Source organism: Nocardioides sp. LS1, from assembly GCF_003865225.1.
In the GTDB taxonomy this organism is placed as follows: Bacteria; Actinomycetota; Actinomycetes; order Propionibacteriales; family Nocardioidaceae; genus Nocardioides; species Nocardioides ginsengisegetis.
In genome coordinates this window covers 903619-945572 of record NZ_BIFF01000001.1, presented here as the reverse complement: position 1 = coordinate 945572, position 41954 = coordinate 903619, and the positions used below count along the sequence as shown (strand labels likewise).

The 41954-nt window shown below is 71.7% G+C and carries 47 protein-coding genes, 1 riboswitch and 1 other annotated feature (1 of these 49 running past the window's edge); of the genes, 12 read left to right on the top strand and 35 right to left on the bottom strand.

Features of this window, described 5'->3' with window-relative positions; all coding sequences use genetic code 11:
* Nucleotides 1–246: 246 nt before the first annotated feature.
* Nucleotides 247–1098 (bottom strand) — a sequence feature (16S ribosomal RNA rRNA prediction is too short).
* A gap of 491 nt (nt 1099–1589) precedes the next feature.
* From EJF31_RS04490 to argC, 10 genes are read right to left on the bottom strand one after another with little or no spacing between them, the layout of a single operon-like run.
* On the bottom strand, nt 1590–2177 hold the full coding sequence (locus tag EJF31_RS04490) for a DNA-3-methyladenine glycosylase (RefSeq protein ID WP_125035857.1): 588 nt from the start codon (nt 2175–2177) through the stop codon (nt 1590–1592).
* Complete coding sequence (gene argH / locus EJF31_RS04485) at nt 2161–3585, bottom strand: argininosuccinate lyase (protein ID WP_125035856.1); 1425 nt, start codon at nt 3583–3585, stop codon at nt 2161–2163. The genes EJF31_RS04490 and argH overlap by 17 nt, the downstream gene beginning before the upstream one ends.
* A gap of 1 nt (nt 3586) precedes the next feature.
* Nucleotides 3587–5011, bottom strand: coding sequence for an argininosuccinate synthase (gene argG, locus EJF31_RS04480; protein ID WP_125035855.1), 1425 nt, complete (start codon nt 5009–5011; stop codon nt 3587–3589).
* A gap of 33 nt (nt 5012–5044) precedes the next feature.
* Nucleotides 5045–5572 carry an arginine repressor gene (locus EJF31_RS04475; protein WP_125035854.1) on the bottom strand — a complete coding sequence of 176 codons (528 nt, stop codon included), beginning with the start codon at nt 5570–5572 and terminating at the stop codon, nt 5045–5047.
* Complete coding sequence (argF, locus tag EJF31_RS04470; protein WP_373994683.1) at nt 5569–6504, bottom strand: ornithine carbamoyltransferase; 936 nt, start codon at nt 6502–6504, stop codon at nt 5569–5571. Before argF ends, EJF31_RS04475 begins: the two co-directional genes overlap by 4 nt.
* Nucleotides 6504–7685 carry an acetylornithine transaminase gene (locus EJF31_RS04465; protein ID WP_125035853.1) on the bottom strand — a complete coding sequence of 394 codons (1182 nt, stop codon included), beginning with the start codon at nt 7683–7685 and terminating at the stop codon, nt 6504–6506. The genes argF and EJF31_RS04465 overlap by 1 nt, the downstream gene beginning before the upstream one ends.
* The gene (gene argB, locus EJF31_RS04460; RefSeq protein WP_182537963.1) at nt 7682–8608 is read right to left on the bottom strand and encodes an acetylglutamate kinase; all 927 of its coding nucleotides are present in this window, start codon (nt 8606–8608) and stop codon (nt 7682–7684) included. Before argB ends, EJF31_RS04465 begins: the two co-directional genes overlap by 4 nt.
* Before the next feature lie 20 nt (nt 8609–8628).
* A complete protein-coding gene (gene argJ / locus EJF31_RS04455) occupies nt 8629–9777 on the bottom strand; it encodes a bifunctional glutamate N-acetyltransferase/amino-acid acetyltransferase ArgJ (protein ID WP_125035851.1) in 1149 nt (382 codons plus the stop codon).
* Nucleotides 9774–10226 carry an ACT domain-containing protein gene (locus EJF31_RS04450; RefSeq protein ID WP_125035850.1) on the bottom strand — a complete coding sequence of 151 codons (453 nt, stop codon included), beginning with the start codon at nt 10224–10226 and terminating at the stop codon, nt 9774–9776. The genes argJ and EJF31_RS04450 overlap by 4 nt, the downstream gene beginning before the upstream one ends.
* Complete coding sequence (gene argC / locus EJF31_RS04445) at nt 10223–11278, bottom strand: N-acetyl-gamma-glutamyl-phosphate reductase (RefSeq protein WP_125035849.1); 1056 nt, start codon at nt 11276–11278, stop codon at nt 10223–10225. The genes EJF31_RS04450 and argC overlap by 4 nt, the downstream gene beginning before the upstream one ends.
* A gap of 105 nt (nt 11279–11383) precedes the next feature.
* On the opposite strand from argC, the gene EJF31_RS04440 reads away from it, so the two are divergent.
* Nucleotides 11384–12181 carry a maleylpyruvate isomerase family mycothiol-dependent enzyme gene (locus EJF31_RS04440; protein WP_125035848.1) on the top strand — a complete coding sequence of 266 codons (798 nt, stop codon included), beginning with the start codon at nt 11384–11386 and terminating at the stop codon, nt 12179–12181.
* Nucleotides 12182–12202: 21 nt separating this feature from the next.
* On the opposite strand, the gene pheT is transcribed toward EJF31_RS04440, so the two are convergent.
* The 8 genes from pheT to EJF31_RS04400 all read right to left on the bottom strand — a co-directional run bounded on the left by pheT (nt 12203) and on the right by EJF31_RS04400 (nt 20006).
* Entirely contained in the window at nt 12203–14689 is a 2487-nt protein-coding gene (gene pheT / locus EJF31_RS04435; RefSeq protein WP_125035847.1) for a phenylalanine--tRNA ligase subunit beta, read from the bottom strand.
* A 6-nt stretch (nt 14690–14695) separates the two neighbouring features.
* Complete coding sequence (pheS, locus tag EJF31_RS04430; protein WP_125035846.1) at nt 14696–15799, bottom strand: phenylalanine--tRNA ligase subunit alpha; 1104 nt, start codon at nt 15797–15799, stop codon at nt 14696–14698.
* A gap of 99 nt (nt 15800–15898) precedes the next feature.
* Nucleotides 15899–16951 carry an ATP-binding protein gene (locus EJF31_RS04425; protein ID WP_125035845.1) on the bottom strand — a complete coding sequence of 351 codons (1053 nt, stop codon included), beginning with the start codon at nt 16949–16951 and terminating at the stop codon, nt 15899–15901.
* 40 nt (nt 16952–16991) lie between these two features.
* On the bottom strand, nt 16992–17762 hold the full coding sequence (locus tag EJF31_RS04420) for an RNA methyltransferase (RefSeq protein WP_260430605.1): 771 nt from the start codon (nt 17760–17762) through the stop codon (nt 16992–16994).
* Between the two features lie 17 nt (nt 17763–17779).
* On the bottom strand, nt 17780–18166 hold the full coding sequence (gene rplT / locus EJF31_RS04415; RefSeq protein WP_125035843.1) for a 50S ribosomal protein L20: 387 nt from the start codon (nt 18164–18166) through the stop codon (nt 17780–17782).
* A gap of 71 nt (nt 18167–18237) precedes the next feature.
* Nucleotides 18238–18432 (bottom strand): 50S ribosomal protein L35, encoded by a 195-nt coding sequence (gene rpmI / locus EJF31_RS04410; RefSeq protein ID WP_125035842.1) that lies wholly within the window; start codon nt 18430–18432, stop codon nt 18238–18240.
* Nucleotides 18433–18499: 67 nt separating this feature from the next.
* Nucleotides 18500–19153: a translation initiation factor IF-3 gene (gene infC / locus EJF31_RS04405; protein ID WP_373994688.1), complete on the bottom strand. Its 654-nt coding sequence runs from the start codon at nt 19151–19153 to the stop codon at nt 18500–18502.
* A gap of 343 nt (nt 19154–19496) precedes the next feature.
* A complete protein-coding gene (locus tag EJF31_RS04400; RefSeq protein WP_260430604.1) occupies nt 19497–20006 on the bottom strand; it encodes an SseB family protein in 510 nt (169 codons plus the stop codon).
* Nucleotides 20007–20127: 121 nt separating this feature from the next.
* Here EJF31_RS04400 and EJF31_RS04395 point away from each other — a divergent pair, with 121 nt between their 5' ends.
* Genes EJF31_RS04395 through EJF31_RS04365 form a run of 7 tightly spaced genes read left to right on the top strand, consistent with a single transcriptional unit; the run spans nt 20128 to nt 26236 of the window.
* Nucleotides 20128–20943, top strand: coding sequence for an ABC transporter permease (locus tag EJF31_RS04395; RefSeq protein WP_125035839.1), 816 nt, complete (start codon nt 20128–20130; stop codon nt 20941–20943).
* On the top strand, nt 20931–21761 hold the full coding sequence (locus EJF31_RS04390; protein WP_125035838.1) for an ABC transporter ATP-binding protein: 831 nt from the start codon (nt 20931–20933) through the stop codon (nt 21759–21761). Before EJF31_RS04395 ends, EJF31_RS04390 begins: the two co-directional genes overlap by 13 nt.
* A complete protein-coding gene (locus EJF31_RS04385; RefSeq protein WP_125035837.1) occupies nt 21758–22780 on the top strand; it encodes an ABC transporter substrate-binding protein in 1023 nt (340 codons plus the stop codon). Before EJF31_RS04390 ends, EJF31_RS04385 begins: the two co-directional genes overlap by 4 nt.
* 1 nt (nt 22781) lies before the next feature.
* Nucleotides 22782–23960 (top strand): LLM class flavin-dependent oxidoreductase, encoded by a 1179-nt coding sequence (locus EJF31_RS04380; RefSeq protein WP_125035836.1) that lies wholly within the window; start codon nt 22782–22784, stop codon nt 23958–23960.
* Between the two features lie 38 nt (nt 23961–23998).
* Nucleotides 23999–24460: a hypothetical protein gene (locus EJF31_RS04375; protein ID WP_125035835.1), complete on the top strand. Its 462-nt coding sequence runs from the start codon at nt 23999–24001 to the stop codon at nt 24458–24460.
* Nucleotides 24457–25677, top strand: a complete 1221-nt coding sequence (locus EJF31_RS04370) for an amino acid deaminase/aldolase (protein ID WP_260430603.1) — start codon at nt 24457–24459, stop codon at nt 25675–25677. The genes EJF31_RS04375 and EJF31_RS04370 overlap by 4 nt, the downstream gene beginning before the upstream one ends.
* Nucleotides 25661–26236: a uridine kinase gene (locus EJF31_RS04365; protein WP_125035834.1), complete on the top strand. Its 576-nt coding sequence runs from the start codon at nt 25661–25663 to the stop codon at nt 26234–26236. The genes EJF31_RS04370 and EJF31_RS04365 overlap by 17 nt, the downstream gene beginning before the upstream one ends.
* Here EJF31_RS04365 and EJF31_RS04360 read toward each other — a convergent pair.
* The gene (locus EJF31_RS04360; protein ID WP_125035833.1) at nt 26214–27170 is read right to left on the bottom strand and encodes a GNAT family N-acetyltransferase; all 957 of its coding nucleotides are present in this window, start codon (nt 27168–27170) and stop codon (nt 26214–26216) included. The genes EJF31_RS04365 and EJF31_RS04360 overlap by 23 nt on opposite strands.
* Nucleotides 27171–27203: 33 nt before the next feature.
* Here EJF31_RS04360 and EJF31_RS04355 point away from each other — a divergent pair, with 33 nt between their 5' ends.
* A complete protein-coding gene (locus tag EJF31_RS04355; protein ID WP_125035832.1) occupies nt 27204–28124 on the top strand; it encodes an aldose 1-epimerase family protein in 921 nt (306 codons plus the stop codon).
* A gap of 7 nt (nt 28125–28131) precedes the next feature.
* On the opposite strand, the gene EJF31_RS04350 is transcribed toward EJF31_RS04355, so the two are convergent.
* From EJF31_RS04350 to ribD, 10 genes are all read right to left on the bottom strand, one after another.
* Entirely contained in the window at nt 28132–28872 is a 741-nt protein-coding gene (locus EJF31_RS04350) for a DinB family protein (RefSeq protein ID WP_125035831.1), read from the bottom strand.
* 21 nt (nt 28873–28893) lie between these two features.
* On the bottom strand, nt 28894–29109 hold the full coding sequence (locus EJF31_RS04345; RefSeq protein ID WP_125035830.1) for a hypothetical protein: 216 nt from the start codon (nt 29107–29109) through the stop codon (nt 28894–28896).
* Between the two features lie 2 nt (nt 29110–29111).
* Entirely contained in the window at nt 29112–29570 is a 459-nt protein-coding gene (locus tag EJF31_RS04340) for a PH domain-containing protein (protein WP_125035829.1), read from the bottom strand.
* Nucleotides 29554–30414: an ATP phosphoribosyltransferase gene (hisG, locus tag EJF31_RS04335; RefSeq protein ID WP_125035828.1), complete on the bottom strand. Its 861-nt coding sequence runs from the start codon at nt 30412–30414 to the stop codon at nt 29554–29556. Before hisG ends, EJF31_RS04340 begins: the two co-directional genes overlap by 17 nt.
* A 10-nt stretch (nt 30415–30424) precedes the next feature.
* Complete coding sequence (locus EJF31_RS04330; protein ID WP_125035827.1) at nt 30425–30688, bottom strand: phosphoribosyl-ATP diphosphatase; 264 nt, start codon at nt 30686–30688, stop codon at nt 30425–30427.
* 71 nt (nt 30689–30759) lie between these two features.
* Nucleotides 30760–31248, bottom strand: coding sequence for a 6,7-dimethyl-8-ribityllumazine synthase (gene ribH, locus EJF31_RS04325; protein WP_125035826.1), 489 nt, complete (start codon nt 31246–31248; stop codon nt 30760–30762).
* A complete protein-coding gene (locus EJF31_RS04320) occupies nt 31245–32519 on the bottom strand; it encodes a bifunctional 3,4-dihydroxy-2-butanone-4-phosphate synthase/GTP cyclohydrolase II (RefSeq protein ID WP_125035825.1) in 1275 nt (424 codons plus the stop codon). Before EJF31_RS04320 ends, ribH begins: the two co-directional genes overlap by 4 nt.
* Nucleotides 32516–33193, bottom strand: coding sequence for a nicotinamide riboside transporter PnuC (gene pnuC / locus EJF31_RS04315; protein ID WP_125035824.1), 678 nt, complete (start codon nt 33191–33193; stop codon nt 32516–32518). The genes EJF31_RS04320 and pnuC overlap by 4 nt, the downstream gene beginning before the upstream one ends.
* Nucleotides 33193–33813: a riboflavin synthase gene (locus tag EJF31_RS04310; RefSeq protein ID WP_125035823.1), complete on the bottom strand. Its 621-nt coding sequence runs from the start codon at nt 33811–33813 to the stop codon at nt 33193–33195. Before EJF31_RS04310 ends, pnuC begins: the two co-directional genes overlap by 1 nt.
* Nucleotides 33813–34880, bottom strand: coding sequence for a bifunctional diaminohydroxyphosphoribosylaminopyrimidine deaminase/5-amino-6-(5-phosphoribosylamino)uracil reductase RibD (gene ribD, locus EJF31_RS04305; protein ID WP_260430602.1), 1068 nt, complete (start codon nt 34878–34880; stop codon nt 33813–33815). The genes EJF31_RS04310 and ribD overlap by 1 nt, the downstream gene beginning before the upstream one ends.
* Nucleotides 34881–34968: 88 nt before the next feature.
* Nucleotides 34969–35120: riboswitch (FMN riboswitch) on the bottom strand.
* Nucleotides 35121–35255: 135 nt separating this feature from the next.
* Here ribD and EJF31_RS04300 point away from each other — a divergent pair.
* Nucleotides 35256–36086, top strand: a complete 831-nt coding sequence (locus tag EJF31_RS04300) for a hypothetical protein (RefSeq protein ID WP_125035822.1) — start codon at nt 35256–35258, stop codon at nt 36084–36086.
* 1 nt (nt 36087) lies between these two features.
* On the opposite strand, the gene EJF31_RS04295 is transcribed toward EJF31_RS04300, so the two are convergent.
* Together EJF31_RS04295 and rpe are read right to left on the bottom strand one after the other, a co-directional pair.
* On the bottom strand, nt 36088–36555 hold the full coding sequence (locus EJF31_RS04295) for a maleylpyruvate isomerase N-terminal domain-containing protein (protein WP_125035821.1): 468 nt from the start codon (nt 36553–36555) through the stop codon (nt 36088–36090).
* A gap of 13 nt (nt 36556–36568) precedes the next feature.
* The gene (gene rpe, locus EJF31_RS04290; RefSeq protein ID WP_125035820.1) at nt 36569–37234 is read right to left on the bottom strand and encodes a ribulose-phosphate 3-epimerase; all 666 of its coding nucleotides are present in this window, start codon (nt 37232–37234) and stop codon (nt 36569–36571) included.
* A gap of 49 nt (nt 37235–37283) precedes the next feature.
* On the opposite strand from rpe, the gene EJF31_RS04285 reads away from it, so the two are divergent.
* Together EJF31_RS04285 and EJF31_RS04280 are read left to right on the top strand one after the other, a co-directional pair.
* Nucleotides 37284–37898, top strand: a complete 615-nt coding sequence (locus EJF31_RS04285; protein WP_185736132.1) for a phosphatidylserine decarboxylase — start codon at nt 37284–37286, stop codon at nt 37896–37898.
* On the top strand, nt 37895–38614 hold the full coding sequence (locus EJF31_RS04280) for a phosphatidylcholine/phosphatidylserine synthase (protein ID WP_125035818.1): 720 nt from the start codon (nt 37895–37897) through the stop codon (nt 38612–38614). The genes EJF31_RS04285 and EJF31_RS04280 overlap by 4 nt, the downstream gene beginning before the upstream one ends.
* A gap of 103 nt (nt 38615–38717) precedes the next feature.
* On the opposite strand, the gene ligD is transcribed toward EJF31_RS04280, so the two are convergent.
* The 4 genes in view from ligD to fmt are tightly spaced (at most 25 nt apart) and all read right to left on the bottom strand, a layout consistent with a single transcriptional unit that may run on beyond the window.
* A complete protein-coding gene (gene ligD, locus EJF31_RS04275; protein ID WP_125035817.1) occupies nt 38718–39698 on the bottom strand; it encodes a non-homologous end-joining DNA ligase in 981 nt (326 codons plus the stop codon).
* A gap of 21 nt (nt 39699–39719) precedes the next feature.
* Entirely contained in the window at nt 39720–41117 is a 1398-nt protein-coding gene (locus EJF31_RS04270) for an RsmB/NOP family class I SAM-dependent RNA methyltransferase (protein WP_125035816.1), read from the bottom strand.
* Nucleotides 41110–41514 carry an MmcQ/YjbR family DNA-binding protein gene (locus tag EJF31_RS04265; protein ID WP_182537921.1) on the bottom strand — a complete coding sequence of 135 codons (405 nt, stop codon included), beginning with the start codon at nt 41512–41514 and terminating at the stop codon, nt 41110–41112. The genes EJF31_RS04270 and EJF31_RS04265 overlap by 8 nt, the downstream gene beginning before the upstream one ends.
* Nucleotides 41515–41539: 25 nt before the next feature.
* Nucleotides 41540–41954, bottom strand: the 3' portion of a protein-coding gene (fmt, locus tag EJF31_RS04260) for a methionyl-tRNA formyltransferase (RefSeq protein ID WP_125035814.1). The gene runs 512 nt beyond the window's last position; 415 of the gene's 927 nt are visible here — the last part of the coding sequence; the start codon falls outside the window, past its right edge — the gene reads right to left on this strand; its stop codon occupies nt 41540–41542.

The window sequence follows — 41954 nt, the reverse complement described above, 5'->3', positions numbered from 1 at the left end:
TGCTGGCAACATAGGACGAGGGTTGCGCTCGTTGCGGGACTTAACCCAACATCTCACGACACGAGCTGACGACAGCCATGCACCACCTGTATACCGACTAAAAGGGGCTCTATCTCTAGAGCTTTCCGGCATATGTCAAACCCAGGTAAGGTTCTTCGCGTTGCATCGAATTAATCCGCATGCTCCGCCGCTTGTGCGGGCCCCCGTCAATTCCTTTGAGTTTTAGCCTTGCGGCCGTACTCCCCAGGCGGGGCGCTTAATGCGTTAGCTGCGGCACGGAACCCATGGAATAGGCCCCACACCTAGCGCCCAACGTTTACGGTGTGGACTACCAGGGTATCTAATCCTGTTCGCTCCCCACACTTTCGCTCCTCAGCGTCAGGTAATGCCCAGAGAACCGCCTTCGCCACCGGTGTTCCTCCTGATATCTGCGCATTTCACCGCTACACCAGGAATTCCGTTCTCCCCTGCATACCTCTAGTCTGCCCGTATCGGAAGCAAGCCATGAGTTAAGCCCATGGTTTTCACTCCCGACGCGACAAACCGCCTACGAGCCCTTTACGCCCAATAATTCCGGACAACGCTCGCACCCTACGTATTACCGCGGCTGCTGGCACGTAGTTGGCCGGTGCTTCTTCTGTAGGTACCGTCACTTGCGCTTCGTCCCTACTGAAAGAGGTTTACAACCCGAAGGCCGTCATCCCTCACGCGGCGTTGCTGGATCAGGCTTCCGCCCATTGTCCAATATTCCCCACTGCTGCCTCCCGTAGGAGTCTGGGCCGTGTCTCAGTCCCAGTGTGGCCGGTCACCCTCTCAGGCCGGCTACCCGTCGAAGCCTTGGTAGGCCATTACCCCACCAACAAGCTGATAGGCCGCGAGCACATCCTCCACCGAAAAAACTTTCCACAACCAGTCCATGCAGACGGTCGTCATATCCGGTATTAATCCTAGTTTCCCAGGGCTATCCCGAAGTGAAGGGCAGATTACTCACGTGTTACTCACCCGTTCGCCGCTCGAGTACCACCGAAGTGGCCTTTCCGCTCGACTTGCATGTGTTAAGCACGCCGCCAGCGTTCGTCCTGAGCCAGGATCAAACTCTCCGTTGAAAAACAACACCACACCAACCCGAGGGCCGATGCGGAAAAAGAGATGCCTCCTGACAGAAACAAACAACTAGCTCAACTCTTTCGAGTTATTGCCAGAATCATTGTTCTACCAAAGAAATCCGAATCCTCACATCCGAAGACATAAGAAGACGGGGCATAACAAACTAATTCGTCGACTATGACACACTGTTGAGTTCTCAAGAATCAGACGCACACCGTCCTGGACCCTTGCGGGCCAGCGGCGGGGCAACCTGCAGAAACTTACCGGTTCCGATCCGCCCCGTCAAACCGGGGCTTCACCTCACTGGTGCCGGGCGCACGACAACCCACAACGTTTGGCCTCTCGGCCCGGTGTGGGAGTCGCTTGCGGCGACAGGAAGAACGTTAACAGCACCCCCGGACGGGTTCAAATCGGGGGTCCGTCCAGCCTGCGCTGAGCGTGGATCGGGCGTCAACAGCCCCGGCGAAGCGTCCGTCGGGTGTTCACCTCGGCGTCGCCGGCCGGTAGGCCGACACGCTGGGCTCCCCCGCGATCCAGAACCGCCAGGGACGGTCCGGGGCGCCGCGCAGCCCCACCCGGGGGCCGGTCCGCACGTCGGTCGCGGGCTCCGCAGGCGGGGTCAGGGTGATCGGACCAGCGGCCAGGTCGGCGCCGTCATCGTCGAGGCCGATCCCCAGTGCCTGGCACAACCGGGCGGGACCGCGCGCGAGGTCGCGCTCGTTGGAGGAGCCGCGGCGTTCCCGCGCGAGGTGGTGGCCGTCGACGACCTCCCCGGCGCGGATCAGCACGGCGCTGGGGGTGCCGATCGGGCCGGTCACGACGTTGCAGCACACGTGCATGCCGTAGGTGAAGTAGCAGTAGAGGTGGCCGGGCGGGCCGAACATGGTGGCGTTGCGCCGGGTCTGGCCCCGGTAGGCGTGCGAACCCGGGTCGTTCGGTCCGTCGTACGCCTCGACCTCGGTGAGGCGCACCGCGACGCCGCCGTGCCGGAGCACGGCACCGAGGAGCCGCGGTGCGACCTCGAGGACCGGACCGTCGAGCAGGTCCAGCAGGTCAGGCGAGGCGGTCACGGTGGCGGGCGACGGCGGCGGTCAGCTCGGCGAGCTGCTCACGAACGCGCTCGGGGGCGGTGCCGCCGCGACCGTTGCGCGAGGCCACGGAGCCCTCCGCGGTGAGCACCTCACGCACGCCTGGAGTCAGGTGCTGGTCGATCTCGGCGAACTGGTCGTCGGTCAGCTCGTGGAGCTCGATGCCGAGCTCCTCGCAGCGACGGACACAGGCGCCGGCGACCTCGTGGGCGACCCGGAACGGCACACCCTCGCGGACCAGCCACTCGGCGATGTCGGTGGCCAGCGAGAAGCCCTGCGGCGCGAGCTCGGCCATCCGGGCAGCGTTGAACGTCAGGGTCGCCGTCATCCCCGTGAACGCGGGGAGCAGGACCTCGAGGGTGTCCACGGAGTCGAAGACCGGCTCCTTGTCCTCCTGCAGGTCCCGGTTGTAGGCCAGCGGGAGCGCCTTGAGCGTGGCGAGCAGGCCCGACAGGTTGCCGATCAGGCGACCAGCCTTGCCCCGGGCCAGCTCGGCGATGTCGGGGTTCTTCTTCTGCGGCATGATGCTCGACCCCGTGGACCAGGAGTCGTGCAGCTGGACGAAGCCGAACTCGCGCGTCGACCAGAGGATGACCTCCTCGGCGAAGCGGCTGACGTCCACGCCGATCATGGCCGTGACGAAGGCGAACTCCGCCACGAAGTCGCGGGCGGCGGTGCCGTCGATCGAGTTCGCACTCGAGCCCGTGAACCCGAGCTCCGCGGCGACGGCCTCGGGATCCAGGCCCAGGCTCTGGCCGGCCAACGCACCCGACCCGTAGGGCGACTCGGCGGCCACCCGGGTGTCCCAGTCACGGAGCCGGTCGACGTCGCGGAGCAGCGGCCACGCATGGGCGAGCAGGTGGTGCGCCAGCAGCACCGGCTGGGCGTGCTGCAGGTGCGTGCGCCCCGGCATGATCACGTCGAGGTGGTCGCGCGCCTGCACGGCGAGTGCCTCGACCAGGTCGAGCACCTGGCCGGCGACCACCCGCGCGTGGTCACGCAGGAAGGCCTTGAACAACGTGGCGACCTGGTCGTTGCGGCTGCGTCCCGCCCGGAGCCGGCCGCCGACCTCGGCGCCGACCTCCTCGAGCAGCAGCCGCTCGAGGGCGCCGTGGACGTCCTCGTCGGAGACGTCCGGCACGAGCGTGCCGGCGGCGTACCTCTCCCCCAGCGCCGTCAGGCCCCGGTGCAGCTCGGCGACGTCCGCGTCGGTGAGCAGCCCCGCTGCGTGCAGCACGTTGGCGTGGGCGTGGGAGCCCGCCAGGTCGTAGGGCGTGAGACGCCAGTCGAAGTGGGTCGACCGCGACAGCGCGTCCAGCTCCGGTGAGGGGCCGCCCTCGAAGCGACCGCCCCACAGCTTGCCGGTGTTGGTGGATCCGGGCTGGCTCATGTCAGTCGGTCCCGAACTCCATGGCGGCGTGGTCCAGGGCCTCGGCGTCGTCGGCACCCGGGTTGTCGGTGATGCGGTCGAAGCCACCGGCGGGCAGCTCCCCGAACAGGGTGCCGTGCTCGACGAGGACCTGGCCCTGGTCGAGCGGCTGGGCGGCGTAGGCCTCGAGCTTGGAGCGCGAGTCGGCGATGTCGAGGTTGCGCATCGTGAGCTGGCCGATGCGGTCGGTGGGGCCGAACGCGGCGTTGTCGGTGCGCTCCATCGACAGCTTGTCGGGGTGGTAGGAGAACGCGGGGCCGTCGGTGCGCAGGATCGAGTAGTCCTCGCCCCGGCGCAGCCGGAGCGTGACCTCGCCGGTCACCAGCGACGCGATCCAGCGCTGGATGGCCTCGCGCATCATCAGCGCCTGCGGGTCGAGCCAGCGGCCCTCGTACATCAGGCGGCCGAGCTGGCGGCCCTGCGCGTGGTAGTTGGCGATCGTGTCCTCGTTGTGGACGGCGTTGAGGATCCGCTCGTAGCCGATCCAGAGCAGCGCCATGGCCGGCGCCTCGTAGATGCCGCGGGACTTGGCCTCGATGATGCGGTTCTCGATCTGGTCGGACATGCCGAGCCCGTGGCGGCCGCCGATGACGTTGGCCTCGTGGACCAGGGCCACCGGGTCGTCGTAGCGGACCCCGTTGATGGCGACCGGCCGGCCGGCCTCGTAGCGGATGGTGACGTCCTCGGTCGCGATGTCGACCGACGGGTCCCAGAACTTCACGCCCATGATCGGCTCGACGGTCTCCAGGGAGACGTCGAGGTGCTCGAGGGTCTTGGCCTCGTGGGTGGCGCCCCAGATGTTGGCGTCGGTGGAGTAGGCCTTCTCCTTGCTGTCGCGGTAGGGCAGGTTGCGCTCGGTGAGCCACTGGCTCATCTCGGTGCGACCGCCCAGCTCGGCGACGAACTCGGCGTCCAGCCAGGGCTTGTAGATGCGGAGCTCGGGGTTGGCGAGCAGGCCGTAGCGGTAGAACCGCTCGATGTCGTTGCCCTTGAACGTCGAGCCGTCGCCCCAGATGTCGACGCCGTCCTCGTGCATCGCGCGGACCAGCATCGTGCCGGTCACCGCGCGGCCCAGCGGCGTGGTGTTGAAGTAGGTGCGGCCGCCGGAGCGGATGTGGAAGGCGCCGCACGCGAGCGCGGCCAGGCCCTCCTCGACCAGCTGCGGCCGGCAGTCGACGGCACGCGCGATCTCGGCGCCGTACTGGAGGGCACGGTCGGGGACGCCGGAGATGTCGGGCTCGTCGTACTGCCCGATGTCGGCGGTGTAGGTGCAGGGCACCGCACCCTTGGCCCGCATCCAGGCGACGGCGACGGAGGTGTCGAGGCCGCCGGAGAAGGCGATGCCGACGCGCTCGCCGACCGGGAGGGAGGTCAGGACCTTGCTCACTGGAATGGGTTCCTTACGTCGTGGGGGAAGAAGTCAGGGGGTCGAGGGGGTGTGGGCGTCGGCCAGCGCCAGGAATCGTCGGGCGAGCGCCTCGCCGCCCACAGGGTCACGGCCGATCACCAGCACGGTGTCGTCGCCGGCGATGGTGCCGAGGAGGTCGGGGAGGTCGGCCTTGTCGAACGCCGAGGCGAGGTACTGCGCGGCACCCGGCGGCGTGCGCAGCACGACGAGGTTGGCGCTGGCCTCCGCGCTGACCAGCAGCTCGCCGCAGAGCTTGGCGAGCCGGTGGGACCCGGCGGCCGTCTCGCGGGGTGCCGTGGGGCGCCGGTCGCCGCCCTCGGCGGGGACGGCGTAGATCAGGCCGCCGGACTGGGCACGGATCTTGACCGCGTCGAGCTCGACGAGGTCGCGCGACAGGGTGGCCTGGGTGACGTGGACGCCCTGGTGGGCGAGCAGGTCGGCCAGCTCGGTCTGCGAGCGCACCTCGTGCTGGGTGACCAGCTCGATGATCTGCTGGTGGCGCGCGCTCTTGGTGGCCGGGCGGAGGGCTGCGTCGTTCATGCGAGGTCCTCCCGGGCGTGGCCGAGGAGCCAGGCGAGCACCGCCTTCTGGACGTGACGGCGGTTCTCCGCCTCGTCCCACACGACGCTCTGCGGGCCGTCGAGGACCTCGGCGGCGATCTCCTTGCCGCGGTAGGCCGGCAGGCAGTGCATGGCGATCGCGTCGGGTCGGGCCTCGGCGAAGAGGTCCTCCGTGAGCGAGTAGGGGCCGAAGACCTCGGCCCGCGCCGCTGCCTCGTCCTCCTTGCCCATGGAGATCCAGGTGTCGGTGACCACGACGTCGGCGCCCTTCACCGCGGCGTGCGGGTCGGGCTCGAGGAGCACGGAGCCACCGGTCGTGGCGGCGATCTCGGCCGCGCGGGCGGTCACCCCGGAGTCGGGCGCGTAGCCGTCGGGCGAGCTGACCCGGACGTGCATGCCGGCGGTGGCACCGGCCAGGAGCCAGGAGTTGCCCATGTTGGAGGCACCGTCGCCGAGGAAGACGACCGTGAGCCCGGCGAGCTCGACCTTGTGCTCGCGGACGGTGAGCAGGTCGGCCAGCAGCTGGCAGGGGTGGAAGTCGTCGGTGAGCGCGTTGACGACGGGGACACCCGCCTGGGCGGCCATCGTGTCGAGGCGCGCCTGCTGGAAGGTCCGCCACACGATCAGGCTGGCCTGGCGGCCGAGCACCCGGGCGACGTCCTCGACCGACTCGCGCACGCCGATCCCGGCCAGCGTGCCGTCGACGAGCATGGGGTGGCCCCCGAGCTCGGCGATACCGGCCGCGAACGAGGCCTGCGTGCGCAGGGTCTGCTTGTCGAAGATCATCGCGACGGTCCGGGGTCCGGCGAGCGGCTTGGCGTCGTACGGGTGCTGCTTCATCTCGAAGGCGAGGTCGAGCACCTCGGCCTGCTCGGCCGGGGTGAGGTCGTCGTCGCGGAGGAAGTGGCGCATCAGGACTGCTCCCCCATCGCCTCGTCCAGGATCGTGGGCCACGCGGCCAGGAACGCGGCCACGTCGTCGTCCGTCAGGACGAGCGGCGGCGCGAGCCGGATCCGCGACGGGGTCGGGTTGTTGATGATGAAGCCGTGCGCCAGCGCCGAGGCGAAGACGTCGGCCGACTTCTCGGCCACGAGGTCGAGGCCGATGAGCAGGCCCTCGCCGCGGACCTCGGTCACGCGCGGGTCAGCGGCGAGGCCGTCACGCAGCTTCTGGCCGAGCACGGTGACGTGCTCGAGCAGGGAGTCGTTCTCGATCGTCGACAGGACGGCCAGGGCGGCGGCGCACGCGACCGGGTTGCCGCCGAAGGTGGTGCCGTGGTTGCCGGGCTCGAACAGGTCGCCCGCCTCCCCCACACCGATCATGGCGCCGATCGGGTAGCCGCCGGCCAGGCCCTTGGCCAGGGTGACGATGTCGGGCGTCACGCCCTGGTGGGCGAACCAGCGGCCGGTGCGGCCGATGCCCGTCTGCACCTCGTCGAACCAGAGCAGGGCGCCGTGCTGCGTCGCGATCTCGCGCGCGGTGGCCAGGTAGCCGACGGGCGGGAGGACCACGCCGGCCTCGCCCTGGATCGGCTCGAGGAGGACGGCGGCCGTCTCGTCGGTGACGGCGGCGGCGAGCGCCTCGGCGTCGCCGTAGGGCACGAACGTGACGTCACCCGGCAGCGGCTCGAAGGGGGTCCGGTAGGCCTCCTTGGAGGTGAGCGCCAGCGCGCCCATGGTCCGGCCGTGGAAGCCGCCCTCGGCCGCGACGACATGGGTCCGGCCGGTGCGGCGCGTGAGCTTGAACGCGGCCTCGTTGGCCTCGGCGCCGGAGTTGGTGAAGAACACCTTGCCGTCGGCGTCGAGCAGACCGAGCAGCTTCTCGGCGAGCTCGACCTGGGGGCCGCTGGCGAAGAAGTTGGAGATGTGGCCCAGCGTCGAGAGCTGACCCGTGACCGCCTCGACGAGCGCGGGGTGGTTGTGGCCGAGCGCGTTGACGGCGATGCCGCCGAGGAGGTCGACGTACTCCTTGCCGTCGGCGTCCCAGACGTGGGCGCCCTGGCCACGGACCAGGGTGGCCTTCGGCGGGCCGAAGGTGTTCATCAGCGAGCCGGCGTAGCGGTCCTGCCAGTCGCTGCTGGTGGGGTGCGTCATGGCCGGGCCTTCCTGATCTTGGTGGTGACGCCGGGGAGGACCTGGGTGCCGACCCCTTCGTCGGTGAACAGCTCGAGCAGGACCGCGTGCTTCTCGCGGCCGTCGACGACCGTGGCGCGCGGGACGCCCTCCTGGACGGCCTGGAGGCAGGCGGCCATCTTGGGCACCATGCCCGAGGCCAGGGAGGGCATCAGCTCGGAGAGGGACTCGGGGCTGATCTCGTAGATCACGTCGTCGCTGTCGGGCCAGTCGCGATAGAGGCCCTCGACGTCGGTGAGGACCAGCAGCTTCTCGGCGCCGAGCGCGACAGCCAGGGCCGAGGCGGCGGTGTCGGCGTTGACGTTGTGCACCCGGCCGTGGACGTCGGGGGCGACGCTGGAGACGACGGGGATGCGGCCGGCCTCGATCAGGTCGAGCACCGCCTCGGGGCGGACCTCGGCGACCTCGCCCACGAGGCCGAGGTCGACCTCCTCGCCGTCGACGATGGTGTTGGTCTGGGTGGCGGTGAACAGGCCGGCGTCCTCGCCGGACAGGCCGACGGCGAGCGGGCCGTGCTGGTTGATCAGGCCGACCAGCTCGCGCTGGACCTTGCCGACCAGGACCATCCGGACCACGTCCATCGCCTCGGGGGTGGTGACGCGGAGGCCGCCCCGGAACTCCGACTCGATGCCGAGCTTGTCGAGCATCTGGGAGATCTGCGGACCACCGCCGTGGACCACGACGGGGCGGAAGCCGGCGAAGCGCAGGAACGCGATGTCCTCGGCGAAGGCCTTCTTCAGCACGTCGTCGGTCATGGCGTTGCCGCCGTACTTCACCACGACGATCTTGCCGTGGTAGCGCTTCAGCCAGGGCAGGGCTCCGGCCAGCACGGCCGCCTTGCCGTGGTCGGCGGCCGTCGGCTGGTGGGACGTGTCGTCGCTCATCTGCTCGCTCGTCTCGTCACTCATGAGGAGTACGCGCTGTTCTCGTGCACGTAGGCGTGGGTCAGGTCGTTGGTCCAGACCGTGGCCCGCTCGGACCCGGCCTTGAGGTCGATGGTCACGCTGACCTCGCGCTGCTTGAGGTCGACCGTGGCGGGGTCGGCGTGCGGCGTGGACTGCTTGCACACCCACACACCGTTCATGGCCACGTCGAGGTCGGCGGGGTCGAAGGCCGCGTCGGTCGTGCCGATGCTGGCCAGCACCCGGCCCCAGTTGGGGTCGTTGCCGAAGACGGCCGCCTTGAACAGGTTGCTGCGGGCCACGCTGCGGCCGACCTCGACCGCGTCGTCCTCGGTCGCGGCGTTGAGGACGGTGATCGCGATCTCGTGGTCGGCGCCCTCGGCGTCGCGCAGCAGCTGCATCGCCAGGTCCGTGCAGGCCTGGGTCAGGGCCTCGGCGAAGTCGGGCAGCGACGGGGTGATCCCGCTGGCACCGCTGGCCATCACGGTCACCGTGTCGTTGGTGGACATGCAGCCGTCGGAGTCCAGCCGGTCGAAGCTGACGCGGGTCGCGGCGCGCAGGGCCGCGTCCAGGTCGGCCGCCGGCACGACGGCGTCGGTGGTCAGCACCACGAGCATGGTGGCGAGCTGGGGGGCGAGCATGCCGGCCCCCTTGGCCATGCCCCCGACCGACCAGCCGGCGCCCTCGACGAGCACCTGCTTGCTGACCGAGTCGGTGGTCATGATCGCCTCGGCCGCCTCGGCACCGTGGTCGCCGAGGCCGGCGTACGCCTCGTCGACGCCGTCGAGGAGGTTCTGGCGCGGGTTGGCCAGGCCGATCAGCCCGGTGGAGCACACGACGACGTCGATCGCGCCGATCCCGAGGTTGCCCGCGACCTGCTCCGCGACGGCGTGGGTGGTCTGGAAACCCTCGGCGCCGGTGTAGCAGTTGGCACCACCTGAGTTGAGGACCACGGCCCGGACGACACCGTCCTTGACGACCTCCTGGCTCCACAGGATCGGGTTGGCCTTGCAGCGGTTGCTGGTGAAGACGCTGGCGGAGTCGTGGCGCGGACCGTCGTTGACGACCAGCGCGAGGTCCTTGCCGCCGCTGGCCTTGAGGCCGGCGCTGACGCCGGCCGCGCGGAATCCCTGGGGGGTGGTGATGCTCATCGCTTGTCCTTCTTGGACTGCCCGGACTGCTTCGACTGCCGGGACTGCCTGGTGGGGGTGACGGGGGTGGCGACCTCGACGGTCTCCCCTCGTCGTCGCCAGGCCTCGGCCGCAGCGTCGGCCTGCTCGAGCGGCACCAGGATCCAGTTGGTGGAGAACGTCGAGATCGTGAAGACGCTGATCCCCTCCTCCGCCAGCGGGGCGAGGAGCTGCACGAGGACGCCCGCCTGCTGGTTGTCCTCGGCGCCCTCGACCGCGAAGCCGGTCAGGCCCTTGCGGGCCACCACCTTGGTGGGGACGTCCCGTCCCGCGCAGACCAGCGAGGTCTCCAGGGCGGTCGCCGTGATGGAGAAGAGCGAGGCCGACTCGGCCCAGGCCGGGATCTCGGCGCCGGGCGGGAGCTTGACGACCGCGAGCTTCTCAGGGAACTGCTGGAGGGTGTAGGTCACGGTGCGACTCCGACCGAGGTGAGGCCCAGGCCCTCATCGAGGCCCAGGGCGAGGTTCATGCACTGGATGGCGGCACCGGCGGTGCCCTTGGCGAGGTTGTCGACGGCGCCGACGGCGACCAGCCGCCCGGCGGCCTCGTCGACGGTCACCTGCACGTGGACCGCGTTGGAGCCGGTGACCGACTTGGTCTGGGGCCACTGGCCCTGCGGGAGCACGTGGACGAACTGCTCGTCGGCGTAGAACTTCGCGTAGGCGTCGTACGCCTCCTGCGCGGTGAGCGGCGCCTTCAGCGGCGCCGAGCAGGTGGCGAGGATGCCGCGGGGCATCGGGACCAGCAGCGGGGTGAAGCTCACCGCGACCGTCCCGCCCTCCTCGCCGAGCAGGCCGGAGAGGTTCTGGGTGATCTCGGGGGTGTGGCGGTGGGTGCCGCCGACGCCGTAGGCGCTGGCGTTGCCCATGATCTCCGAGCCCAGGAGGTGCGGCTTGGCGGCCTTGCCCGCACCACTCGTGCCGGAGGCGGCGACCACAACCACCTCGGGCTCGACGAGCCCGTTGGCGATGGCCGGGGCCAGGGTGAGCGTGGAGACGGTGGGGTAGCAACCGGGCACGGCGATCCGGGTCGCGCCGGCGAGCTGGGCGCGCTGGCCCGGCAGCTCGGGCAGGCCGTAAGGCCAGGTGCCGGCGTGCTCGCCGCCGTAGAACTTCTCCCAGGCCGAAGGGTCCTGGAGCCGGAAGTCCGCACCGCAGTCGATGACGACCACCGAGGGGTCCTCCGCCTGCAGCTTGCGGGCGATCTCGCCGCTCTGCCCGTGGGGCAGGGCCAGGAAGACGACGTCGTGGCCGGAGAGCGTCTCGAGGTCTGTCGGGTCGAGGACCCGGTCGGCGAGCGGCACGAGGTGCGGCTGGAGCGTGCCGAGCAGCTCCCCCGCGTTGGACGCGCCCGTGAGCGCGCCGATCTCGACCTCCGGGTGGGCGAGCAGGTGACGGAGCACCTCACCCCCGGCGTACCCACTGGCTCCGGCCACCGCGACCCGTTTCCTCGTCATGTGCATGACTATACAAGTCAGCGCATGGTCATGTGCAAGGGGGTGGGTGGGCCCGAGATGGCCCGGCCGAGGGAGTGCGCACCGTCGGCGAGCGGGACTAGGTTGCCCAGCATGGCGAACATCGAGTTCCGTGACTACCTCCGTGCCATCCGGGATGAGTCACACCGCTTCCGTGAGGTGCTCACCGACTGCGACCCCGGGGCGCGGGTCCCGGGGTGTCCGGCCTGGGACGCCGACGACCTGCTCTGGCACCTCGCCGAGACGCAGTGGTTCTGGGCGCGGACGGTCCGCGAGCGCCCCGACTCCCCCGACGACGCCGACGACGGACCCGAGCGTCCGGAGGGCCACGACGCGCTGCTCGAGGCGTTCGACGACTACTCGGCGCAGCTCGTCACCGAGCTGGGGAAGGCCGACCCCGCGGACACGGCCTGGACCTGGTCGGCGGAGCAGACCGTCGGCTTCATCCATCGTCGCCAGGCGCACGAGGCGCTGGTGCACCGCCTCGACGCCGAGCAGGCCGCGGGCGCGGTGACCCCGCTCGACCCGAGGCTCGCGGCCGACGGGGTGGAGGAGTGCCTCGACGTGATGTTCGGCGCCGCACCGTCGTGGGGCACCTGGCACCCGCTGCAGCACTTCCTGCGGGTCGACTGCACCGACACCGGAGACAGCGTCTGGGTGCAGGTCGGACGCTTCACCGGCACCAACCCCGCCGACGGCACCGACGTCGACGAGGACGACATCCGCGTCGTGGACGCCCCGCGTGCCGAGCCCGACGCGGTGATCGAAGGCCCGGCCGGGGCGCTCGACGCGTGGCTGTGGCGGCGCAGCGACGACGCGGAGATCAAGGTGCACGGCGACCGCGGGATCTACGGCCACTTCCGCAAGGCCGTGAACCACCCCATCGACTGAACGTGCCTCCGGGCTGAGCCCCTACGCCCGCTGCACCGCCCCGGTGCGCTCGGCGGCGAGCGCGACCGCGGCGTCGCGGGCGGCGCTGGTCTCGTGCTCGGTCAGGGTGCGGTCCGGCGCCCGGAAGCGCAGGTTGAACGCCAGCGACTTGTGGCCGGCGCCGACCTGGTCACCGGTGTAGACGTCGAAGAGGCGGATCGACTCCAGCAGGTCGCCCGCGCCCTCGCGGAGCGCGTCCTCGACCGCGGATGCCGTCACGGAGTCCGCCACCACGAGGGCGACGTCCTCCTTGGCGACCGGGAAGGTCGAGAAGCGCGGAGCCGGCTGGATGTCGCGGGCGTGCTTCATCAGCAGGTCGAGGTCGATCTCGACCGCCGAGGTCCGCGGGGGGAGGCCGAAGGCCTGGCAGACGCGCGGGTGCAGCTCGCCGGCGTGGCCGATGACCTGCTCCCCCACCGACACCTCGGCACAGCGACCGGGGTGCCAGGGCGTGCGCGCGACGGCGGCCACCGTGGTCTCGACCCCGAGCTCGGCAGCGAGGCGGCGCACGATGCCGATCGCGTCGGACCAGCCGGCCTCCCGACCAGCGCCCCACCAGCCGGAGCGCTCGCGCTCACCGGCCAGGACCACCGCGAGGTGCAACGGCTGGTCGGGAATCGCCTGGAAGAGCTTCTCCAGCTCGTCGGGGCTCGGGCGCCACTCGACGCCGTAGATCGGGGCCGGGCCGCGGTCGGCCGGGAAGGCGACCGTGCCGGTCTCGAACAGGGCGACGCCCGGGGCGCCCCGGCCGAGGTTGCGCGCGGCCGCCTTGAAGAGGCCGGGCAGCAGCGTGGTGGTGTACGCCGGCTCCTCGCTCGACATCGGGTTGGCCAACCGGACCGTGTGGCGCCGACTGTCGTCCTCGGCCAGGCCGAGCGCGTCGAAGGTCGCCTCGCCGACGAACGGGAAGCTCAGCACCTCGACGCAGCCCGCGCCGGCCAGGGTGCGGCCGATCCGGCGGCGGAGCCGCTGCTCCCGGGTCAGGCCACGACCCGAGCCGGCGTTGGGCAGGACCGAGGGCACGTTGGCGTAGCCCTCGATGCGCGCGACCTCCTCGACCAGGTCGAAGGGGTCGTTCAGGTCGGGGCGCCACGTCGGGACGAGGGCATCGACACCGGAGTCGTCACGGGTGACCTCGCAGCCGACCGCCTCGAGGTTGGTCACGGTCGTCTCGGCGTCGATGGCCATGCCGGTGATGCGCGCGGGGAGGTCGTAGGCGATCCGGATCGAGGTGCGGTCGGGCACGGTGCCGACCACGGTCACGCCCGGCTCGGCGGTGCCGCCGCCGTGGGCCACGAGCAGCTCGACGACCCGGTCGGCGGCGGCCTCGGTGATGGCGGGGTCGACGCCGCGCTCGTTGCGCTTGCCGGCCTCCGAGGAGATCTTGTGCCGCTTGCCGGTGCGGAACATCGAGGTCGCGTCCCAGTGGGCCGCCTCGACCAGCACTCGGGTCGTGGTCTCGGACATCTCGGTGGTCTGGCCGCCCATCACGCCGCCGAGGCCGATGATGCCGGAGTCGTCGGTGACGACGAGGTCCTGCTCGGACAGCACGCGCGCGGTCCCGTCGAGGGTCGTGAGGCGCTCACCGGCCGTGGCGCGGCGGACCCGGATCGGGCCGGCCAGCTTGTCGGCGTCGTAGCCGTGGATCGGCCGGCCGAGCTCGAGCATGACGTAGTTGGTCACGTCGACGGCCAACGAGATGGGACGCATGCCGGCCTGGGTGAGCCGGCGGGCCATCCAGTCGGGAGTGACGGCGGTGGGGTCGAACCCGCTCACCTGGCGCGCCACGAAGACCGGGCAGCCGGCGGGGTCGTCGATGACGACCGGGTGGCCCTCACCGTTGGCCGCCGGAACCGGCCGGTCCGCAGGGTCGGTGAACGGAGCGCCGTAGGCCAGGGCGGCCTCGCGGGCCACGCCGCGCAGTGACAGCGCGTAGGCGCGGTCGGGGTTGATCTCGAACTCGATGACCTCGTCGCGCAGCCCCAGGACCGCGAAGGCGTCGTCGCCGGGCTCGCCGGCACCCGCGGGCAGCACGATGATGCCGCCCTGGCCGTCGTCGCCCAGGCCGAGCTCGGACGTGGAGCAGATCATGCCGGCCGAGAGGTGGCCGTAGGTCTTGCGCTCGGAGATCGCGAAGTCACCGGGCAGCACGGCACCGGGCAGCACCACGACCACCAGGTCCCCGGGCTCGAAGTTGTGCGCCCCGCAGACGATGCCCTGCGGCTCGCCGGTGCCGTTGGCGTCGCCGACGTCGACGGTGCACCAGTTGATCGTCTTGCCGTTCTTCTGCGGCTCGGGGTCCTTGGTGAGCACCCGACCGACCACCAGCGGGCCGGTGATCTCGTCGCCGGGCTTCTCGATCGCCTCGAGCTTGAGCCCGAGGGCCGTCAGCTCGGCGGCGAGCGCCTCGGTGGACACCTCGGCGGGGAGGTCGACGTACTCCTTGATCCAGGAGACAGGGGCCTTCATGAGATCTCAGACTTCCGTTCCGAAAGCAGTGGTGAAGCGGACGTCGCCCTCGAAGAACCCGCGGAGGTCCTCGATGCCGTGGCGGAACATCAGCGTCCTGTCGATGCCCATGCCGAACGCGAAGCCGGTGTAGCGCTCGCTGTCGACACCGCAGGCGGCCAGGACGCGCGGGTTGACGATGCCGCAGCCGCCCCACTCGATCCAGCCCTCGCCGCGGCAGGTGCGGCAGGACTCCACGACGCCCTCGGCGCCGCGGCACACGAAGCAGACCAGGTCGACCTCGGCGCTGGGCTCGGTGAAGGGGAAGTACGACGGGCGGAACCGCGTGCTGATCCCCTCGCCGAACATCGACGCGGCGAAGTGGTCGAGGGTGCCCTTGAGGTTGGCCATGGTGATGCCCTCGTCGATGGCGAGGCCCTCGACCTGGTGGAACATCGGGCTGTGCGTGGCGTCGTACTCGTCGGTGCGGAAGACGCGACCGGGGCACACGACGTAGATGGGGGGCTCGCGGGTCAGCATGGTGCGGGCCTGGACGGGCGAGGTGTGCGTGCGGAGCACGATCCCGTTGTCCTGGGGGTCGGTCCAGAAGGTGTCCTGCATGGTGCGCGCCGGGTGGTCCGGGCCGAGGTTGAGGGCGTCGAAGTTGAGCCACTCGGCCTCGATGACCGGCCCCTCCGCGACCTCCCAGCCCATGGCGAGGAAGACGTCGGCGATCCGCTCGGCGCCGGTGGTGAGCGGGTGGCGAGCGCCGCGGGCGACCCGCTCGGTCGGCAGGGTGACGTCGACGGTCTCCTCGACCAGCATCCGCTCCTCGTGCTCGACCTCGAGGACGGCCTGTCGCTCGGCGAGGGCCTTGTTGACCGCGCCGCGGGCCTGGCCGATGCGCTGGCCGGCCTCCTTGCGGGCCTGCGGGGGCAGCGCGCCGATCTCACGGTTGGCCAGGGCGAGCGCCGACCGGTCCCCCGCGTGCTCGATGCGGACCTGCTTGAGCTCCTCGAGGTCGGCGGCCGCGGCGATGGCGGCCAGGGCGGCGTCGCGCGCGCTCTCGACTTCCTCGGGCTTCAAGGGGGTGACCTCCACGGGGTCGTAATCGGTGTTCGGTCCCGACATGACTGCCTCTCCAGCTGTGCGCGCCGGTCCCGGCGTGCGCCGCAAGTCTAGGAAGTACGTCGATCGTCGCGCGAACCGGTTGGCCGCCGGTCCCACCCCTCAGTCGTGCCGGCGGTCCTCGCACGGCCAACCCAGCACGACCCGGGCTCCCCCACCGGGGGCGTCGTCGATGGTGACGGTGCCGCCGTGGGCGCGCACCAGGCCGTGGACGATGTACATCCCCAGGCCCGAGCCGCCGCGCTCGCCACCGCGCCAGAACTTCGTGAACACCCGGCGGCGCAGCTCGACCGGGATGCCGCGACCCTGGTCGTCCACCGTGACCTGCACACCGTCCCCGAAGTCGGGAGTCCCGTGGACGGGCTCGAGCCGCACGGTCACCGTGCCGTCGCCGTGCCGCAGGCCGTTCTCGACCAGGTTGGTGATCACCTGGGTGAACTTGTCGGGGTCGACCCGGATGTCGTCGAGGTCGTCGGCCGTGACCAGCTCGATGGTCCGGCTGGTGGTCGCCCGGGCCGAGTCCACGACGCGACCCACCAGCACCCGGGCGTCACTGGGCCGCGGGTAGAGCTGGAGCCGGCCGGTGTCGATGCGCGCGACGTCGAGCAGCTCGGCGATGAGGCGGCTGAGCCGGTCGGAGTCGACGCTCACCGTGGTGAGCATCAGCTTCTTCTGGTCGTCGCTGAGGCGGTCCCAGCGGTTGAGCAGCGCCTGGACGAAGCCCTTCACGCCGGTCAGCGGCGAGCGCAGCTCGTGGGCCACGGTCGCGACCAGGTCGGAGCGCTCCCGGTCGAGGCGCGCGCGACCACGGCCCGAGCGGATGCTGACCACGACGCTGCTGACGGGGTGGTGCAGGGCGGGGCGGTGGATCCGGGCCACGACGAGGACCTCGGTGCCGTCCGGGACCAGCCACGACTGCTCCGGGACCGCGGTCCGGGTCGGCAGGCCCTCGTAGGGGCGGTTGGTGGAGAACCAGTGGTTGCCCTCCTGGTCCTGCAGGGCGAGCACGTCCTCGAGCGGCTTGCCGACGCACTCCTCGGCCTCGATGGACAGCATCTGGGCCGCGACGCTGGACACGAGGGTCACGCGGCCGTCGGCGTCGGCCGCGACGACCCCGTCGGCGAGGGAGTCCGCCAGGGACTGGGCGTCGGTCACGGGAGCCACCCTAGTGACTCCGTCAGCGACGAGCCCGCGATCAGGCGCGCTGGGCCCGGGCGGAGGCGTAGAGGCACAGGGCGGCGGCCGTGGAGAGGTTGAGGCTCTCCGCGCGGCCGTGGATGGGGATGCGGACCCGGTGGTCGGCCAGCGCAGCGAGCTCGGCAGGGAGGCCCCACGCCTCGTTGCCGAAGAGCCACGCGGTGGGCCGGGCGAGCAGGTCGCCGGCGTGGTCGAGGTCGACCTCGCCCGCACCGTCGGCGGCGAGCACGACGAGCCCGGCCGCCTGCGCAGTGCGTACGGCGCTCGCCGGGTCGGGATCGACGCCCACCGGCAGGTGGAACAGGGAGCCGACGCTGGCACGCACCGTCTTGGGGTTGTAGGCGTCGACCGAGTGCCCCGCGAAGACCACGCCGTCGGCGCCCGCCGCGTCGGCGCAGCGGATGACGGTGCCGGCGTTGCCGGGGTCACGGATGTCGGCGCAGATCGCGACGAGGCGCGGGTCGCCGTCGAGGACGTGCTCGAGCGGACGATCGAGGAACCGGCACAGGGCGACCACGCCGGCGGGGTTGACGCTGTCGCTCAGCGAGGCCAGGGCCCGGTCGTCGACGAGGGTCCAGCGCTCGGCCGCGGCCGCGAGGTCGGCGTACTGCTCGGTGGCGGCGGGGGTCGCGAAGACCTGGACCACACAGCCCGGCACTCCGAGCGCGCCTTCGACGGCCTTCGGGCCGTCGGCAAGGAAGAGCCGCCGCTCGGAGCGTTCCGAGCGGCGGCTGAGCTTGCGTGCTTCCTTGACCTGGGTGTTGCCCACGGTCAGGGGCGCGACGTTCAGGCCGAGACCTTGGGCGCGTTGACGTCCTCGGGCAGCGCGGCCTTGGCGGTCTCGACGAGCGCGTTGAACGCGGCGACGTCGTTGACGGCCAGGTCGGCGAGGATCTTGCGGTCCACCTCGACACCGGCGAGCGCCAGGCCCTGGATGAAGCGGTTGTAGGTCATCCCCTGGGCGCGGGCCGCAGCGTTGATGCGCTGGATCCAGAGCTTGCGGAAGTTGCCCTTGTTCTTGCGCCGGTCGTTGTAGCTGTAGACCAGCGAGTGGGTGACCTGCTCCTTCGCCTTGCGGTAGAGGCGCGAACGCTGACCCCGGTAACCGCTGGCGCGCTCGAGGACTACCCGGCGCTTCTTCTGGGCGTTTACTGCCCGCTTGACGCGTGCCACTGTCTTACTCCTTCAAATCTTTTGGTGCGGTCGAGCGAGGGCCACGACCACCGAACTGGGTGCGAACGGGGTCAGAGACCCAGCATCTTCTTCGCGCGGCTGACGTCGCTCTTGGCGAGCTCGACCGTGCCGGTCATGCGACGGGTCACCTTGGAGGGCTTCTTCTCCAGGTTGTGGCGCTTGCCCGCCTTCTCGCGAAGGATCTTGCCCGAGCCGGTCACGCGGAAGCGCTTGCTGGCGCCCGAGTGCGTCTTGTTCTTCGGCATCTCTCGTTCTCTCTACTCGTCGTACAGGTGACGGCCGCGGCGGTGCGCGGCCAGACATTCGTGGGGGTCAGGCGTCGATCTCGGGGTCGAGGTTCTCCGAGCGGCCGCGTTCCTTCTTCTGCGCAACCGGCCCAGCGGCGTGGGCTGCGTCGCGCTCGGCGCGCTCGTCCGCCTCGAGGGCAGCACGCTCGGCCGCCTTCGACTCCTTGGCGGCCTGCATGTCGACCTTGGCGTCGGCCTTCTTCTTGTGCGGGCCGAGCACCATGATCATGTTGCGGCCGTCCTGCTTGGGCGACGACTCGACGAAGCCCAGCTCCGTGACGTCCTCGGCCAGGCGCTGCAGCAGCCGGAACCCGAGCTCGGGACGGTGCTGCTCGCGGCCGCGGAACATGATCGTGATCTTGACCTTGTCGCCGGCCTTGAGGAAGCGGACCACGTGACCCTTCTTGGTCTCGTAGTCGTGAGCGTCGATCTTCGGACGAAGCTTCATCTCCTTGATGATGACGTTCGTCTGGTTCCGACGCGCCTCACGGGCCTTCTGCGCGTTCTCGTACTTGAACTTGCCGTAGTCCATGAGCTTGCAGACCGGCGGGCGGGCCATGGGGGCGATCTCGACGAGGTCGAGGTCAGCCTCCTGGGCAAGGCGCAGGGCGTCGGCGGTGGGAACGATGCCGACGGTCTCGCCACTGGGGCCAACGAGGCGGACCTCGGAAACCCGGATCCGGTCGTTGATTCGAAGCTCGGTGCTGATGTGTCCTCCTGGTGGATAACGGGCCGGAGGCCGCCATCGACCGGGGACAGGCCCCAGAAATCAACAATGGCTTCCGCTTGCTCAAGCGGAAGCCAGTCGCGACACGTCACCCACGAGGGGTTCGTACCTGCGAAGAGCCACGGAGCGGCACGGACGAACCATGCCGAGGCCGAAGCCCTTCGGACCGGACCCGACGACCTGTGGTGCAGGGCGGTCGATGCGGGTGGGAGACGATGCTGCTGGCTCCGCTTGGTGTGATCGGCACGTCATGCATGCATGACGAACTGATCGGTCAACGCAGGATGCTAGCGGATCATTCCGGGGTGGTGCGAATCCACGCCGGCCGCTCCCCCACGCGCGCGAGGCGCCATCCCCGGGCCAGCCCCTCGAGGTCCTCGCCCTCGACGACGAACGTCGCGGGCCCGGCGACGTCCACGACCAGGGCGGCGGCGCCGTCCTGGAGCGCCGCCTGCGCCGCCGTCTGCGTCGTGACGGGGACCGGGCGGGCCTGGGGGTTCCACGCGAGGAGGGACTCCTGGCCGGTGAACGCGAGCAGCGCGAGCCGCCTGTCGGCACCCTGGAGCAGCACCGCCGCCATGTCGCTGCTCTTGTCGTGCGCGAGCCCGGCCTCGTCGATCTCGACCTCGCCGAGGACGGCCACGACCGGCACCAGCAACCGGGTCCGCTGGAGGGCGGCCAGCGCCTCGGCGTACGTCGTGGGGTCGGCGTCCCACGCGGCCAGCGCGGCCGTGACGTCGGGCGCGGCCTCGCCCGTGTCGCCGGCGAAGGTCGCGTCGGGGATCTGGCGGAGCGGCTCGGTCACGTGGCCATGCTCCCCGATGCCGCACGGGCAGCGTTACACCAGGTCGACGTGACACGGCGCACGTGTCCAAAGTCGAGTGTTTCACTTGATTTAAGTTGATTAAGTCCGTAGACATTGGCCCATGTCCACGACAACCCTGGCGGCTCCGCCCGCCCCACCTCGAGCCAGGAGCCGCGGCGTCCGGCGGCGTTCTCCCCTGGCGTTCCTCCGCAGATGGGTCTCGCCGATCGTCCTCGTTGCCCTGTGGCAGGTGCTCAGCAGCGCGGGTGTCATCCCCGAACGCACCATCGCCTCGCCCCAGCAGATCGCGGTCACCGCGGTCGGCCTCGTCCAGGACGGCACCCTCGGGACGGCCACGCTGGTGTCGATCCAGCGGGTGGCCATCGGCTTCGCGATCGGCGCGGCCGTGGGCCTCGTGCTCGCGGTGCTGGCCGGGCTCAGCGGCCTCGGCGAGAACACCATCGACCCGCCGATGCAGATGCTGCGCACGCTCCCGCACTTCGGCCTCATCCCGCTCTTCATCATCTGGATGGGGATCGGGGAGGCCCCGAAGCTCGCACTGATCGCGCTGGGCGTCTCGTTCCCGCTCTACCTCAACACTCTGGCCGGCATCCACAGCATCGACCGCAAGACCTCCGAGGCGGCGCAGGCCATGGGGCTGAGCTGGCCCCAGCGCATCCGCCACGTGGTGGTCCCGGGGGCGCTCCCCCAGACGCTGGTCGGCCTGCGCCAGAGCCTCGGCATCGCCTGGCTCTCGCTGATCGTGGCCGAGACCATCAGCGCCCACTCCGGACTGGGCTACATGATCAACCACGCCCGGGACTTCCTGCAGACCGACGTCATCGTCGTCGGCCTGGCCGTCTACAGCCTGCTCGGTCTCGCGACCGACGCGGTCGTCCGATTCATCGAAGGAAGGGCTCTCGCATGGCGCGCCTGAAGACCACCCGTCCCCCGCTGTCCGCCTCCGGCGAGTACGTCGCCGAGGTGCGCGGGCACAGCCGCTCGTTCGGCAGGACCCAGGTGCTGCGGTCGATCGACCTCGCGGTCCGGCCCGGCGAGTTCGTCGCCCTGCTCGGTCGCAGCGGGTGCGGCAAGTCCACGCTGCTGCGCAGCCTGGCCCGGCTCGACCAGGCGCCCGCCGACGAGGTCGCGATCAACGGCCGCACGTCGGTCGCCTTCCAGGAGCCCCGGCTGCTGCCATGGCGCCGGGTCCACGAGAACGTCGCGCTCGCGCTGCTCAACACGCCCGAGCGGCGCGAGCGCGACCAGCTCGCCGAGCAGACGCTGGCCGAGGTCGGCCTGTCGGAGAAGCTCGGCAGCTGGCCCCGCGAGCTGTCCGGCGGCCAGGCCCAGCGGGTCTCGCTGGCCCGGGCACTGGTCAGCAACCCGTCGCTGCTGCTGCTCGACGAGCCGTTCAGCGCGCTGGACGCGCTGACCCGGATCGAGATGCACCAGCTCGTCATCGAGCTGTGGCGGCGGCACTCCATGGCCGTCCTGCTGGTCACGCACGACGTCGACGAGGCGCTGGCGCTGGCCGACCGGCTCGTCGTCATGGACGAGGGGCGCCTGGCGCAGAGCTGGCAGATCACCCAGCCCCGCTCGGACCGGCCGCCGTCGCACCCCGAGATCGCAGGAGCACGTGCGGAGATCCTCCGCGCCCTCGGCGTGAAGCCCACCCCGCCCAACCCGAACCGCAACTCCCTCAACAACGCCCGGAACAACGCACTGGGCAACCGCAACCAAGGAGCAGCATGAGCACCCCCATCCCCCGCACCCGCCGCACCCTCCTCGCCGCCGCCGGAGCCCTCCTCGGGCTCTCGATGCTGACGGCCTGCGGCGGCGCCGCGACCGGCAACGAGGGCGCGGTCAAGTCGGACGGCTCGGTCGACCTGTCCAAGGTGACCCTGATCGTCGGTGACCAGAAGGGCGGCTCCAAGGCCCTCCTGCAGGCCGCCGGACAGCTCGACGACCTCCCCTACGAGGTCCAGTGGCAGGAGTTCACGTCCGGACCCCCGCTCCTCGAGGCACTCAACGCGGGATCGATCCACATCGGTGGCGTCGGCAACACGCCCCCGCTCTTCGCGGCCGCCGCCAAGGGCACCTTCCAGGCCGTGCAGGCAGCGACGTACGGCGGCACCGGTGACGCGATCGTGGTGCCGAAGGACTCCCCCATCAAGTCCGTGGCCGACCTCAAGGGCAAGACCGTCGGCGTGGCCGAGGGCAGCTCGGCCAACTACAACCTGCTCGCGCAGCTGGACAAGGCCGGGCTGAAGTACAGCGACGTGTCCGTCCAGAACCTGCAGCCCGCCGACGCCCTCGCGGCGTTCTCGTCCGGCCACCTGGACGCCTGGGCGATCTGGGAGCCCTTCACCTCCCAGGCCGAGAAGGAGGCCGGCGCCCGCGTCCTCACGACCGGCAAGGGCCTGGTCAACGGCTACGTCTTCCAGATCGCCTCCCAGGCCGCCCTCGACGACCCGGCCACGACCGCGGCCCTCAAGGACTACGTCGGTCGCATCGCCAAGGCCCAGGTCTGGTCCTCCACGCACAAGGAGGAGTGGGCCAAGGTCTGGTCGGAGGAGACCGGACTGAGCGAGGACATCACCCTGGCCGCCACGAAGAAGCGCGACGTCTCCCTGGTCCCGATCACCCAGGAGGTCATCGACTCCGAGCAGGGCATGGCCGACGCGTTCTCCGAGAACGGCCTGCTGCCCGGGAAGATCGACGTCTCGCCGTTCTTCTCCGACGCCTTCAACGACGACACGACGGGCAAGTGAGATGGCCCCGAGCAACAGCGTGAAGCTGCACTGGTTCCTCCCGACCTCGGGAGACAGCCGGTCGCTGGTCGGAGCCGGCCAGGGCGTGCCCGGCGAGGTGCGCAACCTGCGCGAGACCTTCGCCGGCGCGGACGGGTTCCGCGAGCCGAGCATCGACTACCTCGCGGACGTGGCCCGGACGGCGGAGAAGCTCGGCTTCGAGGGCGTGCTGACCCCGACCGGGACGTTCTGCGAGGACGCCTGGCTCACGACGGCCGCGCTCCTGCGCGAGACGACCCGGCTGAAGTTCCTCGTGGCCTTCCGGCCGGGGGTGATCAACCCCGTCCTCGCCGCGCAGATGGCCGCGAGCTACCAGCGGATCAGCAACGGTCGCCTGATGCTCAACGTCGTGACCGGCGGCGAGCCCCGGGAGCAGGCCCGCTTCGGCGACACCGACCCCAAGGACGTGCGGTACGCCCGCACCGAGGAGTTCCTGTCGGTCGTCCGCGGCACCTGGGCCGACGCGCCGTTCGACTTCGACGGCGAGTTCTTCCGGGCGGAGGGGGCGATGGTCAGCGGCGGCATCGCCGCACCGGACATCTACTTCGGTGGGTCGTCCGGGCCGGCCGGACCCGTCGCGGCCAGGCACGCCGACGTCTACCTGACGTGGGGCGAGCCGCCGGAGCTGGTCCGCGAGAAGATCGCGTGGATGCGCGACCTCGCAGCGGCCGAGGGACGTACCCTGCGCTTCGGGCTGCGGATCCACACGCTCTCCCGCGACACCAGCGAGGAGGCCTGGCGGCACGCGCAGTGGTTGCTCGACGGGCTCGACCCGGCGACGATCGCCAAGGCCCAGGCCGCGCTGCGCGCCAGCGAGTCCACCGGCCAGCAGCGGATGCTGGCGCTGCGGGGTGGCGAGACGTCGTACGCCGACGCGCGGGAGCTCGAGGTCTCGCCCGGGCTGTGGTCGGGCGTCGGGCTGGTCCGGGGCGGCGCGGGCACCGCACTCGTGGGCAGCCACGAGGAGGTCGCCGCCCGGCTCGAGGAGTACCACCGGCTCGGCATCGACGAGTTCATTCTCTCGGGCTACCCGCACGTGGAGGAGGCCTACTGGTTCGCCGAGGGCGTGATGCCGCACCTGCGCCGTCGGGGCCTGCTGGGCACCGCTCCGGCCGAGCAGAGGCTCGCCGCACTGGCCTGACACGTGTGTCCGCGCCCCCAGCGTGCAACGCTGGGGGCGTGGACGACGTCACCTGGGGAGCCCTCACGCTGACGCTCACGCTGCTCGGGGGGATCTGGACCTGGATCGCCTTCCGACGGCGGGGCATCGCCTCCGGCCTGCGCGCTGCCGGTTTCACCCTGCTGCCCGCGGCGGCCTGGCTCACCAACACCCTCGAGATGTTCACGAAGATCGGCTCGGCGATCTCGTTCTGGGCCCTCCACCTGGCCTTCGACCCCTCCGTGTGGATCGGCGTCGTGCTGGCCGGCATCGCCGCCACCCTGATCGTGGTGTCGGGCGCGATCCGCACCCGGCAGCTCGGCGGCAAGCCTGCTGCAGACAAGCACGGCGGCAAGAAGCTCCGCCGGAAGTCCGGCGAGCTCCCGCCGCCCTCGCAGCGCGGGGCGCCGGTGCTCGGTGACTCCGGGGACGACGGGATGGACGAGATCGAGGCCATCCTGCGCAAGCGCGGGATCTCGTGAGGCAGCACGACTTCGTGGACCGCAACCGGTTGTGGTCCCGGCTGAACGACGCCGTCGCTGCTCACCCCGAGGCGCTGCCCACACCACTGATGGTGGTCGACCTCGACGCGTTCGACGCGAACGCCGCCGACCTGGTCCGCCGCGCGGCCGGCACCCCCGTCCGGGTCGCGTCCAAGTCGCTGCGGGTCCCGGCGCTGATCGAGCGCGCACTCGCTCACGACGGGTTCCGCGGCGTGCTGGCCTACACGCTGCGCGAGGCCCTGTGGCTCCACGAGCAGGGCATCACCGACGACATCGTCGTGGCCTACCCCTCCGCCGACCGTGGCGCCCTGGCCCGGCTCGTCGAGTCGCCGTCGGCCGCCTCGCACATCACCCTGATGGTCGACGACGTCGCCCACCTCGACCTCGTCGACTCGGTGCGTGCCTCCCTCGCGGTGCCGGTCCGGGTGGCGATCGACGTCGACGCCGGGCTCCGCATGGGCGGCCAGCACGTCGGGCCCAAGCGCTCCCCGCTGTACGACGCCTCCGCGGTCGTCGCGCTCGCCCGGACGGTCTGCTCCCGCGGCGGGTTCCGGCTCGTCGGCGCGATGACCTACGAGGGCCAGGTGGCCGGGCTGCCCGACGACGTACCGGGACAGCGGGCGCGGTCGCTGGTCGTGCGCCGGATGAAGTCCCTGTCGTCCAGCCAGCTCGAGGTCCGCCGCCGGGAGATCGCCGAGGCGCTGGCCGAGGTCGTGGCGCTGGAGTTCTGGAACGCCGGCGGCTCCGGCTCGATCGAGGTCTCGGCCGCCGATCCGGTCGTCACCGAGGTCACCGCCGGCTCGGGGCTGCTGGTGCCCACGCTCTTCGACCACTACCAGTCCTTCGAGCCGCGCCCGGCGTCGTACTTCGCGTTGCCGGTCGTGCGCCGCCCCTCCGACCAGATCGCCACCGTGCACGGGGGCGGACTCGTCGCGTCCGGGCCGGCGGGCGACGACCGGTTGCCGGTGCCGTGGGCTCCGGCCGGGCTGCACCTGACCGGGCTGGAGGGTGCCGGCGAGGTGCAGACCCCCCTGACCGGGCACGCGGCCGGGCTCCTCTCCATCGGCGACCTCGTGTGGTTCCGGCACGCCAAGTCGGGCGAGCCCTTCGAGCACACGACGACGGCGCACCTCCTCGCGGGCGACGCGATCGTGGACTCGGTGCCGACCTATCGGGGACATGGCCTCGCCTTCTGACGCGGCCGTCTCCGTGCTGGAGCTCGCGCTGGCCCGGGACGCGACGCTGGGCGAAGGCCGCCTGGTCTGCCTGGACGGCCCCGCGGGGTCAGGCAAGACGACCCTCGCCGCCGCGGTGGCGGCCGCGCACGCCGGCACGCACGTGGTCCACATGGACGACCTGTACGACGGGTGGGACGGCCTCCCGCGGATCACCGACCAGCTCGAGCGGCTCCTGCGGCCGCTGGCGGCGGGACGGCCGGGGAGCTACCGCCGCTACGACTGGGGGGCCGGCGCCTACGCCGAGACGGTGACCGTCGAGCCCGTGCCGCTGCTCGTGCTGGAGGGGGTCGCGTCCGGGGCGCGGTCGCACGCCGACCTGACGACGGTGCTGGCGTGGGTGTCGGCGCCCGCCGACCTCCGGCTCGCCCGCGGCCTCGAGCGCGACGGCGTGGAGCTCACCGACCGGTGGCGGCAGTGGATGCTCGACGAGGCCGCCCTCTTCACGCGGGAGGAGACCGAGCGCCGGGCCGACCTGCGGGTCGACGGCACCGGGGTCACTCCCCCGCAGGCTCCCTGAGGGCGTACTCGACGAACGTGTGGTGCTGGCGGAACCCGGCCCGCTCATAGACCCCCAGCGCGCCGGCGGGGTTCTCCGCATCGACGTCGAGGCTGGCCGAGGTGTAGCCCTCGGCCGCAGCCGCATGCAGCACGCGACCGATCAGGTCCGAGGCGAGGCCACGCGTCCGGTGCGCCGCTGCGGTGCCGATGTAGGGCAGGTAGACCTCGCGGTGGTCGTCGCGGCCCGAGACGGGGACGGCGTACTCGTGAGCGAAGGCGTAGGACGCCACGGCGCCGTCGGCGTCGGTCAGCACGAACGACAGGTGGTGGCGCACGTGGCTCGCGGCGAGCATGAAGCCCTCCCAGTTGTCCCGGTCCGCCGAGGCCCCGTTGGGGTAGTCGCGGAAGACCTCGTTGTGGGCCTCGCGGAGCAGCTCGCTGTCCTCCGGGTCGAACTCGGCGAGGGTGAGCCCGTCGACCACCGGACCCGGCGGCGGCACGTCGTCGAGGTCGGCGACCATGAGGAAGCGGTAGCGCTCGGGGGCGAACCCCAGCGCGCGCACCAGCTCCTCGTGCTCGGCCCGCCCGGACGCGGCCCGGTTGACGAAGAGCACCGGCAGCCCCGGCTCGGTGTCGGCGTGCCAGGCGCGGGCCGCGTCGAGCACCCTCCCCAGCAGCACGCCGAGGACGGCGAAGGGGTGGGCAGGGTCGACGTCCCCGTCGACCAGGAAGCGTTGCGACTCCGGCTGCACGCTGGCCAGGAAGCCGGCCCACCCGACCAGCACGTCGTCGTCGAAGGCTCCGAGGAAGCGGGTGCCGGGCAGCTCGAGGACCTCGCGGAACTCCGTCGCCGACAGGCGCAGCGGCGTCGGGTGGTCCGCGTCGATGGCGGCGGAGAGCCGCCCGAACTCCTCCGCGTCGGCGTCACCGAGCTCCCGCACCGAGATGGCCATGCGGGAACGGTAGCCATGAATAGGGTGGCCCACATGCTTTCTCCCAGTGGTGACCAGTTCGAGATCCGTGGCGGGGGCTACCGCGCCGTCGTGACCGAGAGCGGCGCGGCCCTGCGCGTGCTGGAGCACGCGGGGCGACCGGTGGTCGACGGGTTCGGCGAGGACGAGATGTCGCCCGGGGGCCGGGGGCAGCTGCTGATGCCGTGGTGCAACCGGATCCGGGACGGCGCCTACTCGTTCGGCGGCCGCGACCTGCAGCTGCCGCTGACCGAGCCGAGCCGCCACAACGCCTCCCACGGGCTGGCCCGCTGGGTCGCCTGGACCCTCGAGGAGCACTCCCCCAACTCGGTCTCGCTGGTCTACCGGCTGATGGCCCAGACCGGCTACCCGTGGACGCTGGACCTGCACGTGCTCTACGACCTGTCCGCCGACGGGCTGACGGTCACCCAGACGGCGACCAACATGTCCGGGACGGCGGCGCCCTTCGCCTCCGGCGCGCATCCCTACCTGACCCTCGGCGTCCCGGTCGACGGGCTGGAGCTGACGCTCCCGGCCGCGACCCGGTCCGTGGTCGACGACCGGCTGCTGCCCGTCGGGAGCGAGCCGGTCGAGGGATCGACGTACGACTTCCGGGTGGCGCGGCCGCTCCGGGACACCGTGCTCAACCACGCCTTCACCGACCTCGACCGCGACGAGCACGGCATCGCCACGACGGTCCTGCGCGACCCCGCCACCAGTCACGGCGTGGCCCTGTGGGTCGACGCGAAACACCCCTGGCTGCAGGTCTTCAGCGCCGACGACGTCCCGGGCACCGCCCGCCGCTCGCTCGCCGTCGAGCCGATGACCGCCCAGGCCGACGCGTTCCGCAGCGGCGAGGACCTCGTGACCCTGGCACCCGCTGGCGAGCCCGGCGACGAGCACTCCGCCTCGTGGGGGATCCGGGCCCTGGACTAGCGCTGGACTACCCCTGGGTCAGGACGTCGAGGTCCCGCTCGGCGTACTGGCGGTGGCACCACTCCTCGTTGAGCACCACGAGGAGGCACTCGTGGACCGGGAAGCTCCGCGGCGGCGGCCAACCCGGCGCGTCGACCGGCTCGGTCATCGCGGCGAGCGACTCCTCGGTGGCGGCGTCCACCAGACGACGCACGGTGCCCATCCGGTCGTGGCGCAGTGCGAGCACCTCGTCGAGCGAGGGGCGTACGTCGCGGTCGCGCGGGACGCCCGGCGTGTCGGGCATCTGGTCCCACGGGAGGTCGAGCGGGTCCCAGGGTGCCGGGTCGCCGAGGACGCCGCGACGGATCCACGCGTCGGTGGCGAAGACCAGGTGACGGAGCGTCTCGATGAAGGACCACTCGCCGTCGACGGACTCGTGCAGAAGGGCCGGGTCCAGGCTGCGAGCCCGCTCGACGGTGCCGGCCCAGAGCCGCTCGACGAGGTCCCACGCCTCCCGGTAACCCTCCGGGTCGATGGGGCGCATCCGGACCCGGCCGGGATCGCGACGATCCAGCTCCGCCTCGACCAGCGGCGCCACGTCGACGCCGTTGATCACCACGTTGCGGACGTCGCCGTCGATCCGGACGTCCACCAGGTCGACGTCGCGCATGACGACGCCGCTCAGGTCGACGTGGCGGAACGTCGCACGGGAGAGGTCCACGTGGCGGAACTCGGCGCCGGTCAGGTCCACGTCCGTGAAGTCGGCCATGCCCGGGACCCTAGACCGGCGTCAGTGGCGCCGGTAGCCCGTGAGGAAGTGCCCGGTGAGGTTGAGCAGGAACGGCACGTAGAGCAGCACCACCACGACGAGCCCGAGGGCGACCCGCACCAGGTCGGGGACCGGCACGACCAGCAGCGCGATGATCGTCGGGAAGAGCACCCACCGTCGCCAGCGCCACTGGTGGATCCGGCGGGAGACGTCGAGCGGGGTGTTCGACTCGGGCACGCTCACCCCGAGTGGGCGGCGACGAGCCGCCGCAGGTCGCGGACGGCGGCCTTCGCCCGGCCGCCGTCGCTGCCCTGGATGGCCAGCGCGGAGGCTGTGGTGCCGTCGGACAGGTCCAGGGTCACCCAGGGGGCGCCGGGCGGCAGGTTGATCGAGACGACCTCGGCCCAGTCGTACTCGTAGCGGCGGTAGCCGTTGACCACGACCAGCTTCTCCTCGGTCGCGACCACTCGGGAGCGCACGAGGGCGTACCAGGCCGAGAAGGCGAGCAGCCCGAGGAAGACGAGGGTGCCGCGCTGGAACCAGGTGAACTTCGCGCGGGTGGCCTCGTCGAAGCCGAACCACGCGAACGCGCAGACCACCAGCAGCATCCCGCCGAAGAGGATGCCGGCCAGCCGGGCGCCGAAAGGCCGCCAGGTGCGGGGCAGTGCCGGGAGCGGCACGTCAGAGCCGGCAGGCATGGATGTCGGTGAGCAGGATCGCCCGGGCACCGAGGTCGTAGAGCTCGTCCATCAGCCGCTGCGCGCCGGCGCGCGGCACCATGGCCCGCACCGCGACCCAGCCCTCGCGGCCGAGCGGCGAGATGGTCGGCCCCTCCAGGCCCGGGGTGACGGCGACGGCGCGGTCGAGCTGGTCGCTCGCGATGTCGTAGTCCATCATCACGTAGCTGCGGGCGACCAGGACGCCTTCGAGGCGCCGCTGGAAGATCTCGAAGCCCGACGGGACGTCGCCGGTGCGGGTGATCAGCACCGCCTGGGACTCGAGGATCACCTCGCCGAAGGTCGCCAGGCCGGCGTGCCGCAGGGTGCTGCCGGTCTCGACGACGTCCGCGATCACGTCGGCCACGCCGAGCTGGATGCTGGTCTCGACGGCGCCGTCGAGGCGGGTGACGGTGGCCTCGATGCCGCGCTCCTGCAGGAAGGCCTCGACCACGCCGACGTACGACGTGGCGATGCGCAGGCCGGCGAGCTGGGCCAGGTCGGTGTAGCGACCGGCCGGGCCGGCGAAGTGGAAGCGGCTGCGGCCGAACCCCAGGTCGAGGACCTCCTCGGCCTTGGCGCCGGAGTCGCGCAGCAGGTCGCGCCCGGTGATGCCGACGTCGAGGGTGCCCTCGCCGACGTACAGCGCGATGTCGCGCGGGCGCAGGTAGAAGAACTCGACGCCGTTCTCGGCATCGATGAGCGTGAGCTCCTTGGAGTCGTTGCGCTGGCGGTAGCCGGACTCGCGCAGGATCTCGGACGCGGACTGCGACAGCGACCCCTTGTTGGGGACCGCGACGCGGAGCAGGCGTTCGGTGGAGGTCATGGCTGGTTCCTCAGAGGTGGAGGTAGACGTCGTCGAGGGAGATGCCGCTGGCGATCATCAGGCACTGGGCGTGGTAGAGCAGCTGGCTGATCTCCTCGGCCGCCCGCTCCTTGCCCTCGTGCTCGGCGGCCATCCAGGACTCGGCGGCCTCCTCGACCAGCTTCTTGCCGATCGCATGGACGCCGGCGTCGAGCTGTCGAACGGTGCCGGATCCCTCGGGTCGGGTCAGGGCCTTCTCGTTGAGCTCGGCCCAGAGTCCCTCGAACGTCTTCACGGGCCACCAGCCTAGGCGGTGCGGCACCCGCCGGCGGTCCGGGGACCGCCGGGCGGGACTGCGGGTGTGAGTCAGGCCTCGTAGCCGCGCTTGATCGTCTTGAGGGTCTGGGCGGTCGCCAGGGCGGCCGAGGTGGCCTCGTAGCCCTTGTCCTCGCGGGAGCCCTCGAGGCCGGCGCGGTCCAGGGCCTGCTCGTCGTTGTCGCACGTGAGCACGCCGAAGCCGACGGCCGTCGTGTGGTCGATCGCGACCCGGGTGAGCCCGTCGGTCGCGGCGTTGCACACGTAGTCGAAGTGGGGCGTGCCGCCCCGGATGACCACGCCGAGCGCGACGACGGCGTCGTACCCCTGGCCGGCCAGGGCCGAGGCGACCACGGGCAGCTCGAAGGTGCCGGGCACCCGGACGATCGTCGGTGCGTCGACGCGGTAGTCCTTGCAGGCGCGCAGCGCGCCGTCGATCAGGCCGTCCATGACCTGGGTGTGCCAGCTCGCGGCGACGACCGCGACCCGCAGGTCGTGGCAGTCGAGGGGCTTGGTGTCGGGGGCTCCGGCGCCGCTCATGCGTCCGCTCCGTTCTCGTGGGCGACCAGGTCGGGCAGGTGGTGCCCCATCCGGTCGCGCTTGGTCAGCAGGTAGGCGAGGTTGTGGTCGTTGGGGTGCGGGGTGAGGGGCACCCGCTCGGCCACCTTGATCCCGAAGTCCTCGAGGTTGTGGACCTTGTCGGGGTTGTTGGTCAGCAGCCGCACGCTCTCGATGCCCAGGTCGCGCAGGACCTGGGTGGCGGTGCCGTAGTGGCGGGCGTCGGCGGGCAGGCCGAGGTCGAGGTTGGCGTCCACGGTGTCGCGGCCACCGTCCTGGAGGGCGTAGGCCTGGAGCTTGGCGATGAGCCCGATCCCCCGACCCTCGTGGCCGCGCAGGTAGATGACGACGCCGCGGCCCGCCTCGACGACCCGCTCCAGGGCCTCGTCGAGCTGGGGGCCGCAGTCGCAGCGATGGCTGCCGAACACGTCACCGGTCAGGCATTCCGAATGCACGCGGGTCAGGACCGGCTCCGGGCCCGAGACGTCGCCGTAGACCAGGGCGATGTGCTCGGAGGCGTCGACGGTGATCCGGTAGCCGAAGGCGGTGAACTCGCCGTGGCGGGTCGGCAGGCGGGTTTCGGCGACCCGCTCGACCAGCACCTCGTGTCGACGGCGGTAGCGGACCAGGTCCTCGATCGAGATCATCGCGAGCCCGTGCTCGTCGGCGAACGCACGGAGCTCGGGGCCTCGCTTCATCGTGCCGTCGTCGTTGACGACCTCGACCAGCACGCCCGCCGGGGTCAGACCCGCCAGCATGGCCAGGTCGACGGCCGCCTCGGTGTGGCCGCGACGGACGAGCACGCCGCCCTCGCGGTAGCGCAGCGGGAAGACGTGACCCGGACGGGTGATCTCCCACGGCTCGGTGGCCGAGTCGGCCAGGACGCGCGCCGTGTGGGCCCGGTCGGCGGCGCTGATGCCGGTGGACACGCCGTCCCGGGCGTCCACCGAGATGGTGTACGCCGTGCGCAGCTTGTCCTTGTTGTGCGGGGTCATCAGCGGGATCTCGAGCCGGTCCAGCATGGCCGCGGGCATCGGCACGCAGATCACGCCGCTGGAGTGGCGGATCGTGAACGCCATCAGCTCCGGCGTCGCCTTGCTGGCCGCGAAGATGATGTCGCCCTCGTTCTCGCGGTCCTCGTCGTCGACGACCACGACGGCCTTGCCGGCGGCGATGTCCGCGATCGCCTGCTCGACGCTGTCCAGGCGGACCTTGGTGTGCTCGCCGGTGGTGGGGTCGTGCTGCTCGCTCATGCGTGCGCTCCTTCGAGGGTGGCGGCCGTGGGGGCCGTCGTGCGGGTCGCTCGCCACCAGGTGGCGAAGCCGGCGAGGCAGAACACGCCGTAGAAGAGGTACATGCCGGCCGTCGGGTAGTAGCCGGCCCGGACCAGCGTGGTCACGCCGACGACGTCGACGGCGATCCACACCAGCCAGAACTCCACCCAGCCGCGGGCCATGCCGTAGGTCGCCAACAGCGACCCGGCGAGGATCCACGCCTCGGTGGTGGGACCCCAGGAGCCGATCCGGACGAGCAGCTCGTAGGCCAGGACGTAGCCGGCTCCGGCGAGCGCCACGAGGGCGAGGCGCTCGCGGGCCGAGGCCCAGCGCGGCGTGACGGCGCCGCCGTCGGCGGACTCGTCGCGGTTGCGGCTCCAGCGCCACCAGCCGTAGAGGCTGGCGACCGCGAACATGATCTGGCGGCCGGCCTGGCCCCAGAGCGGTTCGCCGCCGGTCTGGCCGCTCAGCTCGCCGCCCACGAACACCGTGAACAGCAAGGCGTTGCCGACCAGGCCGACCGGCCAGGCCCAGACGCGTCGTCGCATGCCGAGCAGCGCGCTGGCGAGGCCGAAGAGGTTGCCGACGACCTCGCGCACGTAGAGCGCGCCGTCGCCGACCGGGATGGTGCCGTGCAGCAGCCAGTCGAGCATCAGGCGTCCCCGTCCTTCTGGTGCTGCGTCTCGCGCCAGGCCAGCAGCTTCTCGACGTGCTTGGCGAGGATGTCGGCCTCGAGGTTGACCCGCTCCCCCGGGCCCCGGGTGCCGAGCGTGGTGCGGGCCAGGGTCTCGGGGATCAGGCTGACGGTGAAGCTGTCGTTCCGGGCCTCCACGACGGTCAGGCTGACCCCGTCGACGGTGATGGAGCCCTTGTCCACGAGGTAGCGGCCGAGTCCGTCGGGCAGGGCGATCTCGACGACCTCCCAGTGCTCGCTCGGGGTCCGGCCCACGATGGTGCCGACGCCGTCGACGTGGCCCTGGACGATGTGGCCGCCGAGCCGCTTGTCCGCGGTCACGGCCCGCTCGAGGTTGACCCGGTCGCCCGCGGCCACGCCGTACAGGCTGGTCTTGTCGAGGGTCTCCTGCATCACGTCGGCGGTCCAGGTGTCGCCGGTGCGCTCGGCCACGGTCAGGCAGCAGCCGTTGACGGCGATCGAGTCGCCGAGCCCGGCGTCCTCCAGGACGGTGGTGGCGCGGATGGTGAGGCGGATCGCGTCGCCCTGGTCCTCGATCGACTCGACGGTGCCGAGCTCCTCGACGATTCCGGTGAACATCAGGCTCCCTTGCTGGTGGTGGGCGTCATGGTGAGACGCACGTTGGGTGGCTCGCCGGGCGCGTCCAGGACGGTCACGTCGGTGACCGTGGGACGCAACGCGTCGGCGATGGTGGTGATTCCGAGATCGGCGACGGCGGCCCGCCCGGCGCCGAGCAGCATCGGCGAGACGTAGGCGACGATCTCGTCGACCAGGCCGGCCGCGAGGAACGCCGCGGCCAGCGTCGGGCCGCCCTCGAGGAAGACGTGCTGCCGGCCGCGGGCGAACAGCTCCGCCAGCGCCGCGTGCGGGTCGCGGGTGCGCAGGTGCACCGACTCGGCACCCAGGGACAGCGCCGGGTCGAAGATCCGCCGGCCCGGGTCGAGGTCGCGCTCCCCCATGACCGCGCGCAGGGGCTGGTGCGGGAACGGCTCGTCGTCGATGTCGCGGACCGTCAGGGCCGGGTCGTCGACCTCGACGGTGTTGGTGCCGACCAGCATCACGTCGCACTCGGCGCGGAGCCGGTGGGTGTCGCGCCGGGCGGCCGCGCCGGAGACCCAGCGGCTGGTGCCGTCGGCGGCGGCGCTGCGGCCGTCGAGCGTCGTGGCGAACTTCCAGGTGACGAACGGCCGGCCGTGCTCGACGGCAAAGGTCCAGGCCCGGTTGACGGCCCGCGCCTCGTCGTGGAGCAGCCCGCCGACCACCTCGACGCCCGCGGCGCGGAGGGTCTCGGTGCCGCCGGTCGCAAGGGGGTTGGGGTCGGGCTGGGCGAACACCACACGGCGTACGCCGGCGTCCACCAGCGCCTGGGCGCACGGACCGGTGCGGCCGGTGTGGTTGCACGGCTCGAGGGTGACCACCGCGGTCGTGCCGCGGGCCTGGTCGCCGGCCCGGGCGAGCGCGTCGGCCTCGGCGTGGGCGGTGCCGGCGCCGCGGTGGTGGCCCTCGGCCACGATGGCGCCGTCGTCGTCGAGCAGGACGCAGCCGACGCGCGGGTTGGGGCCGAGCGGGACGCCGGGCATGGTCGCGAGGGCGAGCGCGGTCGACATCGCACGCCGCTCGGCGTCGGTGAACGTGGTGTCTGCCATGGCCGCCCTTCCTGTCCGCTCGCGGACTCCGGGGCGACGGCGGGGAGGCTGACCGCGTGCTCGTGGACGAACAGGCGGCGGTCCCCACCTGCGTGCGCTTCCCATCCGGACTTTCACCGTCGGTCCAGGAATCCCACCTGGTCAACCGGTCACTGGCTGTGACCGGGTCGCGGACTTCTGCCCGAATTCCTTCGGACAGTCACCGCCGGCTCGGAATTACACCGACCCCAGAGCACGCGAGTATGTGAACTCGTCGGGTCCAGTTTGCCACAGCGGTGGGGGCGGGCCGCGGTGAGCCCGCCCACTGGATGCGCCAGGTCTCGCCGACAGGTGGGTCGGAGACAACCATTCCGGCACGGATCGCGTCGCAGGTTCATGAGACACGTCGCGGTGCTGGTCCTGCTCCTCGTCGTCGGCTGCTCCCCCGAGAGCGCCGGGCCGGCGCCCGTCGGCCCGGCGTCGACCCGGACCGCCACGGTCGCCCCGCCCGGCCCGTCCGACGTCGTCCACGACTCGGGCGCCCAGCTCCTCGACGTCCGTGTCTCGGGTCGCGCCGGAGGGCGGACCGTCACGTCGGCGTGGCTGCTCGGGCGGCGACGGGCGATCGCGTCGTCGGACGACGGATTCGCGACGACGACGTACGTGCGCTGGTCCACCCGGACGGTGCGTCGCTACCTGGCCCGCCCCCAGGACGCCCGCAGTGCCGTGGGTGACCGCTTCGGGATGCCCGGCCTGCTGGCCCGGGCGGTGCCGTACGTCGCCAGCGCCGGCCGGCCCCGGGTCGCGGAGCTCGGGGGTGGTGACGGCGCCACGCTGTTCCCCTTCGAGGCGGTGTCCCGGTCGGACGGCCACGGCTGGCGGAGCGTGGAGGTCCCCCCGGTCGACGGGGAGCGCGGCTACGTGTCCGGCGGCGTGGTGCTGCCCGACGGCCGGCTCCTGGTCCTCCTCGACCACTGGAGCGGGGACCGGGGCGGGCACCCCTCGCCGGTGTGGCACGGGCTCTGGGCGAGCCGTGACGAGGACTGGTCGTCGTACGCTCCCGTCCGGCCCCGCGTGCCCGGCCAGGTGCCGGTCGCCGAGGGATCGACCTGGACCGGTCTGTCGGGAGCCCCGGGGCGCGACGGCGTCGCCTGGCTGACGTCGTGGGACGACCGGGTCTACGTCAGCCGGGACGGGGTGCGCTGGCGCGAGATCAGGGTGCGGTGACTCAGCGCCTGCGGCCGAACGGCAGCAGCGCGATCCCCTGGCGGTCCAGGCCCGACGGGTTGGCGTCCTCCCCCTCGAGCCGGGCGAAGCCCTCGTCGACGTAGAGCCGGTCCCCCGCCTCGATGGCGACCGCCTCGAGGAAGGCGAGCTGGTCATCGCCGAAGCGCAGCTCGACGCCGCAGGCCAGGGCGATGTCCCAGGCGTGCAGGGTCAGGTCGAGGGTGTCGAACGTGGCGCCGCGGGCGAGATCCGGCTCGTCCGGGATCGCGAGGGCGTACGCCGCCATCGCGTCGTCCGCGTCCGCCCGCTCGGGACCGAGCGCCTGCACGTGGTTGTCGTACACGTGGGTGACGACGTCGGAGACGGTCCAGCCCGGGCACGACGGGACCGGACGCTCGAGGTCATCGGGGCGCAGCTCCGACAGGACCTGCCGGAACAGGTCGGCGGCGCGCACGTAGGTGGCCTGCATGCCCGGCACGCGATCAGCCCCGGACGGCGGACTCGGCCGCCTGGCGCAGGCTGGCGACCATGGCGTCCGGGTCGGCCGCCGAGTAGACGGCGGACCCGGCGACGAACACGTCGGCGCCGGCCTCGGCGCAGCGCTCGATGGTCTCCAGCGAGACACCGCCGTCGACCTGCAGCCAGGTCTCGACGCCGTGCTTGTCCATGAGCTGGCGGGCGCGGCGGATCTTGGGCAGGCACAGGTCGAGGAACTTCTGGCCGCCGAAACCGGGCTCGACCGTCATCAGGAGCAGCATGTCGAGCTCGGGGAGGAGGTCCTCGTAGGGCTCGATCGGGGTGGCCGGCTTGAGCGCCATGCTGGCCCGGGCACCGGCCTTGCGGATCTCGCGGGCCAGACGCACCGGCGCCTTGGCCGCCTCGACGTGGAAGGTCACCGACGAGCAGCCCGCCTCGACGTAGGTCACCGCGTTGCGGTCGGGGTCCTCGATCATCAGGTGCGCGTCGAGCGGCGTGTCGGTGCTGCGCGCCAGCGCCTCCACCATGGTCGGGCCGAAGGTGAGGTTGGGCACGAAGTGGTTGTCCATCACGTCCACGTGCACCCAGTCGGCGCTCCCGATCCGGGCAACCTCCGCCCCGAGGTCGGCGAAGTCGGCGTTCAGGATGGACGGCGTGATCTGGATTCCCACGTCAAGGAATCCTAGTGAGCCACCTCGGTGTGCCAGAATTCGCCCGGTCATGAGCCTGCGCCCCGCCCGCGGGACGCCATGGTGGATCGCCCTCACGTGGGCGCCCGCCCTGATCGTCCCCCGCCTCCCGTTCCGCCTCGTCCTGACGGCCGCGGCCGCTGCGACGACCTCGTTCTTCCGCGACCCGGAGCGCCGTCCGGCCGGTCCCGGCCTGGTGGCCGCCGCCGACGGCAAGATCCGCGAGGTGGTGCAGCGCGAGGACGGCCGCTGGTTCGTCTCCACCTACCTCGCCCTCTACAACGTCCACGTCTCGCGGATGCCCTGCGACGCCACCGTCCTCGAGCAGGACCACATCGAGGGCGACCACCGCCTCGCCTTCGCCGACGACGCCCACACCAACGAGCGCATGGAGTGGCTGCTCGACACGGCGTACGGCGAGCTGGAGATGACGCAGTTCTCCGGTGCCGCCGCGCGCCGGATCATCCCGTACGTCGGCCCCGGCGCCGTGCTGCGCCGCGGCGACCGGATCGGCCTGATCCGCTTCGGCTCCCGCGTCGACCTGCTGCTGCCGGTCGGCCTCGTCCCGACCGTCCGTGAGGGCCAGCGCGTGCGCGGCGCCCAGGACGTCGTCGCCGTTGCCGAGACCGCGGAGCCCACCCGATGAGGTTCTGGGGCACCACGCGGCCCGGACCCGCCGACGTGATGACGCTGGGCAACGCCACGTGCGGCGCCTCGGCGATCCTCGTGGTGATGGCCTACGCCAGCCGCCCGGTGCACGAGCTCACCCACACCGGCGTCCGCGTCGTGGTGCTGCTGCTGCTCGTCGGCACCATCTTCGACTCCCTCGACGGGCGCTTCGCCCGCGGCGGACGGGGCACCCGGCTCGGCCCGATGCTCGACTCCCTGGCCGACGCGATCTCCTTCGGCCTCGCCCCGGCTGCCCTGCTCGCCCAGGTGGCCATGCGCGGCGCCTCGCCGGTCGAGCAGCTGGTGACCTTCGCGGGGTTCATCGTCTACGTCAGCGGCGCGCTGCTGCGGCTGGCGGACTTCTCCTCGATCCGCGCCGGCGACCCGCAGTTCACGGGGCTGCCGTCCCCCATGGGCGCGGTGATGCTGCTCTCTCTGGCGCTGCTGACGACCAACACCCTGGTCATCGCGGTCGGGATGGCCGTGGTCGGCGCCATGATGGTCAGCCGGCTCGTCTACCCGCTCCAGCGGGGCCCGGTCGTCGCCCTGGCTGGCATGGGCTGGGTGCTCGGCATCGCCGGGACGCTCGGGGTCTACGACGTGCGCATCTTCGCGGCCTTCGTGCTGCTGGTCGTGGGCGTCGTGCTGCCTGCGCTGCCGAAGCTGGCGCCGCGCTTCCGCCCCGCCATCTGAAAAGGTTGAATCGGGACTTCTGACCGCTTCAATCGGGACTTCTCGTCGAGCAGCAACGACGTGGTGGTGACAAGTCCCGACTCGAGTGGCAGAAAGTCCCGATTCAAGCCTCTGGGTCGGCCGGGGTCTCCTTGCCGTCGCGCTCGTCGCGGTCGGCCCACGCGAGCAGGGGCGCGATGTCGAAGACGTGGTCGTCGATGTCGGCGTGCAGGTCGCCGAGGCGCTCGAAGCGCTCCGGCACCGTGAAGATCGTGAAGTCGCGGGGGTCGACGTCGTCGACCTCGTCCCACCGGATCGGGGTGCTCACGCGGGCGTCGGGCAGGCCGCGGACGGAGTACGCCGCGGCGATGGTGTGGTCCCGGGCGTTCTGGTTGTAGTCGACGAAGAGGTGGTGGGGGTCGCGGTCCTTGCGCCACCAGGTCGTGGTGACGTCCTCGGGGGCCCGGCGCTCGACCTCGCGGGCGAAGGCGAGCGCCGCGCGGCGTACGTCCTTGAAGCCGTGGTCGGGCGCGATCCGGACGTAGACGTGCAGCCCGGACCCGCCGCTGGTCTTGGGGAAGCCAGTGGCCCCGAGCTCGTCGAGGACCTCGTGTGCAACGTGGGTGACCCGCTGGACGGTGGCGAAGTCGCACAGCGGTCCGGGGTCGAGGTCGATGCGCCACTCGTCGGGCTTCTCGGTGTCCTCGCGGCGGCTGTTCCACGGGTGGAACTCCACCGTCGACATCTGGACGGCCCAGATCACGCTGCCGAGCTCGGTCACGCAGAGCTCGTCGGCGGTGCGGTTCCACCGGGGGAAGTGCAGCTGCACGGTCTCGACCCAGTCCGGCGCACCGGCCGGGAGGCGCTTCTGGTGGACCTTGTCGCCCGCGAGGCCCTTCGGGAAGCGGTGCAGCATGCACGGGCGTTCGAAGAGCGCGTTGACGATGCCCGGACCGACGGCGAGGTAGTACTGGACCAGGTCGAGCTTGGTGGCGCCGCTCGGGTTCGCATCTGTGGGAGGGAAGTAGACCCGGTCGGGGTTGCTCACGCGCACCACGCGGTTGTCGACCTCGATCTCGACAGCGGGCGGCTTCGAGGCGGGCATGCGCCCACCGTAGTGGGCCGGTCAGGCCTCCGCGCGGCGCAGCGCAGCCACGAACATCGCGTCGGTGCCGTGCCGGTGCGGCCAGAGCTGGACGGTCCCCGGGATCGGCCCCGCGCAGTTGGGCACGCCGGGCAGCAGCAGGCTCGCGTCCTCGAGCCGGACCTCGGGGTGGGCACTGAGCACCGACGTCACGACCCCCTCGGTCTCGGCGAGCACCGGCGAGCAGGTCGCGTAGACCACGACGCCGCCGGGCCGGACGAGGTCGAGCGCCGAGGTGAGCAGCTGTCGCTGGAGCAGCACCAGCTGGAGCATGTCGTCGGGCTTGCGCCGCCAGCGGGCCTCGGGACGGCGACGCAGCGCGCCGAGGCCGGTGCACGGCGCGTCCACGAGGACCCGGTCGAACGTGCCGGGGCGCCACGGCGGCCGGGTGCCGTCGGCGGCCACGATGCCGATCACGCCGTCGGCGCCCTCCAGGTTGCGCTGGACGAGACGCGCTCGGTGCGGCTGCCGCTCCCCCGCCACCAGCCCCGCGCCACGACGTGCGGCCAGGGCTGCCAGCAGGGCGGACTTGCCGCCGGGCCCGGCGCAGAGGTCCAGCCAGAGTTCGTCGCGGCCGGTCAGCGGCGCGGCCGCCAGGGCCATGGCCACGAGCTGCGAGCCCTCGTCCTGCACGCCCGCCCGCCCCTCGGCGACGGCCGGGATCGAGCCCGGGTCGCCGGCGGCCAGCACGACGCCGTACGGCGAGAGCGTGGTCGGCGTGCCGGGCAGCTCGTCGCGCGTGGCGCGGCCGGGACGCGCGACCAGGGTGACCTTGGGAGCCTCGTTGTCGGCGGCGAGCAGGTCGTGCAGCTCGTGCCAGCCGACGGCGTTGCGCAGCTCCTCCACGACCCACTGGGGGTGGCTGTAGGCGATGCTGGCGAACCGCACGGGGGCGACCCGCGGGTCGGGGGCGACGCGACCGATCCACTCGGCGAGCTCCTGCTCGGAGACCCTGCGCAGGACCGCGTTGGTGAAGCCGCCCGCGCCGGAGCTGACCTTGGCGCGGACCAGGTCGACGGTGGTGCTGATCGCGGCGTGGCTCGGGACCCGCATGGCCAGGAGCTGGTGGGTGCCCAGGCGCAGCGCGTCGAGGACCTTGGCCTCGATCTTGCTCAGCGGACGGTCCGCGCAGGCGGCGAGGATGGCGTCATAGGTGCCCCGGCGCCGGATCGTGCCCGACGCCAGCTCGGTGACGAAGGCGGCGTCGCGTCCGCTCAGGCCGTGGTGGCGGAGGACGGCCGGCAGGACGAGGTTGGTGTAGGCCTGGTCCACGCGCACGGTCTTGAGCACGTCGAAGGCGGCCAGGCGTGCGGGGTCGACCCGGGAGCGGGTCGCCTGGCCCCCGCTGGACCGCTGACCCCGTGCGCGGGGATCAGACATCCCCGAAGAACTTCCTGGCCAGCGGCTTGGGCGCCATGGTGGCCCACGCCTCGGTGATGACCTCCGCCAGCTCGTCGCGGTCGATCTCGCCGAGACGGGACTGCTGCACGAGCACGGCGTTGAAGCTCCTGAAGTGGTCGATGGTGAAGAAGGGCAGCCGCTCGTCCTCGACGAGGGCGCGCTTGTCGGCCTCCGTGGGCACCCGGATGACGACGAGGTCGTCGTACATCTCACCGGTCTCCGGGTCGACGGCCGTGTGGTGGGGGGCCCGGAAGAGCAGGAAGCCCTTGCCGCGGACCTTGTACGTCGGCCGGTCGCCCCAGGAGGTGCCGAGCTCGACCTCGGGCAGGCCCGTGCAGATCGTGTCGATGTCCTCGGCCCTGGCCCGGCGGGTCATGACCATGACGGTATCGGCCGGGTGATCAGCCGTCACCGAAACGCGCACCCGTCTCAAGACGGGCTCCGCGAGCCCAGTCGGCAGCGGCCATCTGCTTCTTCCCGAAGGCCTTGACGTCGCCGAGCTTCACCGCGGTCGTGCCGGTGCCGACGAGGACGTGGTTCTTGCCGACCTCGAGCACGCCGGGCTCCAGGGCCGTCTCGGTGTGGGTGACCGGGCCGAGCTTGATCCGCTCGCCCTCGTGGGTGGACCAGGCGCCCGGGGCCGGGGTGCAGGCGCGGATGCGGCGGTCGACCGCCACGGCGTGCTCGGTCCAGTCGACGCGGGCGTCCTCGACGAGGATCTTGGGGGCGTAGCTGAGCCCCTCGGGCGGCTGCTCGCGTGCCTCGAGGCTGCCGTCGGCGATCCCGTCGATGGTGGCGACCAGGAGACCCGCGCCG

Excerpts from the sequence above, each read along its gene's own strand:
- argB (WP_182537963.1), bottom strand. The coding sequence starts at position 8,608 with ATGAGCGACGACACGTCCCACCAGCCGACGGCCGCCGACCACGGCAAG.
- EJF31_RS04350 (WP_125035831.1), bottom strand. The coding sequence starts at position 28,872 with ATGGCCGACTTCACGGACGTGGACCTGACCGGCGCCGAGTTCCGCCAC.
- ligD (WP_125035817.1), bottom strand. The coding sequence starts at position 39,698 with ATGCCCGCCTCGAAGCCGCCCGCTGTCGAGATCGAGGTCGACAACCGC.
- ribH (WP_125035826.1), bottom strand. The coding sequence starts at position 31,248 with ATGAGCGGCGCCGGAGCCCCCGACACCAAGCCCCTCGACTGCCACGAC.
- argJ (WP_125035851.1), bottom strand. The coding sequence starts at position 9,777 with ATGAGCATCACCACCCCCCAGGGATTCCGCGCGGCCGGCGTCAGCGCC.
- pnuC (WP_125035824.1), bottom strand. The coding sequence starts at position 33,193 with ATGCTCGACTGGCTGCTGCACGGCACCATCCCGGTCGGCGACGGCGCG.
- EJF31_RS04270 (WP_125035816.1), bottom strand. The coding sequence starts at position 41,117 with ATGTCTGATCCCCGCGCACGGGGTCAGCGGTCCAGCGGGGGCCAGGCG.
- hisG (WP_125035828.1), bottom strand. The coding sequence starts at position 30,414 with ATGACCTCCACCGAACGCCTGCTCCGCGTCGCGGTCCCCAACAAGGGG.
- EJF31_RS04440 (WP_125035848.1), top strand. The coding sequence starts at position 11,384 with ATGGCGAACATCGAGTTCCGTGACTACCTCCGTGCCATCCGGGATGAG.
- EJF31_RS04355 (WP_125035832.1), top strand. The coding sequence starts at position 27,204 with ATGCTTTCTCCCAGTGGTGACCAGTTCGAGATCCGTGGCGGGGGCTAC.
- EJF31_RS04465 (WP_125035853.1), bottom strand. The coding sequence starts at position 7,685 with ATGACGCACCCCACCAGCAGCGACTGGCAGGACCGCTACGCCGGCTCG.
- EJF31_RS04360 (WP_125035833.1), bottom strand. The coding sequence starts at position 27,170 with ATGGCCATCTCGGTGCGGGAGCTCGGTGACGCCGACGCGGAGGAGTTC.
- EJF31_RS04300 (WP_125035822.1), top strand. The coding sequence starts at position 35,256 with ATGAGACACGTCGCGGTGCTGGTCCTGCTCCTCGTCGTCGGCTGCTCC.
- EJF31_RS04395 (WP_125035839.1), top strand. The coding sequence starts at position 20,128 with ATGTCCACGACAACCCTGGCGGCTCCGCCCGCCCCACCTCGAGCCAGG.
- rpmI (WP_125035842.1), bottom strand. The coding sequence starts at position 18,432 with ATGCCGAAGAACAAGACGCACTCGGGCGCCAGCAAGCGCTTCCGCGTG.
- EJF31_RS04280 (WP_125035818.1), top strand. The coding sequence starts at position 37,895 with ATGAGGTTCTGGGGCACCACGCGGCCCGGACCCGCCGACGTGATGACG.
- EJF31_RS04475 (WP_125035854.1), bottom strand. The coding sequence starts at position 5,572 with ATGAACGACGCAGCCCTCCGCCCGGCCACCAAGAGCGCGCGCCACCAG.
- argH (WP_125035856.1), bottom strand. The coding sequence starts at position 3,585 with ATGAGCCAGCCCGGATCCACCAACACCGGCAAGCTGTGGGGCGGTCGC.
- EJF31_RS04295 (WP_125035821.1), bottom strand. The coding sequence starts at position 36,555 with ATGCAGGCCACCTACGTGCGCGCCGCCGACCTGTTCCGGCAGGTCCTG.
- pheS (WP_125035846.1), bottom strand. The coding sequence starts at position 15,799 with ATGTCGGGACCGAACACCGATTACGACCCCGTGGAGGTCACCCCCTTG.
- ribD (WP_260430602.1), bottom strand. The coding sequence starts at position 34,880 with ATGGCAGACACCACGTTCACCGACGCCGAGCGGCGTGCGATGTCGACC.
- EJF31_RS04320 (WP_125035825.1), bottom strand. The coding sequence starts at position 32,519 with ATGAGCGAGCAGCACGACCCCACCACCGGCGAGCACACCAAGGTCCGC.
- EJF31_RS04385 (WP_125035837.1), top strand. The coding sequence starts at position 21,758 with ATGAGCACCCCCATCCCCCGCACCCGCCGCACCCTCCTCGCCGCCGCC.
- EJF31_RS04365 (WP_125035834.1), top strand. The coding sequence starts at position 25,661 with ATGGCCTCGCCTTCTGACGCGGCCGTCTCCGTGCTGGAGCTCGCGCTG.
- EJF31_RS04265 (WP_182537921.1), bottom strand. The coding sequence starts at position 41,514 with ATGACCCGCCGGGCCAGGGCCGAGGACATCGACACGATCTGCACGGGC.
- EJF31_RS04340 (WP_125035829.1), bottom strand. The coding sequence starts at position 29,570 with ATGCCTGCCGGCTCTGACGTGCCGCTCCCGGCACTGCCCCGCACCTGG.
- EJF31_RS04285 (WP_185736132.1), top strand. The coding sequence starts at position 37,284 with ATGAGCCTGCGCCCCGCCCGCGGGACGCCATGGTGGATCGCCCTCACG.
- EJF31_RS04310 (WP_125035823.1), bottom strand. The coding sequence starts at position 33,813 with ATGTTCACCGGAATCGTCGAGGAGCTCGGCACCGTCGAGTCGATCGAG.
- argF (WP_373994683.1), bottom strand. The coding sequence starts at position 6,504 with ATGCGCCACTTCCTCCGCGACGACGACCTCACCCCGGCCGAGCAGGCC.
- EJF31_RS04380 (WP_125035836.1), top strand. The coding sequence starts at position 22,782 with ATGGCCCCGAGCAACAGCGTGAAGCTGCACTGGTTCCTCCCGACCTCG.
- argC (WP_125035849.1), bottom strand. The coding sequence starts at position 11,278 with ATGCACATGACGAGGAAACGGGTCGCGGTGGCCGGAGCCAGTGGGTAC.
- pheT (WP_125035847.1), bottom strand. The coding sequence starts at position 14,689 with ATGAAGGCCCCTGTCTCCTGGATCAAGGAGTACGTCGACCTCCCCGCC.
- EJF31_RS04390 (WP_125035838.1), top strand. The coding sequence starts at position 20,931 with ATGGCGCGCCTGAAGACCACCCGTCCCCCGCTGTCCGCCTCCGGCGAG.